Below are 57,490 nucleotides of genomic sequence, written 5' to 3'. Positions count from 1 at the left end.
TCGTCCCGGGCCCCCGCACCCCGCCGCGCCAGCAACACCCGCCCCGCACCGTCATGACACACGAACACGCACGACACCGTCGGCCGCACCACAACCCCTCCCGCAAGAGTCGGACACACCAGCAACCCGGGGACACCCTCGGATGTCCCCGGACACCCCGGATGCCCCCGCATACCTGGACGCCCCCGGACACCTGGACGTCCCCGGACACCCGGACGTCCCCGGACACCCAGACGCCCTGGGCATCCCCTGCGCTCTCAGAGAGCACTCCCGCGCACCCTAGGCACGCAAGCAACCCACCCGCACCGGGATTTCACCGGGACCAGCACTCAGGCCGCCGGCCCGCCCTCCCACACCGCCAGCCGCCGCGTACTCTCGAACCGCCGCACCCGCCCGTCCACGGGATCGGTGAACTCCAGCACCTTCGCCAGCAGTTGGAGCGGCGCCCCGAAATCCTCATCCTGATGCCGACCCGCATCCGCATCCCGATCCCGATCCCGATCCCGATCCTGCGACGCCGGGTACAGCGGATCATTGACGATCGGCAACCCCAGCCCGCTCATATGCACCCGCAGCTGATGCGTACGCCCCGTCACCGGCAGCAGCCGGTACCGCCCCAGCCCGCCCCGCCGCTCCACCAGCTCGATCCGGCTCTCCGCATTGACCTCACCGGCCACCTCCCGGACAGCCGGCACCCCCCGCTCCTTCACGATCCGGCTGCGCACCGTCACCGGCAGCGCCACCTCCCCGTCGTACGCCGCCACCGCCTCGTACTCCTTGCGCACCCGCCGCTCGCCGAACAGGCCCTGGTAGGCGCCCCGGTCCTCGGGCCGTACCACGAACAGCACCAGCCCCGCCGTCAACCGGTCCAGCCGATGCGCCGGCTGCAGCGCGGGCAGCCCCAGCTCACGCCGCAGCCGGGCCAGCGCCGTCTCCCTGACGTGCCCGCCCCGCGGAGTCGTGGCCAGAAAGTGCGGCTTGTCGGCGATCACCAGCCGCTCGTCCCGATGGACCACACCCATCTCGAACGGCACCGTGACCTCCGGCGCGAAGTCCCGGTGAAACCACACGTAGCGCCCCGCCACATACGGCTCACCGCCGCTCAGCGCCCCGTCCACCCCGACGAACCGCCCCGCACCGAGCATCTCCTCCACCCGCCCGGCCCCGATCGCCCCCTGGAACCGGTCGACCAGATGATCCCGCACCGTCCCCCACACCCCTTCCGGATCCGCGGGCAACCGCACCCGCACCGGATCAACCCCCTCACGCTGAGGAAGCGGGGCAGGCGGAACAGTCGATCGGCGTCTCATAGCGACAGGCACACCTCGGCTCGGCACACGCACACCCGGACCGCAATCAGGGAACACAAACCACCAGCGCCCGCCTGACCGAAGCCAGAGCGGGCGCTGATGATCAAAGTGTCCGAGGGGGGACTTGAACCCCCACGCCCGATAAAGGGCACTAGCACCTCAAGCTAGCGCGTCTGCCATTCCGCCACCCGGACAAGGTGTCTGCCGTTCCGGCCTGGGCCGTTCCGACGTGGAAAACAATAGCAAACCTTCGCGGGTGGTCGATCACCCGCACATCCAGCCGGGGACCCGGCCGCGATCAAGGCTGTGACCAGGGCATGTCGGCAACATTGCGGCCTTGGGTACAGCGCCCGTCGGGTGGAGGATGGCCGTGGACCCCTGCCGCGGACCGCACCCCCGGGGCGCGTGAGCGGCCGTGAACCAAGAGGAGGCACTGTGAGCGAGCTGCGCGAGCGAGCCATGAGAAGGCGCGAGCCCTGCGAAGGCCGGGCCGGGCGAAGCGAGGTTCCGGCATGAGCGAGTCGCAGCCGGCCCGTACGGTCACGGGCGAGGACGAGGTCGTCGACCTGTGCCGGGACCTCATCAGGATGGACACCAGCAACTACGGCGACCACTCGGGCCCGGGCGAGCGGGCCGCCGCCGAGTACGTCGCGGAGAAGCTCGCCGAGGTCGGCCTGGAGCCGAAGATCTACGAGTCGCACAAGGGCCGCGCCTCGACCGTCGCCCGGATCGAGGGCGCGGACCCGTCGCGGCCCGCGCTCCTCATCCACGGGCACACCGACGTCGTACCGGCCAACGCCGACGACTGGACCCACCACCCCTTCTCCGGGGAGATCGCCGACGGATGCCTCTGGGGCCGCGGCGCGGTCGACATGAAGGACATGGACGCCATGACCCTCGCCGTCGTCCGTGACCGGCTGCGCACCGGACGTAAACCGCCCCGCGACATCGTGCTGGCGTTCGTCGCGGACGAGGAGGCCGGCGGCACGTACGGCGCGCGCTACCTCGTCGACAACCACCCGGAGCTCTTCGACGGCGTGACGGAGGCGATCAGCGAGGTCGGCGGCTTCTCGTTCACCGTCAACGAACAGCTGCGGCTGTATCTGATCGAGACGGCCCAGAAGGGCATGCACTGGATGAAGCTGACCGTGGACGGGTCCGCCGGCCACGGTTCGATGATCCACAAGGACAACGCGATCACGGAGCTGTCCGAGGCCGTCGGGCGGCTGGGCCGGCACGAGTTCCCGGTGCGGGTCACCAAGACGCTGCGGGTGTTCCTGGACGAGCTCGGGGACGCGCTGGGCACCGAACTCGACCCGGAGGACATGGACGACACGCTGGCCAAGCTCGGCGGCATCGCCAAGCTGATCGGCGCCTCGCTGCGGAACACCGCCAACCCCACGCAGCTCGGCGCCGGCTACAAGGTCAACGTGATCCCGGGCCAGGCCACGGCGCACGTCGACGGACGGTTCCTGCCCGGTTACGAGGAGGAGTTCCTGGCCGACCTGGACCGCATCCTGGGCCCCCGGGTCAAGCGCGAGGACGTCCACGCGGACAGGGCGCTGGAGACGACGTTCGACGGGCCGCTGGTGGCGGCGATGCAGTCCGCACTCCAGGCCGAGGACCCGATCGCGCGTGCCGTCCCGTACATGCTCTCGGCCGGTACGGACGCCAAGTCCTTCGACGACCTGGGGATCCGGGGGTTCGGCTTCGCGCCGCTGAAGCTGCCGCCGGAGCTGGACTTCGCGGGGATGTTCCACGGGGTGGACGAGCGGGTGCCGGTGGACGCGCTGAAGTTCGGGGTGCGAGTACTCGACCGCTTCATCGACCAGAGCTGACACCTGAAAGGAACACTGGGACGCCGGGACGCCGGGACGCCGGGACGCCGGGACGCCGGGACGCCGGGACGCCGGGAATGCCGGCAACGCCGAACCCCTGCCAGGCGGTTGACGTCCTGGTGGCCCCGGCCGAATTCCCGTTCCATCCCTGTCTCATCCCTGGTCCGTTCCTGACTGTCCCTGGTTCGTCCCAGGGCTGACCTGAGCCGAATCCGGCGCGGATCTCCTGCCTTTCGCGCCGGATTCGCTGAAATGGGTGAACGGTCCGATGTGTTCGTAGCTTCAAAGTCTTTTCCTCGTTGCAGTGGGTGCGGTCCGCGGCTGGGATCGCATTTGCGTACAAGGAGGAAGAATGATCAAGAGGATCGTCGCTGCGGTGACGGTTGCCGGTGGCCTCGCGCTCGCCGGTGCCGGCCAAGCCGTTGCCGACGCGGGTGCCCAGGGCGCTGCCGCGCAGTCCCCGGGCTTCGCCTCTGGCAACAACGTTCAGGTGCCGGTCCACGTGCCGGTGAACGCCTGCGGCAACACGATCTCCGTGGTCGGTCTGCTGAACCCCACCTTCGGCAACTACTGCGTCAACAAGTGACTTTCGACGTCGATCGACGTCGTACTCGAACCCGTAAGGGCCGGATCCGCAAGGGTCCGAAACCCGTAAGGGTCTGAACCGGCTCGGCTCCGGATTGCATGCCGTCTGATGCCATGCATCCCGGAGCCGCTGGGTATTTCGGTGGGCGGGTGGAGTGGAGCTCCGCGGACCTCTCCGCGGGTATCGCCATCCGCGCGCATTCCTGTAAGGCACGAGGCAGGGGAACATTCTATGAGGCAGGTCGCACGAAAGGGCCTGATCACCATGGCGGCAGCGGGCGGAGTGCTCGCCGCGGCCACCGGCTACGCACACGCGGCCACCGGTGCCACCGGAGGCGCGGTCAACTCGCCCGGTGTGGCATCCGGCAACCACATCCAGGCACCCGTAGACGTACCGGTGAACGTCTGCGGTAACACCTTCAACGTCGTCGGACTGCTCAATTCGTCCTTCGGCAACCGCTGCGCCAACACCGACGCCAACGCCAAGGCCAACGGCGACGGTCACCACAGCGGCACGCACCACGGGGGCCACCACCAGGGCGGTCAGCACGATCAGGGCCGGCACCATGACCAGGGCCGGAACCATGACCAGGGCCGGAACCACGGTGGCTCCACGGCCGTCGGCAAGGCCGCCAACTCGCCTGGTATCGCCTCCGGCAACGTCGTCCAGGCACCGGTCCACGTCCCCGTGAACGTCTGCGGCAACACCATCGACGTCGTCGGGCTGCTCGATGAGTCCTTCGGCAACAACTGCGTCAACGGCAACGGCAACGGCTCGTCGACGACCCCGAGCCACCCGGACCACCCCGGCAACCCGGATCACCCTGGTAACCCGGACCACCCGGACAAGCCGAAGGACCCGGGCACGCCGGACAACCCCGGAACGTCGCCCGACACGGGGAAGGCGCACCACCCGGACACCCCGGGTGCCCCAGGCGCAAAGCCGCAGACCGCGCCGCAAGGCCATGCCGCGGCGCCCCACGCGTCGGCCCAGCAGCTCGCGCACACCGGAGCCGGGGCGATCGGCTACGCGGTCCCGGCCAGCGCCGGGCTCCTGCTCGGCGGCGCGGTGCTCTACCGGAAGGCGCGTACCGCCCGCCGATGATCAGCCGCACTTAGCGCCCTGATCAGCCACACCCTGCGCACCCGCGCACCACGGAGCGGGCCCCACCACCCCGGGGCCCGCTCTCCCACACGCACCCGCCTACACACACCCCCACCTCCCCGATTGGTGCCGCTCCATCGGTGCCGCTCACCCCACTCCGACCCGTCACCGCTCACCACGTGGCGCGGAACTGGCGGATGATCCGGCGACGCAACCGCACCTTGCGGCTACCGTCCGGGTTCAGTCGCAGTCGGTCCAACTCCCAGTGTCCGTACTCGGCATGGTCGGTCAGCAAGCGTGTGGCGGCCTTCCGGGAGACGCCCCGAGGCACGTACACATCGCAGAATTCGTATTCCGGCATCGCATCTATTGTGCGGGACCGGCCCCGGTACGGATAGCGTCTGCACTATGTCTGATGCTGCGCAGCCCTCCGCTGCCGAGGTACGTGCCGCCGCCGAGGCGGTCAAAGCCGCGCTGGACCGTCACCTCGACGCGGTCGAACGCCGCTCGGGAGCGGACGACCCGGCTGTCTACGCCGCGTTCGACGAGCTCGCCGCAGCGGCCGAGCTCTACGACGAACTGCTCTACGACACCTACGACGAGGTCACCCCCTTCGAGATCCCCGGGAACGACACCCTGCCCGCCTACGCGGGCCCCGAGGAGCCAAGCGCGCTGACGGTGCTGATCCGGCGCGACTACACCGTCGCCGAACCGCAGCGTCTGCTGCATCAGGCACAGCGCATCGCCGACCTCGACCCGGATGCTGCCGATGGCGCGGTCGGCGTGCTCGGCACGGCAGGCGACGACGCGGATACCGACGCTGCTGCGATCGTCGGCAGCAGTGTGCATGCGGCGCTCGGTGTCCTGTTCGGGGAATTCGAACCGGACGAGATCGCCTCCCGGCACCAGGAGTTCGGCTTGGAGGAGGGCGACTCCACCCTGTGGGTGGCGGCCGCCGACGACCCGGCCGAGCCCGGAGAGTGGCTCTCCGCCCCGTTCGACCAGGCGGACCCTCAGCGGGTGGTATGTCGCTTCGACGTCAGCGCGGTATTCGACGAGGGGCTCGATGAAGACGACGTGAACGATGTGCTGGAGGCGCGCGACCACGACGGCTGATGCTGACGCTCGGGCGTTACGTCTTGCCTCCTCACCTCGGCGTCCCCTCCACGCCCGCACCCTCGCCCCCCACGCCCTCGCCCCCGCGTGTTCGCGCCCCCCGGCCCGCACCGTTGCCCGTGCCCGGTTGTGCTGCGTTGGTGTTGTTGTGCTGCGGTCCGGGGTGGTTGGTGGGGCGGGGCTGGGGGGGCGTTGTGGGGCGGGCGGGGGTTGGGCGCTGGGGTTGGAGCGTCGGCGCTGGTGGCGGGGGTGGGGGCGGGGCGTTGGGGCTTCCGGGTTGGGGGCTGTCGGGGGCTTGGTGTGGGGGGTGTTTGTTGGGTGGGGTGTGCGGCGTGGTCGGCCTTGTTGGGGGCCGCCTCTTCCTTGTTACGGCAACGATTACGGAGAGTTATTTGTTCCTGGGGGTTTGTTGCTTTCTGTGATGGTTGGGTGGAGGTGTTGGTGGTGTTGATGGGGTGTCAGGGGGTTGGTTCGGGGTGGGAGGTTTGGCGGAGGAGGGTGCGGAGGCGGGTGGTGCGTTCCTTGGCGGGGAGGTTGGTGACGGCGTGGGGGAGTGCCTGGTCTGCGCCTTGGACGACGGAGAGGTGGCGTCCGCCGCGGCTGAAGGCGGTGTAGACCCAGGCCCGGGTCAGGCCGCCGGTGGCGTCGCCGGGGAGGACGGCGACGGCCGCCGGCCAGCGGGATCCTGCTGCCTGGTGGGCGGTGAGCGCCCAGCCGTGGCGTACGGCTCCGGCCTGCACCTGCTCGCGTGGCACGACGACGGCGGAGCCCGCGCAGTCCAGATGCAGGCCGGTGGCATCCGCGCCGGTGACGGTGCCGGGCACCGTACGGCCGGGGGCCGGGGAGTAGGCGACGCGGTCGCCGGGGTCGAAGCCGCCGAAGCGGCCGGGGCCGGGATTGAGGCGTTCCTTGAGGGCCGTGTTGAGTACGCGGGTGCCGGCCGCACCACCATGGCCGACCGTGATGACCTGGGTCTGGTTGGCGGGGATGCCGAGTGCGCGGGGCACGGAGTCGGCGACCAGCTGGACGGTACGGTGTACCGCTTCGCCGGCGTCGCGCACCGGGACTAGTATCACCTCCTTGCCAGGGGCTTCGACCTCGTTCAGTTCGCCGATTCCGATGCCCGAGACGAGTTCGCCGATCGGGCCGAAGTCCGGGGTGCGGGAGGCGACTTGGGCGCCGAAGCGGGCCGCGAGGAGATCGGCGAAGAGCCGGCCGGGGCCGGCGGACCACAGGACTCCGGGGTCGCCGCTGAGAACCAGGCGGGTGCCGTCGGTCAGGGACTCGACGAGCAGCGCGGCGGTTTCCAGGCCGAGTTGGGGAGCGTCCAGCACCACCAGGAGATCGAGGGCGAGGGTGCCGTCCGCGTCCCGGCCGGGGCCCTCCTGTCCGGAGAGCAGCCCCGATACGGTCACGGCTGCCGCGGTGACGGCCTCGGCGGGTTCGTCCGGCGCGAGTTCGGTGAGGTGTGCGGCCAGGCGCCGGCGGCCGTTCTCGGTGTGGGTGGCGCCGAAGGCTCGTAGGCCCAGCGTGCGGGCTGCGGAGATCAGTGCGGCGGGTTCGGCGCGGGCCGCCTCGGCGCCCGTATGGGTCACCAGGCCGTGATGCGCGGCGGCGCGGATCAGTTCCGCGGCCGATGGTGTGGGTGCGGCAACGGCGGCGGCCTCCCAGTCGGCGGGGGCGGGGGAGGAGGTGGGAGGGGGAGAGGCGGAGTGGGCGGCGGCGGGCGTCTCCGGTGTCGGGGGCGGCTCGGGGGTGAGCAGCGGCTCGGGAGTGGGGAGCGGCTCGAAGGTGTTGAGCAGGCGTGCCAGGCCGTCGGCGATGCTCTCCTCGGCCATGGCGTAGCGGTCCAGAGCGAGGAGGATCCGGACCGCCGGTTCCTCTTCCTCGTCCGCGGTGGCTGCCGCGGGGCGCGCTCGGCCCGGTTCGTCGATCGCGTCCTGGAAGACCAGCACCGATCCGTCCGCGATCGCGGTCTGCAGTGCGTCATCGGGGTCGGGCACGGCGCGCTGGGCGAGCGCCGCACGGAGTGCGGCGGCTTCCAGCGCGGAGTGTCCCGCGAGGGCGGCCTGTTCCAGCAGCCAGCCGATCAGTGCCTGTGCGCGCCGTTCGTCGCCCGGTCCGGCGGCGGGGCCGAGCAGCGCCCGGGCGAACCCGTCGGCCTGTTCGGGGCGGACTCCGGGCACCGCGAGCAGCTGCCAGGGGTCCTCGCCGAGTGCCTCGGCGGCCCGTTCCCCGAGCACCTCGGCGGTCCGCTCGGCCAGCGCCTCGGGGGCGCCGCCCGCGGCGAGGACCTGCCGTACGCCGTCGAGGCCGGGGGCGGCGGGCGCGGCGGGACGGGGCGGGGGAGCGGTGGCCGGACCGGCGGCCGGGGTGGTGTCGGCGGGCGGGGGAGTGGCGCCGTCCGAGAGGGGTGCCCCGGACGGTACGGATCCGGAGGCGCCTACGGGCGGTGTGGCGGTGATGGCTGTCGTGGCCGGCACGGAGGGGCGGGCGGGGGCCGGGCCTTCGGTGCCGTCCGAGGGGTGCTGCTGGGTGACCGCCGGGGCGGAACCGGACGGTGTGGCCGGCCCGCTCTGCGGTCGGGGGCTGCCGGCGGCTGGGGTGCCCTCGGCGGGGCCGGGGGCGGCCGGTGGTGCCCCGGCCCCGGCACCGGCACCGGTGGCGGGCGCGGCCGGTGGGGTGGGGCGGGGGCGGGGGGCCTCGGCGAAGAAGGAGGCCGCGGAGCGCTCACCGCGCTCCACGGCGCGTACGGCAGCCGCCAGCGCCGCCGCGGTTGCCTTGGCCGGCGCGGCCGCCGCAGTGGGCTCGTGCCCCGTCGCGGTGTCCGCCTCCGGGGCATCCGCGGGCCTTGCCGCGCCCTCCTGCTCGGGCGGGGTCTCGGCGGCGCGGCGGTCGGTACTCACAGCGTGCTCCAGTCGTGGTCGGGGTAGCGGTGCACCGGAGCCGACACATCGTCCAGCGCCCGGCAGATTTCGTCAGGAAGACTAAGGCTCTCCACTGACAATGCCGCTCTGAGCTGCTGCGCTGTGCGCGCACCGAGGATCGGGGCGGCTACGCCGGGCCGGTCGCGGACCCAGGAGAGCGCGACCTGGAGCGGGGTGACGGCCAGTCCGTCGGCGGCGGTCGCGACCGCCTCGACGACCCGGCTCGCGGGCTCGTCGAGGTAGGGCGCCACGAACGCCGCCAGGTGATCCGAGGCGCCACGTGAGTCGGCCGGGGTCGCACGGCGGTACTTGCCGGTCAGTACCCCTCTGCCGAGGGGGGACGACGGCAGTACGCCGATGCCGAGGTCGAGGGCGGCGGGCAGTACCTCGCGCTCGATGCCGCGCTGCAGGAGGGAGTACTCCATCTGCGCGCCGGCCAGCCGGTTGCGTATACCGGGCGCCGCGAGCTGCCAGGTCGCGGCCTTGGCGAGCTGCCAGCCGGAGAAGTTCGACACCCCGACGTAGCGGGCCCGGCCGGTGGTGACGGCGAGGTCGAGGGCCTGGAGCGTCTCGTCCAGGGGGGTCCGTGGGTCGAAGGCGTGCAGCTGCCAGAGGTCGACGTAGTCGGTGCCGAGCCGCCCCAGGGAGGCGTCCAGCGCGGCGAGGAGGTGGCGCCGGGAGCCGTCGACGCGGCGGTCCGCCTCCAGGACGCTGCCGGCCTTGGTGGCGATGACCAGGTCGTCGCGGGGGATGAGGCTCTCCGTCAGCCGGCCCAGGAGGTATTCGGCGCCGCCGTCGGCGTAGATGTCGGCGGTGTCCACGAGGGTGCCGCCGGCTTCCCAGAACGCCTTGAGCTGGTCGGCGGCTTCCTGCTCGTCCGTGCCACGGGCCCAGTTGAGGGTGCCGAGCCCGAGCCGGGACACGCGAAGGCCCGTTCGGCCGAGGTGCCTTTGCTCCATGACGCCTGACACTACGCGTCACGGCCGCGGATCAGGGGACCTGTGGATAACCCGCCGGTGACGCCCCGTGGCGGTGCGCGCTACAGTCCCCGCGACAGCGACGTTACTGGTCGGTACGTCGATGAGGTAGATGAGGTAAGGGGAGCGGTATGCGACTGGGCATCAACCTCGGCTACTGGGGCGCCGGGATGGACTCCGACAATCTCGTGGTGGCGCAGGAGGCCGACCGCCTCGGCTACTCCGTCTGCTGGGCCGCCGAGGCCTACGGCTCCGACGCCGCCACCGTGCTCTCCTGGGTCGCCGCCCGGACCGAGCGGATCGACGTCGGCTCGGGGATCTTCCAGATCCCCGCACGTACGCCCGCGATGACCGCGATGACCGCCGCGACCCTGGACTCGCTCTCCGGGGGCCGGTTCCGGCTCGGCCTCGGCGTCTCGGGACCGCAGGTTTCCGAGGGCTGGTACGGCGCCAAGTTCGACAAACCGCTGGCACGCACCCGCGAGTACGTGGACATCGTCCGTAAGGCGCTGAGCCGTGAGCGGCTGTCCTACGAGGGCGAGCACTGGACGCTGCCGCTGCCCGGTGGTCCCGGCAAGCCGCTGAAGCTCACCGTGCACCCACAGCGTGCGCACATCCCGCTGTACATCGCCGCGATCGGCCCCAGGAACCTCGAGCAGACCGGTGAGATCGCCGACGGTGCGCTGCTGATCTTCCCGTCCGCCGACCACCTGGAGGAGACTGCGGTCGCGCACCTCCGTACGGGCCGTGCGAAGGCGGGCAGGACGCTGGACGGCTTCGACGTCTGCCCGATGGTGCCGCTGGCCGTAGGGCCCGCCGGCGGGGACAGGGACATCAGCGCGCTGGCCGACATGTTCCGCCCGCACACCGCGCTGTACGTCGGCGGGATGGGCAGCCGCCGGCAGAACTTCTACAACCGGCTCGCGCAGCGCATGGGCTATGAGCGCGAGGCCGCCGAGATCCAGGAGAAGTACCTGTCCGGCGACAAGGACGGCGCCGCCGCGGCGGTCCCGGAGCCGCTGATCGACCAGACCACGCTGCTCGGCTCCGTCGAGCGGATCGCCGACCGGATGCAGGCGTACGCGGCGGCCGGTGTGACCACCCTGACGCTGGCACCGGCCGGCTTGACCCTGGACGAGCGCCTGGCCTCGCTGCGGGCCGGCGTGGAGGCCCTGGAGCGGGCCGGGCTGGCGTAGGGCTTCGGGGGCTGGGGGGCTGGGGGATCGCACCAGGGCGGAGGGCGCGAGGGCGGCGGGGAGGGGCGGGGCGCCGCGGCCGTGGTGGGGGCTCGGGGGATCTTCCCCGCCACGGCCGTCGGGCTGCACAACGCCGCCGTCGGTGGGCGGTTACGCGCCGCCACCGGGTGCGTATCCCCCCAACGGGTGTACGGACCGCCCCTTGGGTTGCCGCGTGCGGCACACGCCACTTGACTCCTTCTTTACGGGGGCGTGGCGGGTGTGCGCATGCGGAGGTGGCTCAGATGATCTCGGCCCGTAGCCTGTTCCAGGAGATCGTCGACAACGACAACTCCTACCGTCTGTTCTGCTCCATCGCGGCCAGTGGCGAGGCCCAGGGCGGCTGGGAGAATGGCCGGATCGCCGCGCTGCTGCCCGCGTCCCTGCGTGACCTGGCGCCCAAGGTCACCCGGCACGGCGCCGACGAGGACAAGCACGGCCGGATCTTCCAGGCTCTGATGCGCCGGCGCGGACTGACGCCCACCGATGTCCCCGAAGAGACCGACTACACCATGCTGCTGGAGCGCCGGGGCATCGGGCTCGCGCATGACAAGCTGCGCCGCGACGAGCCGCTCACCGAGCTCGACGTCATCACCTACCTCGCGCACAGCCGGGTGACCGAGCAGCGCGCCGCCGAGCAGATGGCGATGCTCAAGAAGCACTTCGGCGACCACCCCGAGGTGGGCAAGGCGGTCCGGATGATCGCCAACGACGAGGACAACCACCTCGCCTACTGCCACGAGGAGCTGCTGGGGCTCGCCCGTGCCGGGCACGGCCGCACCATCCAGCGGATCCTGCGCGAGTGCGCACACGCGGAGATCGCCGTCTACCGGGACGTCAGTCTGGCCGTGATGGACCACATGGGGCGCATCCTGCGCTGGCCGAAGGCGAAGTCCGCGGTGCTCGCCGCCGGGATCCGGGCGATGTACGGCTATGAGCGGCTGATCGGCTGGCGGCGGATGGTCACCCTCCGGATGCCCGAGCGGCGGAACGCGCTGGGCGGCCCCGCCACCTCGGCACCGGAGTTCGTCTGACGTCCGGTACCGGGCTGCCATCTGACGTACCGCACCGGGCTGCCGTCGGACGTCCCGTACCGGGCTGCCGTCGGACGTCCCGTACCGGGCGTTCGCCGTACGTCCCGTACCGGGCGTTCGCCGTACGTCCGATACGGAGTCACAGCCAGCCGCGGTGCTTGAAGAGCCGGTAGAGGCCCACCTCCAGGAGAGCCATCAGCACCAGGATCGCCGGGTAGCCCAGATGCCACCGGAGCTCCGGCATGAAGGCGAAGTTCATCCCGTAGATGCCGGCGATCATCGTGGGGACGGCCGCCAGCGCCGCCCAGGCCGAGATCTTGCGCATGTCGTCGTTCTGCCGCACGCCCATCTGCGCCAGATGGGCGGCGAGGATGTCCGACAGCAGCCGGTCCAGGCCCTCCACGGACTCGTTGGCCCGGGTGAGGTGGTCGCCGACGTCGCGGAAGAACGGCCGGGCGTGGTCATGGATGAACGGCACGCCTGGATTCTGCAACCGGGCCATCGGCTCCGCCAACGGGCCGGTCGCCCGCCGGAATTCCAGCACCTCACGTTTGAACGAGTAGATCTCGGCGGCGGTGTTGCGCACGTCCCGGCCGCGCATCGGGGCGAACACCTCCGCCTCCAACTCCTCCAGGTCCGCCTGGAGTTCGGCGGCCACCTCGATGTAGTGGTCGACCACGGCGTCGCTCACCGCGTACAGCACCGCGCCCGGGCCGTGCCGCAGGATCTCCGGGTGCTCCTCCAGCCGGTGCCGGACCACCCCCAGCGGACTGGCTTCGCCGTGCCGTACGGTCACCACGAACGCGTCGCCCACGAACACCATCACCTCCGACGAGGTCACCGTGTCCGCCTCGACGTCGTAGGTCACCGGCTTCAGCACCATGAACAGCGAGTCGTCGTAGACCTCCAGCTTGGGCCGCTGATGCGCCTTGAGCGCGTCCTCGACCGCCAGCGGGTGCAGCGCGAACTCGCTGCTGGCCAGCGTGAACTCGTCCGCCGTCGGCTCGTACAGGCCCAGCCACAGGAAGGAGTGGCCCTCGGCCCGCGCCGCCTGGAGGGCCTGGGAGAAGTCCGCCGCGCAGTCCGTGCGGCGGCCCTCCCGGTAGACGGCGCAGTCCACGATCACACCTGGCATTCTCGCTCGGACCCCCGCCCGCTGCCAGGAAGCGCCCGCCATCTGCCGGAGGCCGCGCCGCCACCTGCCGCCGAGCCCGGACACCTGCCGGGAACGCGCCCCCGAACGTAGGCTGGCGGTCATGCCCACGCTGATCCTGGTGCGGCACGGCCGCTCCACCGCCAACACCGCCGGCGTGCTCGCCGGACGCGCCCCCGGAGTCGCCCTCGACGAGCGCGGCGCCGCCCAGTCCGCCGCCCTGCCCGTGCGGCTGGCGCAGGTGCCGCTGGCCGCCGTCGTCTCCAGCCCGCTGCAGCGCTGCCGGGAGACCGTCCAGCCACTCCTTCAAGCCCGCCCCCGGCTGGCGCTGCACATCGAGGACCGGATCACCGAATGCGACTACGGCGACTGGTCGGGCCGCAAACTCGCCGAGCTCCACGACGAGCCGCTGATGGAGGTCGTCCAGCGGCACGCCTCCACGGCCGCCTTCCCCGGCGGTGAGACGCTGCGGGCCATGCAGGCCCGCGCGGTGGACGCGGTGCACGACTGGAACGCCCGCGTCGCCGAGGCCCACGGCCCCGAGGCGGCCTACGCCATGTGCTCCCACGGCGACATCATCAAAGCGCTGGTCGCCGACGCGCTGGGCCTGCACCTCGACCACTTCCAGCGGATCTCCGTCGAGCCCTGCTCGGTCACCGCGATCCGCTACACCCGGCTGCGCCCCTACCTCGTCCGCCTCGGCGACACCGGCGACTTCGGCGCGCTGGTGCCCCGGGACGACGCCGCCGGCGCCGCGGACGGCCGGGACGCGGCCGTCGGGGGCGGTACCGGCGCGGCGTGATCAGCCGGAGCAGTAGGGTGGTGCGACGGCGCTGCCCGCCACGCCCCCGCGGCCCGCGGGACGTGCAGCGACCGCAGTGACCCGCAGTCGAGCAATCGGAGCAGGACCTTGTCCCGTCAGGTGTTCTTCTACGACGCGCCGGACCGCTTCGTGGCCGGTACGGTCGGGCTGCCTGGCCGCCGCACGTTCTACCTCCAGGCCACCGCGGCCGGCCGCACCACCAGTGTCGCCCTGGAGAAGACCCAGGTCGCGGCGCTCGCCGAACGGATCGACGAACTGCTCGACGAGGTCGTACGGCGCAGCGGCGGCAACGCCCCGGTGCCCGCCGTCTCCCCCGCCGAGCTCACCGACACCGCCCCGCTCCAGACCCCTGTCGAGGAGGAGTTCCGGGTCGGCACGATGGCGCTGGCCTGGGACGGCGAGGACGAACGGATGATCGTCGAGGCGCAGGCCCTGGTCGAGCTCTCCGCCGACAACGAGGAGGACCTCGCCGACGCCGAGGAGCGGCTCCTCCAGGACGACGAGAACGGCCCGCCGATGCTGCGGGTGCGCCTCACCGGAGCCATGGCCAGGGCGTTCGCCAAGCGGGCGCTGGACGTGGTCAACGCCGGCCGGCCGCCGTGCCCGCTGTGCAGCCTGCCGCTCGACCCGGAGGGACACGTATGCCCGCGCCAGAACGGATACCGGCGGAACGCCTGAGCGCCCCGGAACCCGCCGTGGAGCCGTCCGGGGCCCTGCCCCGTCCCGTCGGCGCCCCGGACGCGCCGGCGGCCCCGCCGCGGCCCGCCGTCGGCCTGCCGGACGCCTTCCTCGCCGACGGTGAGCTGACCGTACGCGGCCGCGTCCAGGAGGCGTCGAACACCGTGCTGTACTGCACGGTCGGGTACGACGGCCGGACCGCCGCCTGCGTCTACAAGCCGGTGGCCGGCGAGCGGCCGCTGTGGGACTTCCCCGACGGCACCCTCGCCCAGCGCGAGGTCGCCGCCTACGAGGTCTCCCGCGCCTGCGGCTGGGACCTGATCCCGCCGACCGTGCTGCGCGACGGCCCGTACGGCACCGGCATGGTCCAGGAGTGGATCGAACCGCCGGGCAGCAGCGGCGAGGTACCCGCCCTGCTCGCCCTGGTGGACGGCGACGAACCGGGCCCCGGCTGGAAGGCGGTCGGCCGGGCGCAGCTGGGCGCGGGCCGCACCGCGCTGCTGGTGCACGCCGACCACCCCCGGCTGCGGCGGCTGGCGGTGCTCGACGCGGTGATCAACAACGGTGACCGCAAGGGCGGCCATCTGCTGCCCGGCGCCGACGGACGGTTCTACGCCATCGACCACGGTGTCACCTTCCACGCCGAGGACAAGCTGCGCACGCTCCTGTGGGGATGGGCGGGGGAGCCGCTGACCGCGGAGGCGCTGGAGGTCCTGCGCCGCCTGCGGACCGCGCTGGGGGACTCCGGGCCGCTCACCACGCGGCTGGCCGGCCTCCTCACGGACACCGAGACCGAGGCGCTGCGGGCCCGGGTGGCCGGGCTGCTGAGCAGTGGCCGGCACCCCGAGCCGGGCGGCGGGTGGCCCGCCGTCCCCTGGCCGCCCGTCTGACCGGCCGTCGCGGCACACCCCTGCGCCGCCCCCGCGCGCCCGCGCACACCGGCCTGCCCGCGCCCCGCACCACCGGCCCGTCACGCCCCCGCACGCCGGCCCGTCACCCGCGAGACCGCCTTTCCGGCCAAGCCCCGTAGCCCGGTTCGTATACGGAACATCCATCCGGTTACGCTCAAGGCATGCATGCATGGCCCGCTTCCGAGGTCCCCGCCCTGCCCGGCCAGGGCCGCGACCTGAGGATCCACGACACCGCGACCGGTGGCCGGGTGACCCTCGCCCCCGGTCCCGTCGCCCGTCTCTACGTCTGCGGCATCACGCCCTACGACGCCACCCACATCGGACACGCGGCGACCTACAACGCGTTCGACCTGGTGCAGCGCGTGTGGCTCGACACGAAGCGACAAGTGCACTACGTGCAGAACGTCACCGACGTGGACGACCCGCTGCTGGCGCGGGCCCTGGCGACCGGCGAGGACTGGACCGCGCTCGCCGAACGCGAGACCGCCCTGTTCCGCGAGGACATGACGGCCCTGCGGATGCTGCCGCCCCGCCACTACATCGGCGCGGTCGAGGCGATACCCGGCATCGTCCCGCTGGTGGAACGGCTCCGTGACGCCGGCGCCGCCTACGAACTCGACGGCGACATCTACTTCTCCGTCGCCTCCGACCCGCACTTCGGCGAGGTCTCCGGCCTGGACGCGGAGGCGATGCGGCTGCTGTCCGCCGAACGCGGCGGCGACCCGGAGCGCGAAGGCAAGAAGAACCCCCTCGACCCGATGCTGTGGCAGGCCGCCCGCGACGGCGAACCGAGCTGGGACGGCGGCTCGTTGGGCCGCGGCCGGCCCGGCTGGCACATCGAGTGCGTCGCCATCGCCCTCGACCACCTCGGCATGGGCTTCGACGTCCAGGGCGGCGGCTCCGACCTCGCCTTCCCGCACCACGAGATGGGCGCCTCGCACGCCCAGGCCCTCACCGGCGCGCACCCGTTCGCCAAGGCGTACGTCCACGCCGGGATGGTGGCCCTGAACGGCGAGAAGATGTCCAAGTCGAAGGGCAACCTCGTCTTCGTCTCCGCGGTCCGGCGGGCCGGCACCGACCCGGCCGCGATCCGGCTGGCGCTGCTCTCGCACCACTACCGCTCCGACTGGGAGTGGACCGACGCGGTGCTGGACGAGGCCGAGCGGCGGCTCGCGCGCTGGCGCGCCGCGGTCTCCCGCCCCGACGGCCCGTCAGCCGAAGTGCTCCTGGAGCAGCTCCGCGAGGCCCTCGCCGACGACCTGGACTCCCCGGCGGCGCTGGCCGCGGTGGATGCCTGGGCCGCCGCCCAGGAGAACGGCGGGGGGACGGACGAGGGCGCGCCGGGCCTGGTGTCGCGGGCCGTCGACGCGCTGCTGGGTGTGGCCCTCTGAGCCTTCCCGTTCGTCGGGTACGGCCCGTCGGACCCCGGTGGGGGTGTCCGCAGGTGCGCCACGCGTGAGCGTGGTCCCTCGCGTACACCCCCACCGGCTTTGCGCAGTACGAGGATGCAGTACGGGGATTGCGCGCGCGGCTACTCGTCGCCCTCCGGCGACTCCTCGTGGGGCGGGTCCTGTGGGGCCGGCCGCGGCGGCCGGGTGCGCCCGCTGGAGGTGTCGCGGAGGAACGAACCGTCCCGCCCGTCGGCGGTCCGGCCGCCTTCCGGGGTGTGCGGGTCGCGGCGGCGCAGGTAGCGCTCGAACTCGCGGGCGATGGCCTCGCCGGACGCCTCCGGCAGGTCCGCGGTGTCCCGCGCCTCCTCCAGCGACTGGACGTACTCGGCGACCTCGCTGTCCTCGGCCGCCAGCTGGTCCACGCCCAGCTGCCAGGCCCGCGCGTCCTCGCTCAGCTCACCGAGCGGGATGCTGATGCCGAGCAGGTCCTCCAGGCGGTTCAGCAGGGCGAGGCCGGCCTTCGGGTTGGGCGGCTGGGACACGTAGTGCGGCACCGCGGCCCACAGGCTCACCGCGGGCACGCCCGCCTGGGTGCACGCCTCCTGGAGGACGCCGACGATGCCCGTCGGGCCTTCGTAGCGGGACTCCTCCAGGTCCAGCCGCCGGGCCAGGTCCGCGTCGGAGGTGATGCCGCTGACCGGGACCGGGCGGGTGTGCGGGGTGTCGCCCAGCAGTGCGCCCAGCACCACCAGCATCTCCACGCCCAACTCATGGGCGTAGCCGAGGATTTCGTTGCAGAACGAGCGCCAGCGCATGCTGGGTTCGATCCCGCGGACCAGGACCAGGTCGCGGGTCCGCCCCTTGCCCCCCGAGGAGCCGTCCCCGTCCCCGCCGCGGACGCGGACGACGGACAGGCGGGTCGTCGGCCAGGTGATCTTCCGCACGCCGCCGTCCAGGGAGACGGTGGGACGGTTCACCTGGAAGTCGTAGTAGTCCTCGGCGTCCAGTGAGGCGAAGACCTCGCCCTTCCATTCCCGGTCCAGGTGTGCGACCGCGGCGGAGGCGGCGTCGCCGGCGTCGTTCCAGCCTTCGAACGCGGCCACCATGACCGGGTCGATCAGCTCGGGTACCCCCTCGAGCTCGATCACCCAGCGCCTCCTTCCGACCGGTTCGGCCGCCTGGGGCGGCCGCCGGCAGCAGTTCCGTTGCGTGCGCCACCCAGCCTACGGCGTGTGTGGTGGCGGTCCGCAGCCCCTGTGCACGAACGAGTACCGATACCTCCGGCCCGTTCCCGTGCTGTTCGTCCGATGTGTCCCGGGGGCGTCCGGCCGCGCCGCGGTGTCCGGCGCACGGCGGGGCGGCCCCTTTCCGGGACCGCCCCGCCGTTCACCGGTCCGCCGGCGTCAGTCCGTCAGCAGGTCCTTGACCTTGGTACGGACGTCTTCCGTGTCGAGGCCGCGGATGGTGAGGGTGGTGCGGCGGCGCAGGACGTCGTCGACGGTCTCGGCCCACTCGTTGTCCCGGGCGTAGACGACCTGGGCCCAGATCTCGGGGGCGTCCGGGTGGATGCGCTCGGCCAGGGCCGGGTCCTCGTTGGCCAGGCGGGCGATGTCGAAGGACAGCGAGCCGTAGTGGGTGGCGAGGTGACGGGCGGTGTCCGGAGCCATCCGCGGGCCGGGGGTGCCGCCGTCGACGAGCAGCCGGTGCGCGACCGCGTTCGGGTTGGCGATGCCGGGCAGCGGCAGCTTCTTCGGCAGGTGGGCGATCGGCTCCATGTCGTCGGCCAGCGGGCCGCCGGGCAGCGCCGCGAGCTTGTTCATGATCGTACGGCCGATGTGGCGGAAGGTCGTCCACTTGCCGCCGGCCACCGACAGCATGCCGCCGGAGCCCTCGGTGACGACCGTCTCGCGCTTGGCCTTGGAGGTGTCGCCGGGGCCGCCGGGCAGGACGCGCAGGCCCGCGAAGGAGTAGGTGATCAGGTCGCGGCTCAGCTGCTGGTCGCGGATGGAGAAGGCGGCCTCGTCCAGGATCTGGGCGGTGTCCTTCTCGTTGACCGCGACGTCCGCCGGGTCGCCCTCGTACTCCTCGTCGGTGGTGCCGAGGAGCAGCATGTCCTCCCAGGGGAGGGCGAAGGTGATGCGGTACTTGTCGATGGGGGTCGCCAGCGCGGCCTTCCACGGGGCGGTGCGCTTGAGGACCAGGTGCGCACCCTTCGACAGCCGGATCGACGGGGCCGCGTTCGGGTCCTCCATCTTGCGGAGGTGGTCGACCCAGGGGCCGGTGGCGTTGAGGACCAGGCGGGCGCTGACGCCGTACTCGGTGCCGTCCAGGCGGTCCTTGAGCTCGGCGCCGGTGACCCGGCCCTGGGTGAAGCGCAGGCCGGTGACCTCGGAGTGGTTGAGGACGGTGGCGCCGGCGGCGGCGGCCGCGCGGACCGTCATCAGGGCCATCCGGGAGTCGTTCATCTGGTCGTCGCCGTAGACGGCCACGGCCTTGAGGTTCTCCGTCCGCAGCTCGGGGACGTCGCGCTGGGCCTTGGCCGCGGATATCACGTGGCCGACGCCGTCACCGAACGCGGAGAGCGCGGAGTAGGCGAAGACGCCCGCGCCGAGCTTGGCCGCGCCGTGCGGGCCGCCCTTGTAGACCGGCAGGTAGAAGGTCAGGGGGTTGGAGAGGTGCGGTGCGACCTCGCGGGAGACCGCGCGCCGCTCGAAGTGGTTCTCCGCGACCAGCTTGACCGCGCCGGTCTGCAGGTAGCGCAGACCGCCGTGCAGCAGCTTGGAGGAGGCGGAGGAGGTGGCGCCGGCGAAGTCGCCGGCGTCCACCAGGGCCACCCGCAGCCCGGCCTGTGCGGCGTGCCAGGCAGTGGAGATGCCCAGGATGCCGCCGCCGATCACCAGGAGGTCGTAGGTCGCCTTGGAAAGCTGCTCCCGAGTCTCGGCGCGGCTCGCGGTCGAACCGTTGGCCGGGTGCGTCCCGAGTGCCGGGACGCTCTGCAGGGTGCTCATGATGTGCTCCTCGTCAGCTCTCGTCGTCGTCGATCCAGCCCATGGACCGCTCGACGGCCTTGAGCCAGTTCTTGTATTCGCGGTCACGGGTGGCCGCGTCCATCCGGGGGGTCCATTCGGCGGCCCGGCGCCAGTTGGCGCGCAGCTCGTCGGTGCTGGACCAGAAGCCGACGGCCAGTCCGGCCGCGTAGGCAGCGCCGAGGCAGGTGGTCTCGGCGACCATGGGGCGCACCACGGGGGCGTCCAGGAAGTCCGAGATGGTCTGCATCAGCAGGTTGTTGGAGGTCATGCCGCCGTCGACCTTGAGCGCGGTGAGGTCGACGCCGGAGTCCTTGGTCATGGCGTCGGTGATCTCACGGGTCTGCCAGGCGGTGGCCTCGAGGACGGCGCGTGCGATGTGCGCCTTGGTGACGTAGCGGGTCAGGCCCGCGATGACGCCGCGGGCGTCCGAACGCCAGTAGGGGGCGAACAGGCCGGAGAAGGCCGGGACGAAGTAGGCGCCGCCGTTGTCCTCGACGGTGCTGGCCAGGGTCTCGATCTCGGCGGCGCTGTTGATGAGGCCCATCTGGTCGCGCATCCACTGGACGAGCGAGCCGGTGACGGCGATGGAGCCTTCCAGCGCGTAGACCGGCCGCTGGTCGCCGATGCGGTAGCCGACGGTGGTCAGCAGTCCGTTGTACGAGTTGACCGGCTCGTGGCCGGTGTTCATCAGCATGAAGGTGCCGGTGCCGTACGTGGACTTGGCCTCGCCCTGGTCGAAGCAGGTCTGGCCGAAGAGGGCGGCCTGCTGGTCGCCGAGCGCGGAGGCGACGGGGACGCCGGCGAGGACGTCGCCGGGGAGGGCGCCCTCGGCGGTGTTGCCGTAGACCTCGGCGGAGGACCTGATCGCCGGGAGCATGGCCGCCGGGATGCCCATCGAGTCGAGGATCCGCTCGTCCCACTGCAGGGTGTGCAGGTTCATCAGGAGGGTGCGGGAGGCGTTGGTGACGTCGGTGACGTGGTGGCCGCCGACGGTGCCGCCGGTGAGGTTCCAGATGACCCAGGAGTCCATGGTGCCGAAGAGGATGTCGCCGCGTTCGGCGCGCTCGCGCAGGCCTTCGACGTTGTCGAGCAGCCAGCGGATCTTCGGGCCGGCGAAGTACGAGGCCAGCGGCAGGCCGGTCTCGCGGCGGAAGCGGTCCTGGCCGACGTTGCGGCCGAGTTCCCGGCAGAGCGCGTCGGTGCGGGTGTCCTGCCAGACGATGGCGTTGTGGACGGGCTCGCCGGTGTGCCGGTCCCACAGGACGGTGGTCTCACGCTGGTTGGTGATGCCGATGGCGTGGACGTCGCAGGCCGAGCCGATGCCGGCCTTGCCGACGGCGCCGGCGACGACCTGCTGGACGTTGGTCCAGATCTCGGTCGCGTCGTGCTCCACCCAGCCGGGCCGGGGGAAGATCTGCTCGTGTTCCTTCTGGTCGACCGCGACGATCCGGCCGTCCTTGTCGAAGATGATGCAGCGGCTGGAAGTCGTCCCCTGGTCGATGGCCGCAATGAACGGGCCATGCCCGTGGGAAGGCGTGCTGTGCCCGTGGGAGGGGGTGGTGTGGGTGTCGCTCATGATGTGTGCTCCAAGAAGTCTGTCGGGCGGCTGCGGGCGGTCGGGCGGCTCAGGCGAACGCCACCAGGTGGAGGCCCCCGGCGAGGGCCCCGCCGATCAGCGGGCCGACGACCGGGATCCAGGCGTAGCCCCAGTCCGAACCGCCCTTGTTCGGCAGCGGCAGCACCGCGTGCACGATACGCGGACCGAGGTCGCGGACCGGGTTGATGGCGTAGCCGGTCGGGCCGCCCAGGGACAGGCCGATGCCGACGACCACCAGTGCGACGATCAGGGTCCCGCCCCAGCTGACGCCCTTTCCGTTGTCGGTCAGGCCCAGGTTGAGGATCGCGAGCACGAGCACGGTGGTGGCGATGATCTCGGTGGCCAGGTTCTGCACCGTGTGCCGGATCTCCGGACCGGTGGAGAAGATACCGAGCACCGGGCCGGCCTTGGGAGCGGCTTTCGGGTCGACCAGGCCCTCTTCGGAGGTGTGGTTCGCGAGCACCTCGGGGTCGGTCAGGTGGGCCCGGAACTGCCCGTAGTAGGCGATCCACACGAGAACGGCGCCGATCATGGCGCCGAGCAGCTCACCGGCGAGGTAGACCGGTACCTGGCTCCACTCGGTGCCGCCCTTGACGGCCAGGCCGAGGGTGACCGCGGGGTTGAGGTGTGCGCCGGACTTCGCGGCGATGTACGCACCCGTCAGGACGGCGAAGCCCCACCCGAAGGCGATGGCGACCCATCCGGCGTTGAACGCCTTGGAGCGCTTGAACGTGACGGCGGCGCACACGCCGCCGCCCATCAGAAGCAGAACAGCGGTACCGACGGTCTCGCTGATGAAGATTTCGGAGCTGGACACCCGTGACTCCTTTGTCCTTCGTCCAGGGGAAGGCGGACCCCGGGTCCCTCCGGTGGTCCGCGCCCTCCGAGAGGGCGGTGGTCGGCCCGCGGCAGTGCTCACCATAGCGAATATTGTCGTTAGGTGTTCGGCAATGCCGACCGACGAACGGCAGTTTTGTTCACCATATGAACCTCGTCAAGGCTTCATCGGCGAAAAAATTAGGCCAACTTATGGGGCAAAACCGGTCAAAATCGCCCCGCGCCGAGATCACGGGAGACCGCACGTGCGCAATCCCTCACAGCAGCGACGATTTCCGGCCGCAGCTCGCCCTCCTTGCAGACCCGCTCGACCGCCCCGGTGACGCCCACCGCGCCCACCGGCATCCGCCGCCGGTCGTGGATCGGCGCGGCCACCGACGCCACGCCGTCCCAGGTCTCCTCCACGTCCGAGGCCCAGCCGCGCGCCCGGGCCAGGTCCAGCAGCCCCTCGAAGTCCTCCGGGCCGGTCACCGTGCGCGGGGTGAACGCCGGCCGCTCGGACTCGGCCGCCTCGCTGTGCGCCACCGGGTCGTACGCGCAGAGCACCTTGCCCAGCGCCGTGCTGTGCAGCGGCTGCATGGCGCCCACCTCCAGCACCTGCCGGCTGTCGTCCGGCCGGAAGACGTGGTGCACGACCAGCACGCCCCGCTGGTGCAGCACACCCAGGTAGACCGCCTCGCCGCTGGCCCGGGCCAGGTCGTCGGTCCACACCAGGGCGCGGGCGCGCAGGTCGTTGACGTCCAGGTAGCTGTTGCCCAGCCGCAGCAGCTCCGCGCCGAGCTGGTAGCGGCCCGAGAGGTCGTCCTGCTCGACGAAGCCCTCCTGCTGCAGGGTGCGCAGGATCCCGTGCGCGGTGCCCTTGGCCAGCCCCAGGGCGGAGGAGATGTCGGACAGCCCCAGCTGCCGCTCCCCGCCGGCGAGCAGCCGCAGCATCGCGGCGGCGCGCTCCAGCGACTGGATGGTCCGTGCCATCGGGCAACCTCCGAAGTAATGCGGTTCGACAATGCCAAACGATATCGGCCGATGCCGACTCCCGTCAGCGTTCCGGACGTTCTCGACGACCGCACCGCAGTCTGCCAATGATCACGGATCGTGCAGGACAGGGGAGTGGTGCTGTGCTGTCCAGGGCGTGAAACGGGGAACATGTGTACCGGACCGGCCCGCTACGCTGGCCAGGTGCGCCCTCTCCCGGAGGGCGTGAAGCCGACAGCCGTCGCAACCAGGGAGCACCTCCATGGCCTCGAACACGCCATCGCCCATCAGCACATCCCGCGTCGCATCCTTCCGCGAGGCCCTCGCCTCCCGGGTGGTGGTCGCCGACGGCGCGATGGGCACCATGCTGCAGGCCCAGGACCCGACCATGGAGGACTTCCAGCAGCTGGAGGGCTGCAACGAGATCCTCAACGTCACCCGGCCGGACATCGTCCGCTCGGTGCACGAGGAGTACTTCGCGGTCGGCGTCGACTGCGTGGAGACCAACACCTTCGGCGCGAACTTCGCCGCCCTGGCCGAGTACGACATCCCCGGCCGGGTCCACGAGCTGTCCGAGGCCGGCGCCCGGATCGCCCGCGAGGCCGCCGACGACTTCACCGAGAAGACCGGACAGCAGCGCTACGTCCTGGGCTCCATGGGCCCCGGCACCAAGCTGCCCACCCTCGGCCACGTCTCCTACGTCACGCTGCGCGACGCCTACCAGCAGAACGCCGAGGGCATGATCGCCGGCGGCGCCGACGCGCTGCTGGTGGAGACCACCCAGGACCTGCTGCAGACCAAGGCCGCCATCCTGGGCGCCCGCCGCGCGCTGCAGGCCACCGGTACCGACCTCCCGGTGATCTGCTCGGTCACCGTCGAGACCACCGGCACCATGCTGCTCGGCTCCGAGATCGGCGCGGCGCTGACCGCCCTGGAGCCGCTGGGCATCGACATGATCGGCCTGAACTGCGCCACCGGCCCGGCCGAGATGAGCGAACACCTGCGCCACCTCTCCCGCAACTCCCGGATCCCGCTCTCCTGCATGCCCAACGCCGGCCTGCCGGTGCTGGGCAAGGACGGCGCGCACTACCCCCTGACGCCCGGCGAGCTGGCCGACGCCCAGGAGACCTTCGTCGGCGAGTACGGCCTCTCCCTCGTCGGCGGCTGCTGCGGCACCACCCCCGAGCACCTGCGGCAGGTCGTCGAGCGGGTCCGCGGCATCGCTCCGCCGGCCCGCGAGGCCCGCCCCGAGCCGGGCGCGTCCTCCCTCTACCAGACCGTGCCGTTCCGTCAGGACACCTCCTACCTGGCCATCGGCGAGCGGACCAACGCCAACGGGTCGAAGAAGTTCCGCGAGGCGATGCTGGACGGCCGCTGGGACGACTGTGTGGAGATGGCCCGCGACCAGATCCGCGAGGGCGCCCACATGCTCGACCTGTGCGTCGACTACGTCGGCCGGGACGGCGTCGCCGACATGCAGGAGCTGGCCGGCCGCTTCGCCACCGCCTCCACCCTGCCCCTCGTGCTGGACTCCACCGAACTGGACGTCCTCCGGGCGGGCCTGGAGAAGCTCGGCGGCCGGGCCGTCCTGAACTCCGTCAACTACGAGGACGGCGACGGCCCCGAGTCGCGGTTCGCGAAGGTCACCGCGCTGGCCGCGGAGCACGGCGCGGCGCTGATCGCGCTGACCATCGACGAGGAGGGCCAGGCCCGCACCGTCGAGCACAAGGTCGCCGTGGCCGAACGGCTGATCGCCGACCTGACCGGCAACTGGGGCATCCGCGAGTCCGACATCCTCGTCGACTGCCTGACGTTCACCATCTGCACCGGCCAGGAGGAGTCCCGCAAGGACGGCATCCACACCATCGAGGCCATCCGGGAACTGAAGCGGCGTCACCCGGACGTCCAGACCACCCTGGGCCTGTCGAACATCTCCTTCGGCCTCAACCCGGCCGCCCGGATCGTGCTGAACTCCGTCTTCCTGGACGAGTGTGTCAAGGCCGGCCTGGACTCGGCGATCGTGCACGCCTCCAAGATCCTGCCGATCGCCCGGCTGGAGGAGGAGCAGGTCACCGCCGCCCTCGACCTGATCTACGACCGGCGCAGCGAGGGTTACGACCCGCTGCAGAAGCTGATGGAGCTCTTCGAGGGCGCCACCGCCAAGTCCCTCAAGGCCGGCAAGGCCGAGGAGCTGCTCGCCCTGCCCCTGGACGAGCGGCTGCAGCGGCGCATCATCGACGGCGAGAAGAACGGCCTGGAGGCCGACCTCGACGAGGCCCTCACCGAGCGGCCCGCCCTGGAGATCGTCAACGAGACCCTCCTGGCGGGCATGAAGGTGGTCGGTGACCTGTTCGGCTCCGGGCAGATGCAGCTGCCGTTCGTCCTGCAGTCCGCCGAGGTGATGAAGTCCGCGGTGGCCTACCTGGAGCCGCACATGGAGAAGTCCGGCGACGAGGGCAAGGGCACCATCGTGCTGGCCACCGTCCGCGGCGACGTCCACGACATCGGCAAGAACCTCGTCGACATCATCCTGTCCAACAACGGCTACAACGTCGTCAACCTCGGCATCAAGCAGCCGGTCTCGGCGATCCTGGAAGCCGCCGAGGAACACCGCGCCGACGTCATCGGGATGTCCGGGCTGCTGGTCAAGTCCACGGTGATCATGAAGGAGAACCTGGAAGAGCTCAACCAGCGCAAGATGGCCGCCGACTTCCCCGTCATCCTCGGCGGCGCCGCCCTCACCCGCGCCTACGTCGAGCAGGACCTGCACGAGATCTACGAGGGCGAAGTCCGCTACGCCCGCGACGCGTTCGAGGGCCTGCGCCTGATGGACGCCCTGATCGCGGTCAAGCGCGGAGTGCCCGGCGCGGCCCTGCCCGAACTCAAGCAGCGCCGGGTGCCGAAGCGGGACACCGCCGTCCTGGACGTGACCGAGCCCGAGGGCGCGGTCCGCTCCGACGTGGCCACCGACAACCCGGTCCCCGCCCCGCCGTTCTGGGGCACCCGGGTGGTCAAGGGCATCCAGCTCGCCGACTACGCCTCCTGGCTGGACGAGGGCGCGCTGTTCAAGGGCCAGTGGGGCCTGAAGGAGGCGCGCACCGGCGACGGCCCGACGTACCGGGAACTGGTGGAGACCGAGGGCCGCCCCCGGCTGCGCGGCTGGCTGGACAAGCTGCAGACCGAGAACCTGCTGGAAGCCGCCGTCGTGCACGGCTACTTCCCGTGCGTGTCCAAGGGCGAGGACCTCATCCTGCTGCACGAGGACGGCACCGAGCGCACCCGCTTCACCTTCCCGCGCCAGCGCCGCGGCCGGCGGCTGTGCCTGGCGGACTTCTTCCGCCCGGAGGAGTCCGGCGAGACCGACGTAGTGGGCCTCCAGGTCGTCACCGTCGGCTCGAAGATCGGCGCCGCCACCGCCGAGCTGTTCGCGGCCAACTCCTACCGCGACTACCTCGAACTGCACGGCCTGTCCGTCCAGCTGGCCGAGGCGCTGGCCGAGTACTGGCACGCCCGGGTCCGGTCCGAGCTGGGCTTCGGCGGTGAGGACCCCGACGACGTCGAGGACATGTTCGCGCTCAAGTACCGCGGCGCGCGGTTCTCGCTGGGCTACGGCGCCTGCCCCGACCTGGAGGACCGTGCCAAGATCGCCGACCTGCTGCGGCCGGAACGGATCGGCGTCGAGCTCTCCGAGGAGTTCCAGCTCCACCCCGAGCAGTCCACCGACGCCATCGTCATCCACCATCCGGAGGCCAAGTACTTCAACGCGCGGTAGCGCGGGCAGCGATTCCCGGGGGCAACCCCCGGACCCCCGGCCGACGGCAGTGCGGTACGGCTACGGAGGGTGAGCGCGGCGCCGGGCCCGCCCGGGCATCCGTCCGGCCGGTCCTGGCCTGTGCCACCACGCGTTCCGGCGCGCACCGTCGTACACTTGTCGGTCCGGTAGCGGCCGGTCGTCTCTCCCCGCCGGGGATGACGGCCGGCCCTTTCGTCCCTCCGGGGACGGCACACGACGGAGGTGGACGGATGACCAGCAGCATCCCCGCGGTCGGCACCGGACCGGCCGGTGCCGGAACCCTCCAGGCGGTGTTCCTCGACCTCGACGGCACGCTCGTCGACACCGAGGGGTTCTGGTGGGAGGCGGAGGCGGAGGTGTTCGCCGGGCTCGGCCACATCCTGGACGACACCCACCGCGAGGTGGTGGTCGGCGGCCCGATGACCCGCAGCGCCGGCTACCTGATTCAGGCCACCGGCGTCGACATCACCCTGACCGAGCTCAGTGTGCTGCTCAACGCCGCCTTCCTGGCCCGGATCGCGCGCGGCGTCCCGCTGATGCCGGGCGCCCGCAGGCTGCTCGCCGAGCTGGCCGCCCACGAGGTGCCGACCGCGCTGGTCTCCGCCTCCCACCGCACCGTCGTCGACCAGATGCTGCACTCCCTCGGCCCGGAGCACTTCGCGCTGACCCTGGCGGGCGACGACCTGCCGCGCACCAAGCCGCACCCGGACCCGTACCTGACGGCCGCCGCGCGGCTGGGAACGGCCCCGGGGCGCTGTGCGGTCATCGAGGACACCGTCACCGGTGTGACGGCGGGGGAGGCGGCGGGCTGCCCGGTCGTCGCGGTGCCGTCGGTGACCCGGATTCCGCCCGGACCGGGCCGTACGGTCGTGACGTCACTGGAAGAAGTCGACCTGCCATTTCTGCGGACACTCATCACGGAAAGCCGCGGCGGTGTGCACCGAGCGTGTTCCGCGGAAAGCGCCGAGAACTGAGGGCAGCGGTACGCTCATTTTCCGTGACGAATGCACTGACTGAATTTCTGCACCGTCATGGATTCCTGAATACGTGACGTTTCTCACGCGCGGGGCCGTCGACAGCGGGCCTCACAGGTGATCCAGGGTCGCTGTTCACGGGTTTCTACGGGGGTAAGTGTCCGGGTTGGTGGAGCAACGCGCGAATCGTTCCGCCGTCCGGATATCGGTCATCCCACCATTGATATCCAGCGCCCATATCGATTCAACTCCGGTGTGTCCCAGCCCGGCTGGCCGTTCCTACTAATCTCGTCGCGAGCAACACCGCTCCGCTGATAAGGAACCTGTCCACGATGAATCGCAAGACCCTGGTGCTGCCGGCGCTGGCCGGTCTGCTCGCCCCCGTACTCGCTGCCTGCGGCAGCGCGGACGGCGCGGGCGAAGGCGGCGATCCCATCGTCGTGGGGGTGGCCGCCCACATCGAGGCGACCAAGGCGGCGCCCGCCCCGCTCGACCCGGCGCAGGCCTACGACGTCGACGCCTGGAACGTGCTGCGTGCCTCGCTCCAGACGCTGATGCGGCTGCCCCGGAGCGGCACCGCGCCGGAGCCCGACGCGGCCGAGTCCTGCGGATTCCGCGACAACCGCCACGAGCAGTACCGGTGCACCCTGCGCAGCGGCCTGAAGTTTTCGAACGGCCATGCCCTCACGTCCGAGGACGTCAAGTTCTCCATCGAGCGCATGCGGGCCATCAACAACACCAACGGCCCGGTGGGACTGCTCGACGGCGTCGACAAGGTCGAAACACCCAGCGAGACCGAGGTCGTCTTCCACCTCAGCACGCCCGACGCCACCTTCCCGCAGAAACTCACCACCCCCGCCGCGGCCATCGTCGACGCCGAGGCGTACCCCGAAGACCGCCTCCGCAGCGGCTTCGAGGTGACCGGCTCCGGCCCGTACACCGTCCGGGCCGAGCACAGCGGCAACCACATCACCAAGGCCGTCTTCACCAAGAACCCCGCCTACCAGGGCGGACTCACGGCCCGGCACGACAAGGTCGAGATGCGCTTCTTCGACGACTCCGCCACCGCGGAGCAGGAGCTGCGCAAGGGCGGCATCCACCTGATGAACCGCGGTCTGTCGCCCAGCCAGGCCAAGAGCCTGCAGAACGCCCGGGACAGCCACCTCACGTTCCACGAGATGCCGGGCCAGGAGATCCGCTACCTCGCCTTCAACACCAAGGCCCCGGCCGTCGCCGACAAGGCCGTGCGGCAGGCCATGGCCCAGATCGTCAACCGCTCCGCGCTCGTACGGGACGTCTACGCCTACACCCGCGACCCGCTCTTCTCGATGGTCCCCACCGGCCTCACCGGCCACGTCAACGCGTTCTTCAACAAGTACGGCAACCCCAGCGCCGCGGCCGCCCGCAAGACGCTGCAGGAGGCGAACATCACCACCCCGGTGAAGTTCACCCTCACCTACACCACGAGCCACTACGGTTCCAGCACCGCCGACGAGGTCCGCGCACTGCAGCGCCAGCTCAACAGCACCGGGCTGTTCGACGTCGCCGTCCAGGGCATCAGCAGCTGGCAGCAGTTCCGCACCGACGCCCTGGACGGCAAGTACACCGTCTACAGCATGGGCTGGTTCGCCGACATCCCGGACGCCGACAACTACCTCGCACCGTTCATCGGCAAGCAGAACTTCCTCGGCTCCCCCTACCGCAACAGCACGATCGAGTCGCAGCTGATCCCGGCCAGCCGGCAGCAGGGCGACCGCAACGCCGCCGCGGCCGACTTCAAACGGGCGCAGGACATCATCGCCGAGGACGTACCGCTGCTCCCGCTGTGGCAGGGCAAGCAGTACGTCGCCGCCCGCGACGACATCACCGGCACCCAGTGGGCCCTCAACTCCTCCTCGGGGCTGCAGATCTGGGAGCTGGGCCGCGGCGTCGCCGACTGAGCCCGCGCCATCACCGACCACACCGCACAACCCCCGCTGTGGCTTGACCACCGCGGCCCGACAGGCACCACCCAGAGATTGAGGACCGTAGTGAGGAAGCGTGACCAGTGGCTGGCCGCCCCGATCGGAGCGGGGCTGACCACAGTCCTGCTCGCGGTCGCCGGGTGCGGCACGAACGACGCAGGAGCGGCCGGCAACGGCGAACCCGTCGTCATGGGAATGACCGACAAGGTCAAGGCCATCGACCCCGCGGCCGGCTACGACCCCGGGTCCTGGCTGTTGTTCAACAACGTCTTCCAGTCCCTGCTGAGTTTCCCCAAGGGCGGCACCACCCCCGAGCCGGAGGCGGCCAAGAGCTGCACCTTCGACGACAGCGAGAGCAAGGTCTTCCGCTGCACCCTCAAAGACGGCCTGACCTTCAGCAACGGTCACCCGCTGACCTCGAAGGACGTCAAGTACTCCTTCGACCGCACGCTGCGCATCAAGGACCGCAACGGCCCCGCCGTCATGCTCTCCGCCCTCGACAAGGTCGAGACGCCGGACGCCAAGACCGTGGTCTTCCGCCTCAAGGCGCCCGACGCGACCTTCCCCATGAAGATCGCCTCCGGCGCCGGCTCCATCGTCGACCACGCCGAGTACCCCGCCGACCGGCTGCGCACCGACGGCAAGGCCGTCGGCTCCGGCGTCTACACGCTCAAGGAGTACGGCCCCGACAAGGCCGTCTTCGGCGTCAACGCCTCCTACAAGGGCCCCGCCAAGGTCCGGAACTCCGGTATGACCGTGAAGTTCTTCAAGAGCCGCGACAAGCTCAAGAAGGCCGTCGAGGGCGGCGACATCGACCTCGCCTACCGCGGTCTGGAAGCCAAGGACATCGCCAGCCTCAACAAGGCCTCCGTCAAGGACGAGCACGGCCCCAAGGTCGTCGACGGCAGCAGCGCGGAGGCCATGTACCTGGTCTTCAACCTCAAGGACCCGTCGGTCAAGCAGGACGGCGTGCGCAAGGCGATCGCCTACCTCCTGGACCGCTCCACCCTCGTCCGGGACGTCTACCAGCGCACCGCCGAACCGCTGTACTCGGTGGTCCCGGCCGGCATCACCGGCCACAACACCGCCTTCTTCGACACCTACGGCGACCGTCCGCAGCCCGCCAAGGCCAAGGCCGCACTGCGCGCGGAGGGCCTGAACGGCAAGGTGCCGCTCACCCTGTGGGCCACCCCGGACCGCTTCGGCCCCGGCACCGTCGCCGCTGTCGAGGAGATCGCCCAACAGCTCAACGCCAGCGGCCTGTTCGACGCCAAGGTGCGCTCGGTGCCCACCGAGGAGTTCGACAAGGGAGTGACGGACGGGCGGTTCGGCGCCTACATCAGGGGCTGGATCCCCGACTACCCGGACCCCGACAACTTCACCCAGCCGTTCTTCGGCAAGGACAGCGTGCTGTTCAACAACTACGACTCGCCCTCCATCACCGGGCAGCTGCTGCCCAAGACGGCCGACGAACCCAACCGCGGGGCCACCAAGCCCGCCTTCCGCGAGCTGCAGAACATCGTCGCCCAGGACGTGCCGGTCATACCGATCTGGCAGGGCAAGCAGTACGCGGTGGCCCGCAACGGCATCTCCGGCCTGGAGTGGACCCTGGACTCCTCGACCGTCTTCCGCTTCTGGGAGATCCGCAAGGCGTCCGAGGCCTGACCGGGCCCACGGCCCAGCGGCACCACACCACACACCACACAGCAGCACGGCGGGGCCGGCCCGGGGAATCCCCCGGCCGGCCCCGCCGCCGTCCTGGCGCCCGGCTCCACGGGGGCGCCAGCCCCTTATGGGCCCTACTGGGCGCCCGGACGGACCAGCCCGCTCTCGTACGCGTACACCGCCGCCTGCACCCGGTCGCGCAGCCCCAGCTTCGTCAGCACATGGCCCACATGCGTCTTGACCGTCGTTTCGCTGACGAACAGATCCGCGGCGATCTCCGCGTTCGACAGCCCGCGCGCCACCAGCTTCAGCACCTCCACCTCACGCTCGGTGAGCGTGTGCAGCGTGTCCGGCACCGGCTCCTCGCCCGACGGCAGATGACCGGCGTACTTGTCCAGCAGCCGGCGCGTGATACTCGGCGCGAGCATCGCCTCACCCGCCGCCACCACCCGGATCGCCTGCACCAGCTCGTTCGCCGGCGCGTCCTTCAGCAGAAAACCGCTGGCCCCGGCCCGCAGCGCCTCCACGACGTACTCGTCCAGGTCGAACGTCGTCAGCACCAGCACCTTCGCCGGACCGTCCTTCGCCGGACCGGTGATCTGCCGGGTCGCCTCCACACCGTCCATCCGGGGCATCCGGATGTCCATCAGCACCACGTCGGGCTGCAGCGCCCGCACCTGCTCCAGCGCCTGCAGACCGTCGCCGGCCTCCCCGACGACCGCCAGATCCTGCTCCGCCTCCAGAATCATCCGGAATCCCGTACGCAGCAGGGGCTGGTCGTCGACCAGCAGGACGCGGATAGCCACGAGCTCTCCTTCGTTACGCCCGTCCGAACGTCACGCCCGTTCGAAACGCCCGGACAGGCTAGATCTCCCCCATTCTGCCCTGCGGAGGCGCACCGCCGTCGGCCGGGCCGCCCGCCGTCGCCGGCAGCGACTGTGCTTCCCCGGGGGCACCCCCCGGACCCCCGGCCGGAGGCGCGCCGCCCGCCGTCACCGGCAGCGACTGTGCTTCCCCGGGGGCACCCCCCGGACCCCCGGCCGGAGGCGCGCCGCCCGCCGTCACCGGCAGCGGATACACCGGGGGAGTGCCGCCGAATTCCGGGCAGTGCGCCTGATGGTCGCACCAGCCGCACAGCTTCGTCCGCCGCGGCCGCCAGTCACCGGTCCGTGTGGCCAGCCGGATCGCGTCCCACAGCGCCAGCAACTTCCGCTCCACCGCCCGCAGATCGGCCTCGCCCGGGTCGTACGTCAGCACATCGCCGCTGCCCAGATACACCAGCTGCAGCCGCCGCGGCACCACGCCGCGCAACCGCCACATCACCAGCGCGTAGAACTTCATCTGGAACAGCGGGCCCTCGGCGAACTCCGGCCGGGGCGCCTTGCCCGTCTTGTAGTCGACGATCCGCACCTCGCCGGTCGGCGCCACATCCACCCGGTCGATGAACCCACGCAGCCGCAGCCCCGACTCCAGCTCCGTCTCCACATACAGCTCACGGTCCGCCGGCTCCAGCCGCGTCGGGTCCTCCAGCGAGAACCACCGCTCCACCAGCGCCTCGGCCTCCGCCAGCCACCGCGCCAGCCGTTCCCCCTCCGCGTCGTCCGCGAACAGCTCCGTCAGCTCCGGCCGCCGTTCCAGCAGCCGCTCCCACTCGCCCGGCACCATGGCGCGCGCCCCCGCAGCCGTACGCTCCGCCGCCGGAGCGTCGAAGAGCCGCTCCAGCACCGCATGCACCACCGTCCCTCGGGTCGCCGCCGGACTCGGCTTCTCCGGCAGCCGGTCGATCACCCGGAAGCGGTACAGCAGCGGGCACTGCAGGAAATCGCTCGCCCGCGACGGCGACAGCGCCTGCGGCGGCCGCGCCGGCTCCCCGCCCCGCTCACCCTGAGTGCCCGTCCCGTCCTGCTCCGCGCTCCATCCCATGCCGCACCACCCTACGGCCCGCCACTGACAACCACGGACGGTCCGGACGGCCGCGGCCACCTGCGGACCCGCGACGCCCGGCCGGCCACGGGTGCGCCGCACGCGCCCCGCAGCGAATCCGTCCCCCACGCTCCGCATACCATCGACGCCGGACCCCTTCGCCCTGCATGATCGAGATATCAGGCCGAGCAGGGGCGCACGCCGTATTCGACGAGGGGACGCCACACCGTGGACGACAGCGGGAAGCCGCAGGACCCCCAGGAGCCCGCACCGCACCGGCCGCCCGAGCCGGCCAAGGACACCAAGGCCACCAGGGGACCCAAGGCGCCCCCGCCGGGCCAGAAGGCCGGCGGAGGCATCCTCATGGGCCGCCCCTTCGGCGTGCCCGTCTACGTGGCACCCAGCTGGTTCCTCGTCGCAGCCCTGATCACCTGGGTCTTCGGCGGCCAGCTGGAACGCGTACTGCCCGAGCTCGGCACCGCCCGCTACCTCGTCTCGCTGTTCTTCGCCGTCGCCTTCTACGCCTCGGTGCTCGTCCACGAACTCGCCCACACCGTCGCCGCGCTCCGCTTCAAGCTGCCGGTACGCCGCATCCAGCTGCAGTTCTTCGGCGGTGTCTCGGAGATCGAGAAGGAGAGCGAGAGCCCCGGCCGCGAGTTCGTCCTCGCCTTCGTCGGCCCGCTGCTCTCCCTCGTCCTGGCCGGCGCCTTCTACGCCGGTATGCAGCTGGTCGAGGCCGGCACGGTCCCCGGCGTCCTGCTCGCCGGCCTGATGATCTCCAACCTCATCGTCGCCGTCTTCAACCTGCTGCCCGGCCTCCCCCTGGACGGCGGCCGGATGCTGCGCGCCATCGTGTGGAAGATCACCGGCAAGCCCATGAGCGGCACCATCGCCGCCGCCTGGATCGGCCGCGCCCTCGCCGTCACCGTCCTCATCGGCCTGCCGCTGCTCACCCACACCGGCGCGCTCGGCAACGCCCGCCCCGACATCGGCAGCAGCGACTCGCTCACCGACGCCCTGCTCGCCGCGATCCTCGCCGCCATCATCTGGACCGGAGCCGGCAACAGCCTGCGCATGGCCCGGCTGCGCGAACGCCTCCCCGACCTCACCGCCCGCACCCTCACCCGGCGCGCCGTCCCCGTCGAGACCGCCACCCCGCTCTCCGAGGCGCTGCGCCGCGCCAACGACGCCGGCGCCCGCGCCCTGGTCGTCGTCGACCCCCAGGGCACGCCCACCGCCCTCGTCCGCGAGACCGCCATCGTCGGCGTCCCCGACCACCGCCGCCCCTGGGTCGCCGTCGGCACCCTCGCCCAGGACCTCAAGGACGGGATGCGGGTCTCCGCCGAACTCGCCGGCGAGGACCTCCTGGAGTACCTGCGCGCCACCCCCGCCACCGAGTACCTCGTCGTCGAGGAGACCGGGGAGATCTACGGGGTCCTGTCCACCGCCGACGTCGAACGGGCCTTCGTCTCCGCCATGGCCCGCAAGGCCGCCTGACAGGGCCTGCAGACAGGGTGGACTGACGGGGCGGACCCGTGGCATGCCCTCTCCGGGCCGTCTCGCGCCGCCCGCTGGTCCGCGCCGCTTCGACGGGCCGGTAGGCTGGTCACATGTCCGAACCGACCGGTGCCGCCCGCCGTCGCGGGCCCTTCAAGGTCGGGGACCAGGTCCAGCTCACCGACCCCAAGGGACGCCACTACACCTTCACGCTCGAAGCGGGAAAGAGCTTCCACACCCACAAGGGAGCCTTCCCCCACGACGAGCTGATCGGTGCTCCCGAGGGCAGTGTTGTCCGTACCACCGGGAACGTCGCCTACCTCGCGCTGCGCCCGCTGCTCCCCGACTACGTCCTGTCCATGCCCCGCGGTGCCGCCGTGGTCTACCCCAAGGACGCGGGGCAGATCCTGGCGATGGCCGACATCTTCCCCGGCGCCCGCGTCGTCGAGGCGGGGGTGGGCTCCGGCTCGCTGAGCAGCTTCCTGCTGCGCGCCATCGGTGACGACGGCATGCTGCACTCCTACGAGCGCCGCGCCGACTTCGCCGAGATCGCCACGCAGAACGTCGAGCGCTACTTCGGCGGCCCGCACCCCGCGTGGACGCTCACCGTCGGCGACCTCCAGGACAACCTCTCCGACACCGACGTCGACCGTGTGATCCTCGACATGCTCGCCCCCTGGGAGTGCCTGGACGCCGTCTCCAAGGCCCTGGTGCCGGGCGGCATCCTCTGCGCCTACGTTGCCACGACCACGCAGCTGGCCCGTACCGTCGAGGCGATCCGCGAGCACGGCACCTTCAACGAGCCGTCGGCCTGGGAATCCATGGTCCGCACCTGGCACGTCGAGGGCCTCGCCGTCCGTCCCGACCACCGCATGATCGGCCACACCGGCTTCCTCCTCACCGCCCGCCGCCTCGCCGACGGCGTGGAGCCCCCGCTCCGCCGCCGCCGTCCGGCCAAGGGCGCCTACGGCGAGGACTACACCGGGCCGGGCGGGCGGGACACCGCCACATCGGGCGGCCGGGAATCCGCCGCGTCCGGCGGACGGGACACCGCCACGACGGGCGGGCGGGAGACCGCAGCCGGGTAGGGAGCGGGCCGCCGCCCCCCCCGGGCGCGGCCGGCTGCCAACGGGCGGCGACAACCGCGTCACCGCGCACGACGACCGCCACCGCGCACGACGACCGCCACCGGGCGCGACAACCGCCCGGGTCCGGCCACTCCGCCCCGCACTCCGCCGGCTCCCGTACCCCGCCGCTCGTGGCACACCATTCGGCCACGAACCCACAGGCGCCGCCGACGAGTTCCCGTCCGGGAACCGCCGGCGGCGCCCCCGTCGTTCACCGGCCAGGGGCCCACGCGACCCTTAAGGGATCCCCTACGGGAACCCCCGTACGGGACCCCCCGAGGAAAACCCGGAAAACCCGGCCCAGCTGGTTCCTTGCCACCCCAGCCTGTGGAACGATGCTGGGCACTCCCACCGGCACAGCACTTCACAGGAGTTACCCCGCGTGCAGCCCTTGGCAGGCCAGGACCTCTTGCACACCCAGCCGCGCCTCATGCACTGGCTCACCACCGCCACCGCCGTCTCGGCGGTCGTGGCGGCCGCCTCCTTCCTCCAGCCGCCCGACGCCACGGCCACGACTCCCCGCGACATCCGGGCCGGGCACCGCTCCGCGGCCGCCCACGGCGCCGCCCCCGACCCGGCCAAGGTGGCCTTCCCCGTCGCATGCGGCCCGCACCGCCTCGACGTCACACAGCAGGCCTCCGGAGACCTCGACGGCGACGGCACGACCGAGACGGTCGCGGTGGTCCGCTGCCACAGCGAGACCGGCACCCCGCCCAGCAGCGTCTACGTCCTCGCGCAGTCCGCCGGCCCCCGGGCCGCCCCGCGGATCGTGGCGACACTCCTCGCACCCGCCCAGCAGCTCAGCGTCCGCAAGCTCGCCCTCCGGGACCGAGCGGTCTCCGTGGATGTCGAGGGCTACTCCAGCCTCGACGTACCGCGCTGCTGCCCGGACGTGCGCAAGAGCGTCAAGTGGCAATGGCAGGGCGGGAAGTTCGTCCAGAGTGAACTCCCCGCCGCGCTGCACACCGAGCGCGTCTGAACCGTCGCGCGGTGTGCCCGCGGGGGGGGGTGCGTCCCGTTCCGTGTCCCGCGGACTGCCCAGCGTCCGACGGCCCGGACAGCCAGGGCCGGACGCCCGGACAACCCGGGGCGGACCGCCGGACCGTCCCGCGGCGGCCCGTCCCCGACTACTCAGCGTCCGGGCCGTAGACCTCTACGCGGTCGCTGACCCGGCGCACGTGGATACAGTCCCCCGGGCACTCCTTCGCGGAGTCCCGCACGTCGTTGAGCAGCTTCAACGGGACGGGCGTTGTCGCCCCCTGCTCCTGGAGCAGCTCGTCATCGGCGCTCTTCACATATGCCAGACCATCGATGTCCAGCTCGAAGACCTCCGGCGCATACTGCGCACAGATGCCGTCCCCGGTGCACAGATCCTGGTCGATCCAGACTTCCAGCTCTGGGGCTTCGTCGTGCGCGGTCATCTCGCCTGCCGTTCCTGCGTACGTGAACCGTTTTTGTCTAAGTGGCGCCAGCACTGACGGGTGTTGACCGACTCGACGATACAACCGCTCGCTTTCCGATGTTGATGGGTGGGTATCCCCTTGGCGTGAGGACGTGCGCAAGGGTGAAGATCGGACACACCCCGACAGTCTTTTCGATCTAGGGGTTTCAACCTGCACCGGCCCAGGTAGGGTCAGGAAGCGTCCAGCTCCTTGGAGGAGGTGAGGACCGTGGCAGCCCACGACGACGACATCAACCGCGGCATCCGGCCGGGGCGAGGGTCTGAAGATCCCGCCGGCCAGGTTGCCTATCTCGAGCAGGAGATCGCCGTCCTGCGACGCAAGCTCGCCGACTCTCCGCGTCACACGAGGATTCTCGAAGAGCGGATCGTCGAGCTGCAGACCAACCTGGCCGGCGTCTCGGCGCAGAACGAGCGTCTCGCCAACACTCTCCGCGAGGCACGCGACCAGATCGTCGCCCTCAAGGAAGAGGTCGACCGGCTCGCCCAGCCGCCGGCCGGCTTCGGCGTCTTCCTGCACGCGAACGACGACGGCACGGTCGACATTTTCACCGGCGGCCGGAAGCTCCGGGTCAATGTCAGCCCTAGCGTGGAGACCGAGGACCTCAGGCGTGGCCAGGAGGTCATGCTCAACGAAGCACTCAACGTTGTCGAAGCCATGGAGTACGAGCGGGCCGGCGACATCGTCACCCTCAAGGAAATCCTTGAGGACGGCGAGCGCGCCCTGGTCATAGGGCACACCGACGAGGAACGGGTGGTGAGGCTCGCCGAGCCGCTGCTGGACACCACCATCCGCTCCGGCGACGCCCTGCTGCTCGAACCCCGCTCCGGCTACGTCTACGAAGTCATCCCGAAGAGCGAGGTCGAGGAACTCGTCCTCGAAGAAGTACCGGACATCGACTACACCAAGATCGGCGGCCTGGGCACCCAGATCGAACAGATCCGGGACGCCGTCGAGCTCCCGTACCTCTACCCCGACCTCTTCAAGGAGCACGAACTCCGCCCGCCCAAGGGCGTCTTGCTCTACGGCCCACCCGGCTGCGGCAAGACACTCATCGCCAAGGCGGTCGCCAACTCCCTTGCCAAAAAGGTCGCCGAGGTGACCGGGCAGCCCGCGGGGAAGAGCTTCTTCCTCAACATCAAGGGCCCGGAGCTGCTCAACAAGTACGTCGGCGAAACGGAACGGCACATCCGGCTGGTCTTCCAGCGCGCCAGGGAGAAGGCGGGCGAGGGCACCCCCGTCATCGTCTTCTTCGACGAGATGGACTCGCTCTTCCGCACCCGCGGATCCGGCGTCAGCTCGGACGTGGAGAACACCATCGTCCCCCAGCTGCTCTCCGAGATCGACGGCGTCGAAGGCCTTGAGAACGTGATCGTGATCGGCGCCTCCAACCGCGAGGACATGATCGATCCGGCCATTCTGCGCCCCGGCCGCCTCGACGTGAAAATCAAGATCGAGCGTCCGGACGCGGAGGCCGCCAAGGACATCTTCTCGAAGTACCTCACGGAGAATCTCCCGCTGCACGCGGACGACCTCGCCGAACACGACGGCTCGCGCAGGTCCGCGGTCAGCGGAATGATTCAGTCCGTCGTCGAGCAGATGTACGCGGAATCCGAGGAGAATCGCTTCCTGGAGGTCACCTACGCCAACGGTGACAAGGAAGTCCTCTACTTCAAGGACTTCAACTCCGGTGCGATGATCGAAAACATCGTAGGACGCGCAAAGAAGATGGCCATCAAGGCCTTCCTCGAGCACAACCAGAAAGGTCTCAGGGTCTCCCACCTCCTCCAGGCCTGCGTGGACGAGTTCAAGGAGAACGAGGACCTGCCCAACACCACCAACCCGGACGACTGGGCCCGGATCTCCGGAAAGAAGGGCGAGCGGATCGTCTACATCCGCACCCTCGTCACCGGAAAACAGGGCGCGGACACCGGCCGCTCCATCGACACCGTGGCGAATACCGGCCAATACCTGTAACACCGCTCTCCGGCTGCGGATGTCCTGCACGGGGCGTCCGCAGCCGGACGCATTTCCGGAAGCGCCGAAAATGCTCCCATCATGGGCGATGAACCAGGGAAAACCGGACTGGAGCAATGACTGTAATGATCTCCCCAGGGCCGCAATGGCGTTCTAGGCTCATCGGTACCGCTGCGTCACGCAGTGCGGGCGTGGGGCACGCACCCGGGACGCAGGCACAGCAGCGGTACGTGAGCGCCGCCCCCATCCGGGGACGCCGCCGGGCAAGGAGGGCCGCATGACCGTACGGCGAGTAATGGGCATCGAGACCGAGTACGGGATCTCCGTCCCCGGCCACCCGAACGCCAATGCCATGCTCACCTCATCCCAGGTCGTCAACGCCTACGCGGCCGCGATGCACCGGGCACGCCGTGCCCGCTGGGACTTCGAGGAGGAGAACCCGCTGCGGGACGCCCGCGGCTTCGACCTCGCACGCGAGAACGCGGACGCCAGCCAGCTCACCGACGAGGACATCGGCCTCGCCAATGTGATCCTCACCAACGGCGCCAGGCTCTACGTCGACCACGCACACCCCGAATACAGCGCCCCCGAGGTCACCAACCCCCGCGACGCCGTCCTCTGGGACAAGGCCGGCGAACGGATCATGGCCGAAGCCGCCGAGAAGGCCGCCCAGGTCCCCGGCGCCCAGCCCATCCACCTCTACAAGAACAACACCGACAACAAGGGCGCCTCCTACGGCACGCACGAGAACTACCTGATGAAACGGGAGACCCCGTTCTCGGACATCGTGCGGCACCTGACCCCGTTCTTCGTCTCCCGGCAGGTCTACGCCGGCGCCGGCCGGGTCGGCATCGGCCAGGACGGCCACGAACACGGCTTCCAGATCAGCCAGCGCGCCGACTACTTCGAGGTGGAGGTCGGCCTGGAGACGACGCTCAAGCGGCCCATCATCAACACCCGCGACGAACCGCACGCCGACGCGGAGAAGTACCGCCGCCTCCACGTGATCATCGGCGACGCCAACCTCTCCGAGATCTCCACCTACCTCAAGCTCGGCACCACCTCCCTCGTCCTCTCCATGATCGAAGACGGCTTCATCGCCGTCGACCTCGCCGTCGACCAGCCCGTCCGCACCCTCCACCAGGTGTCGCACGACCCCACCCTGCAACGCCTGATCACGCTCCGCAGCGGCCGCACGCTCACCGCCGTACAGCTCCAGATGGAGTACTACGAACTGGCCCGCAAATACACCGAGGACCGCTACGGGGCGGACGCGGACGAACAGACCAAGGACGTCCTGGCCAGGTGGGAGGACGTGCTGGGTCGCCTGGAGAACGACCCCATGAGCCTGTCGGGCGAACTGGACTGGGTCGCCAAGCGCGAGCTGATGGAGGGCTACCGCCGCCGCGACGGCCTCGACTGGGACGCCGCCCGGCTGCACCTCATCGACCTCCAGTACGCCGACGTACGCCCCGAGAAGGGCCTGTACAACCGTCTGGCGGCCCGCGGGAAGATGAAGCGCCTCCTGGACGAGCCCGACGTCCAGCGGGCCCAGCAGAAGCCTCCGGAGGACACCAGGGCGTACTTCCGCGGCCGCTGCCTGGAGCAGTACGCGGACGACGTCGCGGCCGCCTCATGGGATTCGGTCATTTTCGACCTGCCCGGCCGGGACTCGCTGCAGCGGGTTCCGACGCTGGAGCCGCTGCGCGGAACCCGTAAGCACGTCAAGGAGCTGCTGGATCGCTGCCGGACAGCGGAAGAGCTGGTCAGGACGCTGTCCGGCCGCTGAGCCAGGGCCGGGTCACCGGCGGGAAGCGTCAGGTGCACGACAGAATTCGCGGCGATCGGCCGTCGGTCGACGGCTGAAATCTCCGCGGTACGGGAATCATCGAGATGACTCCCGGGCGTTGCAGCAAGTGCAGGGCCGATGTCGGACCCTGCTTGTAGGGTCGGATCTTGAAGGTCACATCGAGCGGGCGAACCGAGCGGGGTGAGGGATATGGCGACCAAGGACAGCGGCGGCGGACAGGCGAAGGCCACACGTTCCACCGAGGAGGTCGAGGAGCAGGCCCAGGACGCACAGGTCTCCGAGGAGCTCAAGGAGCGCCAGGAGAAGCTGAGCGACGACGTGGACTCCGTGCTGGACGAAATCGATGATGTGCTCGAGGAGAACGCCGAGGACTTCGTGCGCTCATTCGTTCAAAAAGGCGGCGAGTAGCCTTCGAAACGAAGGGTACGGGGGGTGTCGGGTTGGCAATCGGAGGTTGCGTGAAGCGCTGCGTGCGGTGCGGCGAGTGGAAACCGCGCGCAGCCTTCGCTCCCGAGCGGCCGAACCTCGACGGCTCGCAACGGCATTGCCGGAGCTGCGCGACCCGGTATCGCTGCCGGGCGATGGAGCCGCAACACCGAAAGTGCGATGGCCTCACGGTGGCCGAGCGCGACGCGCTGATCAAGGGGCAGCGCGGGCTGTGCGTGATCTGCCTGGATGCCGAGCCCGTGCATGTGGATCACGATCACGAGACGGGTAAAGTCCGGGGCGTACTGTGCTTCAGCTGCAACGCCGCCTTGGGCCAATTCAAGGACCGGCCGGACGTCTTGAGGCGGGCGGCCAAGTATCTGGAAGGAATCGTGTGGAAGCCAATACTCGAAGCACCGGGCGTCTACCGGCGGCCTTCCTGACGCCCGGGTCCGCGTCGTTCATGGATTTTCTCAGTGACCACTCGCCGGGGCTGCTGCCCGGCAACCGTCCGCTGCCGGCCGTCCAGGGTGCCGTCGAGGCGCCGCACGGCACGACGATCGTGGCCGCGACGTTCGCCGGCGGCGTGGTGCTCGCCGGTGACCGGCGGGCGACGATGGGCAACGTCATCGCGCAGCGCGATATCGAGAAGGTCTTCCCGGCCGATGAGTACAGCGCGGTCGGTATCGCCGGTACGGCCGGTCTCGCCACCGAGATGGTGAAGCTGTTCCAGCTGGAGCTGGAGCACTTCGAGAAGGTCGAGGGTGCCCAACTCTCCCTGGAGGGCAAGGCGAACCGGCTGTCGACGATGATTCGCGGCAATCTCGGGATGGCCATGCAGGGCCTGGCCGTGGTGCCGTTGTTCGCCGGCTATGACCTCGACCGGGACAAGGGCCGGATCTTCTCGTACGACGTGACGGGCGGGCGTTCGGAGGAGCTCGGTTTCGCGGCGACGGGTTCCGGTTCGGTGTTCGCCCGCAGTGCGCTGAAGAAGCTCTTCCAGGAGGACTTCACGGAGAATCAGGCCGTGACGGCCGTGGTTCAGGCGCTGTACGACGCGGCTGACGACGATTCGGCGACCGGCGGTCCGGACCTGGCGAGGCGGATCTATCCGATCATGACGGTGATCACCGACGAGGGTTTCCGGAGGCTGCCGGAGGACGAGGTCGCGGAGATCGCCCGTGCCGTGCACGAGCGGCGCCTGGACCAGCCGGACGGCCCGCGGGCCGCGCTGCTCTGACCGTACCGATGTTCCGCAATGCCGTCAGTAATGCCGCCAGTGAGAATGATTGTGACAGGAAGGGATGGATAGCCGGTGTCGACGCCGTTCTATGTCTCACCCCAGCAGGCCATGGCCGACCGTGCCGAATACGCCCGCAAAGGCATCGCGCGTGGCCGCAGCGTCGTGGTGCTGCAGTACACCGACGGCGTGGTGTTCGTCGCCGAGAATCCTTCCCGCGCCCTGCACAAGGTCAGTGAGATCTACGACCGGATCGCGTTCGCCGCGGTCGGTAAGTACAACGAGTTCGAGAACTTGCGGATCGGCGGTGTGCGCTATGCGGATCTGCGGGGGTACACCTATGACCGTGAGGATGTGACGGCGCGCGGGCTGGCGAATGTGTACGCCCAGACGCTGGGCACGATCTTCTCCAGTGCCGCCGAGAAGCCGTATGAGGTGGAGCTGATCGTCGCCGAGGTCGGCGGTGCTCCGGAGGAGGATCAGATCTACCGGCTGCCGCATGACGGTTCGATCGTGGATGAGCACGGTTCGGTGGCGGTGGGCGGTAACGCGGACCAGATCAGCAGCTATCTGGATCAGCGGCATCGGGACGGAATGACGCTGGCGGAGGCGCTGAAGCTGGCGGTGGAGTCGCTGTCGCGGGATTCCAACGGCGGTGAGCGGCGGCTGACGGCGGAGCAGTTGGAGGTCGCGACGCTGGACCGTACGCGGCCGCAGAAGCGTAAGTTCAAGCGGATCCTCGGCCGGCAGCTGACCCGTCTGCTGGAGGAGGGCGGCGGCGCGGGCGCCGGGAAGCCGGCGGCGGGCGCGGACGAGGGCGCCGGTGATGAGGCTGCGGGTGCTGCCGCCGAGGAGGCCGGCGGCAAGGGCACTGGTGGCGCCAAGAGCTCCGGGGGCGCCAAGGGTGCCAAGAGCACCAAGGACGGCAAGGACGTGAAGGACTCGGGTGGCGACGGGGCTGCCGGGGAGGGCGGTTCCGAGGGGGAGCCGCTGCTCTGACGGTCTGAGGCTGCTCTGGCGGTCTGACGCCGGTTTTCGCCGATGATCCGTTTGCGTTGAGGAGTTCAGGAGTTCAGGAGTTTTCCGGGCCGGTTGTCCGGTTCGCGCGCCCCGGTGGGTCACCGCCCGCCGGGGCGCGCGGCGTTGTCAGGGGATGGGCGGCGGCGGTGCGGTGGAGCCGCGGGTGATCAGTTCCACGGGGAGGGGGCCGGGGGGCTGGGTGGGGCGGCCGTCGAGTGCGGCGATCAGGGCGCGCAGGCCGGCTGCGCCGAACTCCTCGGCGGGCAGGCGTACGGTCGTCAGCTCGGGTTCGACGGCGCGGGCGAGGGCGAGGTCGTCGAAGCCGGTGACGGAGATGTCGTCGGGGACGCGCAGCCCGAGGCGGCGTACGGCCTTGCAGGCGCCGGCGGCGATGATGTCGTCGTCGCAGAGCAGGGCGGTGGGGCGGGGGCCGGGGCCGGTGAGGGCGGTGTGTGCGGCCCGCATACCGGCGTCGACGTCGAGGGCGGTGGGCAGGCGGTGGAGCAGGGCGCCGGGGAGCTCGGCGAGGGCCGTGGTGACGGCGTGGGCGCGTACGCCGAAGGTCCAGGACGGTACGTCGGCCGCGAGGTGGGTGATGCGGCGGTGGCCGAGGGCGGTGAGGTGGCCGGTCAACTGCCGTACGCCGGCGGCGATGTCGAGGTTGACGGTGGCGGTGGCGCGGTCGTCGTCGGGGTCGCTGTCGAGCATGACGAGGGGGAGGTCGGCGCTGCGGAGGGCGGTGAGGGCTTCGGCGGCCATGGAGGAGGCGATGACGCCGTCGAGGGTGGCGGCGGCGGATGCGAAGGGGTCGGGAACCAAAGGGGCCCGGACGGGCCTTCCGCTGTGGGTGGCGGCGGGTGACGGGTGGGCGGGGCCGGTGGCGGGTGAGGGGTAGAGGACGACGCCGAAGCCGTGGTCGGTGGCGACGCGGGCCGCGCCGGTGTAGACGCGGGCGAAGAATTCGGTGGTGAGGGCGGGGACGACGAGGAGTGCGGTGCCGGTGCGGCCGGTGCGGAGGCTGCGGGCGGCGAGGTTGGGGCGGTAGCCGAGCCGGCGGGCGGCGGCGCGGACGGTTTCGGCCTTGGCGGGGGAGACCCGGCCGTGCCATTTGTCGCCGAGGACGAGGGAGACGGTGGCCTGGGAGACGCCGGCGGCGCGGGCCACGTCACGGCTGGTGGCCGGGCGCGGGGCGGGGGGTGTGGCCTGAGGGGTGGTCACCGGGGTTGTCGCTCCTCGCGTTCGGCCGTTGCGGGGGGGGGGAGGGGGTGGACCGCGGGTTGTCGTCATGGTACGTATACGGCGGGGTTATACGTAACACGTGCGTGAGATCCCTACGTGAGATCCACGCGAGAGGTCCATGCGAGAGATCCCTCGCGTACGCGTGACGACCGTTTCGCGGATGCGTGACGTCCGTGCGTGACCGGCGTGCGCGCGGAGGGCTTCGTCGCGCATCGTCACACGTCCGGGCGCCGTCCGGGTGGGGAGGGGCAGGGATGGCCACGGGGTATGCGGAGCTGCTCAGGACGCGGTACGCGGTCCGGCTGCTGGCGGGGACGCTGGCGGGCCGGCTGCCGAATGCCACGGCGGCGCTGGCGGTGGTTCTGTACGTACGGGCCGAGGGCGGCAGCTATGCCGTGGCGGGGGCGCTGACCGCGGTCTACGGCGCCTGCAGCGCGGTCGGCCAGCCGGTGCTCGGCCGGGCGGTGGACGTCTTCGGCCAGCCGCGGGTGATGCTGCCGGCGTCGGTGCTCTCCGCGCTGGGGGTGGTGTTGCTGGTGGCGGTGGGCCTGGAGGGGTGGTGGCCGGCCTGTGCCGCGATGGTGGTCGCCGGGTTCTTCACCCCGCCTCTGGAGGGCGGGCTGCGGGCGCTGTGGCCGGGTGTGCTGAAGCGCGCGGACCGGGTGCACACCGCGTACGCGCTGGACGCGGTGGCGCAGGAAGTGATGTTCGCGGTGGGGCCGTTGCTGGTGACGCTGGGGGTGGCGGTCTGGTCGGCGGGTGCGGCGCTGCTGGTGATCAATGGGGTGGGGGTGCTGGGCGCGCTGTCGGTGGTGGTGTCCGAACCGTCGCGGCGGTGGCGGAGTGCGCCGCGTGAGGCGCACTGGCTGGGGGCGCTGCGGTCGGCCGGGATGCTGGTGCTGATCGGGGGGTTCTTCTTCGTGGGGCTGGCGCTGGGGGCGATCTCGGTCGCGGCGGTGGCGTACGCGGACGGGCACGGCGGGGGGATGGTCTCCAGCTATCTGCTGTCGGCGCTCGGTCTGGGGGCGCTGGTCGGTGGTGTCGTCTATGGTGCGCGGCAGTGGCCGGGGGCGCCGGAGGGGCGGTTGCGGCTGCTGGCCGGGCTGCTGGCGTTGGGCTATCTGCCACTGGTGCTGGTGCCGGGGGTGGCCGGGATGACGGTGCTGGCGGGGGTGGCGGGGGTGTTTCTGGCGCCGACGCTGGCCTGTGCGTTCGTGGTGGTGGACCGGCATGCGCCGAGGGGCACGGTGACGGAGGCGTTCTCGTGGCTGGTGACGGCGTCCGGTGTCGGTTCGGCGGTGGGGGCGTCGGTGGCGGGGCCGGTGGTGGAGCTGGGCGGGGCGGCGGCGGGTTTCGCGGTGGCGGGTGCGGGCGGGCTTGTCGCGCTCGCCGTCTTTTTGTCGACGAAGCGATTTCTTGGGGATCCGGTGCCGGGTGGGGCGGGTGCGGGCCCGGCGGAAAATGATCGGAACGGGGCTGTCGAACCCGGTTTCAGAGCAGGCCGTCGGGCGTAATGTTCAGTCATGGACCGCCGCATTTTCGGGCTGGAGAACGAGTACGGCGTCACGTGCACGTTCAGGGGACAGCGCCGACTGTCGCCTGACGAAGTGGCGCGGTACCTCTTCCGCCGTGTCGTGTCATGGGGCCGCAGCAGCAATGTCTTCCTGCGGAACGGCGCCCGCCTGTACTTGGACGTGGGTTCACACCCGGAATATGCAACTCCCGAGTGTGACAACGTGACCGAACTGGTCACGCACGACAAGGCAGGGGAGCGCATTCTCGAGGGTCTGCTCGTCGATGCCGAGCGCCGCCTGCATGAGGAGGGAATCGCGGGCGACGTCTATCTGTTCAAGAACAACACCGATTCGGCGGGAAACTCGTACGGCTGCCACGAGAATTATCTCGTCGCCCGGCACGGTGAGTTCTCCCGGCTCGCGGACATCCTGATTCCGTTCCTGGTCACCCGCCAGTTGCTGTGCGGTGCGGGCAAGGTGCTGCAGACTCCGCGGGGCGCGGTGTACTGCGTCAGTCAGCGTGCGGAGCACATCTGGGAGGGCGTCTCGTCGGCGACGACCCGTTCGCGTCCGATCATCAATACCCGCGACGAGCCGCATGCGGACGCGGAGCGGTATCGCCGGCTGCATGTCATCGTCGGGGATTCCAACATGTCCGAGACGACGATGATGCTGAAGGTCGGCGCCACGGATCTGGTGCTGCGGATGATCGAGGCCGGTACGGTCATGCGCGATCTGACGCTGGAGAATCCGATCCGGGCCATCCGTGAGGTCAGCCATGACATCACGGGGCAGCGCAAGGTGCGGCTGGCCAGCGGGCGGGAGGCGTCCGCGCTCGAGGTGCAGCAGGAGTACTTCGAAAAGGCGGTGGATTTCTGCGAGCGCCGCGGTATCCGTACGGGCTTCGTCGAGCGGGTGCTGGAGCTGTGGGGCCGTACGCTGGAGGCGGTCCGGAACGAGGATCTGGACCGGGTCGCGACCGAGATCGACTGGGTGATGAAGTATCAGCTCATCGAGCGGTACCGGGCGAAGAACAACATCACCATGTCCCATCCGCGGGTGGCGCAGATAGACCTCGCCTATCACGACATTCACCGTCGCCGGGGGCTCTACTACCTTCTGGAGCGGAAGGGCCAAGCCGCGCGGATCTGCAATGACTTGAAGATCTTCGAGGGCAAGTCGGTGCCGCCGCAGACGACTCGGGCGCGGCTGCGCGGTGACTTCATCCGCCGGGCCCAGGAGCAGCGCCGTGATTTCACCGTCGACTGGGTGCACCTCAAGCTCAATGACCAGGCGCAGCGCACGGTCCTGTGCAAGGACCCGTTCCGTTCGGTGGACGACCGGGTGGAGAAGCTGATCGCCGGGATGTGAGCCGGGGCGGGTGGTGGCCGCGGTGGCACCTTTCGCAACACGGGGCGCCGTACGTATCTCGTGCGGTGCCCCGCGTGCGTCGTAGAGTGTTCCGACTTGTACTCGAAGGAACCCGAGGATCACTGTGCGACGCCGACTCGCTGCTCTGCTCATGGTGCCGGCTCTGGCGCTCACCGCTACGGCCTGTGGGGGTGACGACGACAAGAAGAGCGAGGCGGAAAAGGCCGGTTCTTCTTCGTCCCCGCAGGTGCCCGACGCTCCCAAGCCCGTGGACTCGGCGGCGCCGATGCCGAAGGTCAGCGGCGCCGAGGGCAAGAAGGCCACCATCGACGTGCCCAAGGGCGACCCGTCGGGCAAGTTCGTCGTGCACACGCTCACCAAGGGCGACGGCGCCGAGGTCAAGAAGGGCGACCTGGTGTCGATGAACTTCACCGGCAAGCTCTGGAAGAGCGGCAAGGACCTCGGCAGCTCCTACGACCAGGGCGGCGCGCAGCTGGTCGAGGCCGGGTCGGATGCCGCGATCCCGGCGTTCTCGCAGGCGCTGGTGGGCCAGAAGGAGGGCAGCCGCGTCCTGGTGGTCGCGCCGCCGTCGGCGGCCTGGGGCGACCGGGGCAACCCGCAGGCGGGTGTGTCCGGCACCGACACCCTGGTCTTCGCGGTCGACGTGGGCAAGGTCACCCCGAAGATGGTCAAGGGCACCCAGGCCGACATCCCGTCGGATCTGCCGCAGATCGCGGCGGACAAGGAGGAGCCCGCCACGATCTCGGTCCCGAAGAACGATCCGCCGAAGGAACTGGTCGACAAGGTCCTCATCGAGGGCAAGGGCGCCGAGATCAAGAACGGCCAGCGGGTGACCATGCAGTACAGCGGCGCCGCCTGGAAGATCAACGAGGGGAAGCCGAAGGCCAAGCTCTTCGACTCGTCCTGGAAGGCCGGCCAGCCGTTCACCACCGTGATCGGCCAGGGCCAGGTCATCGAGGGCTGGGACAAGGGCATCGTCGGCAAGCACGTCGGCGACCGGCTGCTCCTGGTGATCCCGCCGGAGCAGGCGTACGGCAAGCAGGACAAGGGCAAGGAGCTGCCGGCCGACTCGACGCTGGTGTTCGTCGTCGACATCCTGAGCGCGGCCTGATCAGCGGTACCGGCAAGATCTGCGAGACTGGCCAGGTAATCGTAAAGATTCGTAAGTAGGAGCACATTCGTGAGCATCGACAAGCCCGAGATCGACTTTCCCGAGGGCCCGGTCCCGACCGACCTGGAGATCGTGGACCTGTGGGAGGGTGACGGGCCGGTCGCCAAGGCCGGGGACATGGTCTCCGTCCACTACGTCGGCGTCTCCTACAGCACCGGTGAGGAGTTCGACGCGAGCTGGAACCGCGGCAAGCCGCTGCAGTTCCAGCTGGGCGCCGGCCAGGTCATTCCGGGCTGGGACAACGGCGTGCAGGGCATGAAGGTCGGCGGCCGCCGCCGGCTGACCATCCCGCCGCACCTGGCGTACGGCGAGCGCGGCGCGGGCGGCGGCCGGATCGCCCCGAACGAGACGCTGATCTTCGTCTGCGACCTGGTCTCGGTCTGAGACCGCGCGCGTCCCGGTCCGTGTGACCGGTGACGCCCACCCGAGGGCCCGTGCCACCACTGGCGCGGGCCCTCGGCTTTTCCCGCACGCACCCCGGGCGGTACGGTCGACGATCGGGAAGTTCCACGAGAAAGGGCGTCGATGGCCATTGCCAAGGCCGAGCGGCTGATGAACCTGGCGCTGTGCCTGCTGGGGACGCGACGCCCGCTGACCAAGCGTGAGCTCAGATCGTCCATCGAGGCGTACGTCGAGGCCTTCGGGCCGGGGCAGGCCGTGGGCTTCGGACCGGGGCAGGGCGTGGCCGGCAGCGATGACTCCTTCAACCGCATGTTCGAGCGGGACAAGGACGATCTGCGCGAGCTCGGCCTGGTCATCGAGACCGTCGAGGGCATCGACGGGGAGGTCGGCTACCTCGCCCGCCGGGACAGCAACCGGCTGCCCCCGATCACCCTGGACGCCGAGGAGGCCGCCGCCCTCGGGCTCGCCGCCAAGGTCTGGCAGCAGGCCCGGCTGGCCGGCGCGGCCAGCGGCGCCCTGCAGAAACTGCGTGCGGCCGGGATGCCGCTGGCCGACGGCGGCGGGCAGGACTACGACGCCGGAGCGCCGCACAGCGCCCTCGAACCCCGCATCCCCGCCCATGAGGCGGCTTTCGAGCCGTTGATGCTGGCCTGCCGTGACCGCCGCCCGGTCGTCTTCGACTACCGCAAGTCCACCGCCGCGCACCCCGAGCAGCGGCAGGTCGAGCCGTGGATCCTGGAGTGCTGGCGCGGGCACTGGTACGTCGCCGGCTGGGACCGCGGCCGTCAGGCGGAGCGGGTCTTCCGGCTGTCCCGGATCACCGGCAAGGTCCGTTCCCGGCAGGGGAAGTTCACCGCCCCGGTGCCCGATCACGTCACCGTACGGGAGACCGTGGAGAGCTGGGCGGGGGAGACCGCCACCGGCACCGCGCGGATCAGGCTCCGGGCGGAGCACGGCTACCCGCTGCGGGCCCGGGCGCTGTCCCGGCGCGATCTGGGCGACGGCTGGGACGAGCTGGAGATCCCCTACGGCCATGGACTCGACGCCTGGCTCGTGGAGTTCGGCCCGGATGTGGTGGTGCTGGAACCGGCCGAGCTGCGGGCCGATGTCATCGACCGGCTGCGTGCCGTGGCCAAGGGCTGAGAGGGACGGGACGCGGACTCATGGCTTCCAACGCGATCGACCAGACCCGCCGGATGCTGTCGCTGGTGACGTATCTGCGGGAGCGCCCCGGCGCCCGGGTCGGCGATGTCGCCCGCGCCTTCGGCATCACCGAGGACGAGCTGATTGCCGACCTCGACGTGCTGCCGATGTGCGGAACGAGCTTCCGCGGCGGCGACCTGCTGGACATCGACACCGACGGCGACCGGATCTGGTGGCACAACCCCGACGACGTCGCCGAGCCGCTGCGGCTGGCGGCCGACGAGGCGACCGCGCTGCTGGTCGCGGCGCGCGCGGTGGCGACCCTGCCGGGGCTGCGGGAGGGCGACCGGCAGGCGCTGCTGCGGGCCACCGCCAAGCTGGAGGCGGCGGCCGGTGAGGCGGCCGGCGCCAGTTCCCGCCTCTCGGTGACGTTCGAGTCGGAGGGCGGGGTCTTCGCCGACGTCGACCGGGCGATCGCCGAGCGGCGCCGGCTGTGGCTGCGCTACTACTCCCCGGCCCGCGACGAGCTGACCGAGCGTGAGGTGGACCCGATCCGGCTGTTCGCCGTCGGCCATACGTACATGGAGGCCTGGTGCCGGCTCTCGGAGGCCCGGCGCACCTTCCGGCTCGACCGGGTCGCCGAGATCAGGCTGCTGGACGCGCCGGCCGATCCGCCGCCGGTCGAGCTGCGGGACCTGTCGGAGGGGCTGGTGCAGCCGGCCGCCGAGGACCCCGAGGTGTCGGTCGAGGTCGGTCCGGGCGGACGCTGGGTCGCCGAGTACTACCCGCACGACAGCGCCGAGGAGCTCCCCGACGGCGGACTGCGCATCACCCTGCGCACCCCCGATCCGGCCTCGCTGCGGCGGCTGGCGCTGCGGCTGGGCCGGGACGGCCGGATCGTGGCGCCGCGGGCGCTCGCGGACAGCGCCCGGCGCGCGGCGGAGCAGGCGCTCGCGGCGTACGGCGCGTGAGTGCGGGGCACGGGGGAGAGGGCGGAGGCGGCGAAGGATGACGACCACGAGGGCGGGCGCGACCGCTCCGGTGCTGTTCAAGGCGGCCTGCCCGGACTGCCGGGGCCGCTTCGAGCTGGACCCGGACGCCTTCCGGCTGGCGATCGGCGCCAGCCGGCGCACCACCTTCTACTCCTTCACCTGCCCCGACTGCGGCCGGGCGGTCCGCAAGCCGGCCGGGGAGCGGATCGTCGAGCTGCTCAGCGGCGGCGGGGTGCGCACGCTGCGGCTCCACCTGGGCTGACCGATAGGCTCGCCCCATGCTCTGGCCCATGATCGCAATCGTCCTCGGCTTCCTCGGGATCGCCGTGCTCGGTGTCCTCGCCGTCCGCGTCTTTGTCGAGGTGCGGCGGCTGGCCCAGCAGGTCGGGGCGGCCTCGGAGCGGATCCAGCGGGCGGCCGACGACCTGGAGCGGGCGGCCGTGCCGCTGGCCTCGCGGCTGCACGGGGCCGGCCGGGAGTAGGGGCCTGCTCCCCCGGAGATCCCTCGGAAGGCCCCTGGGCCCGGACGTCGCCGAGCGGTGCCGGGAGCCTGCTGTGGCGGGGAGCGGAGAGGTAGGCTGGCCCGCGGTGCGGGCAGTGCGGCTCTCACGGCAAACGGGAGTACGCAAGGGGATTGCCCGGCGTTCACCACCGAACGTTACGATCGACGCAGCACCAGTACGCCAGTCCGACCATCGGCAGGCAACCAGCAGACGCCGCCCCGGCGAGAAGGTAGTCGCACATGCTCAGCAACCTGAGGGCCCCCGAGATCATCCTGATCCTCGTAGTCATTGTGCTGCTGTTCGGCGCGAAGAAGCTTCCGGACATGGCGCGTTCGCTCGGCAAGTCCGCGCGCATCCTCAAGAGCGAGGCCAAGGCGATGAAGAAGGACGGCGGTGAGAAGGACGGCGGTGCCGAGGGCACGGCGGCGTCCGAGACCTCCGCCGAGGCGGCCCCGCAGGCTCCTCGTACGATCCAGGCGGCTCCCGGTGATGTGAGCAGCTCGCGCCCTGTGGCCGAGCCGAGCCACGCCACCAAGCAGAGCTGACCGAACCGATCAGGTCGGACCGTCCGGTCCGGGACGGCCGAACGCACGAGACGAGGACGTGGGTTGCTCAAGTCCGCCCGCAAGCAGGCGAAGGACCCCGAGGGGCGGATGCCGCTCGCCGCGCACCTGCGTGAGCTGCGCAACAGGCTGCTGAAGTCGGTGCTGGCGATCGCCGTGGTGACGGTCGTCGCCGCGTACTTCTACCAGGAGATCGCCCACTTCATCACGGGGCCGGTCAACGACCGGGTCGGCTGTCCCAAGGGGGTCAGCGCGCAGACGCCGGGCGGCCACCAGTGCGCGGACATCAGCGCGCTGGGCGTGCTGTCCCCGTTCACGGTCATGGTCAAGATCGCGCTCACCACGGGCGTGGTCATGGCGAGCCCGGTCTGGCTCTATCAGCTGTGGGCCTTCCTCGCTCCGGGCCTGCACAAGCACGAGAAGCGCTATGCGCGGAGCTTCGTGGCGGCGGGTGTGCCGCTCTTCCTCGCCGGCGCCTATCTCGCGTACGCGGTGCTGCCCACCACGGCGGCGGCGCTGGTCGGACTGACCCCGAGCGACTGGTCCAACGTCTTCCCGGCGGACGAGTTCCTGGACATCGTCACGCGGATGGTCCTGGTCTTCGGCCTGGCCTTCGAACTGCCGCTGCTGCTGGTGCTGCTGAACTTCGGCGGTGTGATCACCGGGCGCCGGATCCTGGGCTGGTGGCGGTTCATGGTGCTGGGCATCACGATCTTCGCGGCCCTCGCCACGCCGACCGGTGACCCCGTGACCATGGTCCTGCTGGCCGCCCCGATCGTGCTGCTGTTCTTCGGCGCCGTGGGCATCTGCCTGGCCAACGACCGCCGCCGCACGCGGCGCAACCCGGACGCGGCGCTGAGCGACGACGAGGCGTCCGAGCTGGACCTGACGCCGTCGGAGGTCGAGGAGACCGGGCCGGTGTCGTCCCAGCGGATGCTGCCGGAGCAGACCGGCCGCGGCCAGGGCGACGACGGGTCGCACGGCCGTGGTGGCCGCGGCGGCTACGACGACGTCACCTGACCCGGTGACAGCAGGTGACGGCTCCCGTGCCCGGTGCGAACGGGAGCCGTCGGCCGGGCGGCGGGCGCCCTCGGTGCAGCCCCCACCGTAAAGATCGGGTCGTTGTCAGAGGTGGCCGGTAGGCTCGTAAGCACGATGACCGAGGACATGTCCCCTGCTGAGCGCTATGCCGCCGCCAAGTTCCGGGCGGCCGAGCAGGCCACCGCACTCGCCCCCTTCCGCGAGCTGTACGACTTCGGTCTGGACCCGTTCCAGATCGAGGCGTGCCAGGCCCTGGAGGCCGGAAAGGGCGTGCTGGTCGCGGCTCCCACCGGATCCGGCAAGACGATCGTCGGCGAGTTCGCCGTCCACCTGGCCCTGGAGCAGGGCCGTAAATGCTTCTACACCACCCCCATCAAGGCGCTGTCCAACCAGAAGTACCTGGATCTGGTCAGGCGTTACGGCGCTGACAAGGTCGGCCTGCTGACCGGCGACAACAGCGTCAACTCCGACGCCCCGGTGATCGTGATGACCACCGAGGTGCTGCGCAACATGCTGTACGCGGGCTCGCAGTCGCTGGTGGGCCTCGGGTACGTGGTGATGGACGAGGTGCACTACCTCTCCGACCGCTTCCGCGGCGCCGTCTGGGAAGAGGTGATCATCCATCTCCCCGAGTCCGTGACGCTGGTGTCACTGTCCGCGACGGTCTCCAACGCCGAGGAGTTCGGTGACTGGCTGGACACGGTCCGCGGCGACACCGCCGTGATCGTCTCCGAGCACCGCCCGGTGCCGCTCTGGCAGCACGTCCTCGCCGGCCGCCGGATATACGACCTGTTCGAGGAGCGGGACGGCCAGGGCGGCGGCCGCCGGGAGGTCAACCCCGACCTTGAGCGGCTGTCCCGGATGGAGAACAGCCGGCCGACGTCCGGCCGGGACAAGCGCCGGGGCCGCGCGATGCGCGAGGCGGACCGCGAGCGCGAGCGGCGGCAGCGCGCCCGGGTGTGGACACCGAGCCGGCCCGAGGTCATCGACCGCCTCGACAACGAAGGCCTGCTGCCCGCCATCACGTTCATCTTCAGCCGCGCCGGCTGCGAGGCGGCCGTGCAGCAGTGCCTGTACTCGGGGCTGCGGCTGAACGACGCCGAGGGACGCGAGCAGGTCCGCCGCATAGTCGAGGCGCGGACGGCCGGCATCCCGGACGACGACCTCCATGTGCTGGGCTACTTCGAGTGGCTGGAAGGCCTGGAGCGCGGTATCGCGGCGCACCACGCCGGCATGCTGCCGACCTTCAAGGAGGTCGTCGAGGAGCTCTTCGCCAAGGGCCTGGTCAAGGCCGTCTTCGCCACCGAGACGCTGGCGCTGGGCATCAACATGCCCGCGCGCTCAGTGGTGTTGGAGAAGCTGGTGAAGTGGAACGGCGAGCAGCACGCCGACATCACGCCCGGCGAGTACACCCAGCTGACGGGCCGGGCCGGCCGCCGTGGCATCGACGTCGAGGGCCACGCGGTGGTCCTGTGGCAGCGCGGGATGAACCCGGGCGCCCTGGCCGGCCTGGCCGGCACGCGGACGTACCCGCTGCGCTCCTCCTTCAAGCCCTCGTACAACATGGCGGTCAACCTCGTCTCCCAGTTCGGCCGGCACCGTTCGCGGGAGCTGCTGGAGATGTCCTTCGCGCAGTTCCAGGCCGACAAGTCGGTGGTCGGGATCTCCCGGCAGGTGCAGAAGAACGAGGAGGGCCTGGCGGGCTATCGCGGCTCGATGACCTGCCATCTCGGCGACTTCGAGGAGTACTCCCGGCTGCGGCGGGAGCTGAAGGACCGGGAGACGGAGCTGGCCAAGCAGGGCGCGGCGCAACGGCGGGTGGCGGCCGCGGCGGCGCTGGAGAAGCTGCGGCCCGGCGACGTGATCCACGTGCCGACCGGCAAGTACGCGGGCCTGGCGCTGGTCCTGGACCCCGGTATGCCCTCCGGGCGGACCAACGGCCACCGCGGCTTCGACGCGCAGGACGGTCCGCGGCCGCTGGTGCTGACCGCCGAGCGGCAGGTGAAGCGGCTCGGCTCGATCGACTTCCCGGTCCCGGTCACCGCGCTGGACCGGATGCGGATCCCCAAGTCCTTCAACGCCCGCAGCCCGCAGTCCCGCCGCGACCTGGCGTCCGCGCTGCGGACGAAGGCGGGGCACATCGTCCCGTCGCGGCACCGCAAGCAGCGTTCGGGGGCGGCCGACGACCGGGAGATCTCCCGGCTGCGGACGGAGATCCGCGCGCACCCGTGCCATGGCTGCGCCGAGCGCGAGGACCACGCCCGCTGGGCGGAGCGCTACCACCGGCTGCTGCGCGACACCCGCCAGCTGGAGCGCCGGATCGAGGGCCGGACGAACACCATCGCCCGTACCTTCGACCGGATCTGCGCCCTGCTGACGCAACTGGACTACCTCGAAGGCGACACGGTCACCGACGAGGGCCGCCGGCTGGCCCGGCTCTACGGTGAGCTGGATCTGCTGGCGAGTGAATGCCTGCGCGAGGGCGTCTGGGACGGGCTCGGCCCGGCGGAGCTGGCGGCCTGCGCCTCGGCGCTGGTGTACGAGGCACGGCAGGCGGACGACGCGGCGGCCCCCAAGCTCCCCTCCGGCAAGGCCCGGGACGCGCTGGGGGAGATGGTCCGGATCTGGGGCCGCCTGGACGCCCTGGAGGACGACCACGGGATCAGCCAGACGGAGGGCGTCGGCCAGCGCGAGCCCGACCTCGGCTTCGCCTGGGCCGCCTACCGGTGGGCCTCCGGCTTCAGCCTGGACGAGGTGCTCCGCGAGGCGGAGATGCCCGCCGGCGACTTCGTCCGCTGGTGCAAGCAGCTGGTCGACGTCCTCGGCCAGATCGCGGCGGCGGCCCCGCCCGAGGTGGCGCGCGCGGCGCGCAAGGCGGTGGACGGGGTGCTGCGAGGGGTTGTCGCCTACACGTCTGTCTCTTGACCTCCCACGTTGTCGGCCGTCCCGCCGTGCTTGTTGCTCGCCGTTGCGCCTGCGGCGGGCGTGGGGTTGTCGGGTGCGGGTCCGCTCCTCCGGACTGGCGTCCTGCGGAGCGGCCCCTCCCGGGAGTGGGAGGAAAGACGGTGAGTGGGGGTGGACGCTAGTGGTTCACTGCGGACACGTGCGGGATCACGGTCACCCCCACCCACCAGAT

Annotated in this window: 49 protein-coding genes and 1 tRNA gene (1 of these 50 only partly in view); 34 read left to right on the top strand and 16 right to left on the bottom strand. The window is 71.0% G+C overall.

Annotated features, from left to right (window positions below; genetic code table 11):
• The 3 genes from AZE13_RS07675 to AZE13_RS07665 form a co-directional block, all read right to left on the bottom strand.
• On the bottom strand, positions 1–173 hold the 5' end (the start) of the coding sequence (locus AZE13_RS07675) for an NUDIX hydrolase (RefSeq protein WP_079123780.1). Its footprint begins 379 nt before the window's first position; only the first 173 of its 552 coding nucleotides appear in the window; the start codon lies at positions 171–173; the stop codon falls past the left edge of the window.
• A gap of 156 nt (positions 174–329) precedes the next feature.
• Positions 330–1,310, bottom strand: a complete 981-nt coding sequence (locus tag AZE13_RS07670; RefSeq protein ID WP_066928261.1) for a pseudouridine synthase — start codon at positions 1,308–1,310, stop codon at positions 330–332.
• A gap of 109 nt (positions 1,311–1,419) precedes the next feature.
• A tRNA-Leu gene (locus AZE13_RS07665) sits at positions 1,420–1,504 on the bottom strand.
• A gap of 318 nt (positions 1,505–1,822) precedes the next feature.
• Between AZE13_RS07665 and AZE13_RS07660 the strand changes: the two genes are divergently transcribed.
• The 3 genes from AZE13_RS07660 to AZE13_RS38985 all read left to right on the top strand — a co-directional run bounded on the left by AZE13_RS07660 (position 1,823) and on the right by AZE13_RS38985 (position 4,838).
• Entirely contained in the window at positions 1,823–3,148 is a 1,326-nt protein-coding gene (locus AZE13_RS07660) for a M20/M25/M40 family metallo-hydrolase (protein WP_066928260.1), read from the top strand.
• Positions 3,149–3,500: 352 nt separating this feature from the next.
• Positions 3,501–3,734 (top strand): chaplin, encoded by a 234-nt coding sequence (locus AZE13_RS07655; RefSeq protein WP_066928259.1) that lies wholly within the window; start codon positions 3,501–3,503, stop codon positions 3,732–3,734.
• Between the two features lie 231 nt (positions 3,735–3,965).
• Entirely contained in the window at positions 3,966–4,838 is an 873-nt protein-coding gene (locus tag AZE13_RS38985) for a chaplin (protein ID WP_066928258.1), read from the top strand.
• Positions 4,839–5,010: 172 nt separating this feature from the next.
• Here AZE13_RS38985 and AZE13_RS07645 read toward each other — a convergent pair whose 3' ends face one another.
• On the bottom strand, positions 5,011–5,199 hold the full coding sequence (locus AZE13_RS07645; protein ID WP_066928257.1) for a DUF5703 family protein: 189 nt from the start codon (positions 5,197–5,199) through the stop codon (positions 5,011–5,013).
• Positions 5,200–5,246: 47 nt separating this feature from the next.
• Between AZE13_RS07645 and AZE13_RS07640 the strand changes: the two genes are divergently transcribed.
• Positions 5,247–5,954, top strand: a complete 708-nt coding sequence (locus tag AZE13_RS07640) for a hypothetical protein (RefSeq protein ID WP_066928255.1) — start codon at positions 5,247–5,249, stop codon at positions 5,952–5,954.
• Positions 5,955–6,412: 458 nt separating this feature from the next.
• Here the strand turns inward: AZE13_RS07640 and AZE13_RS07635 are convergent, their stop codons facing one another.
• Together AZE13_RS07635 and AZE13_RS07630 are read right to left on the bottom strand one after the other, a co-directional pair.
• The gene (locus tag AZE13_RS07635; RefSeq protein WP_066928253.1) at positions 6,413–8,860 is read right to left on the bottom strand and encodes a helix-hairpin-helix domain-containing protein; all 2,448 of its coding nucleotides are present in this window, start codon (positions 8,858–8,860) and stop codon (positions 6,413–6,415) included.
• Positions 8,857–9,840, bottom strand: coding sequence for an aldo/keto reductase (locus AZE13_RS07630; protein ID WP_066928252.1), 984 nt, complete (start codon positions 9,838–9,840; stop codon positions 8,857–8,859). The genes AZE13_RS07635 and AZE13_RS07630 overlap by 4 nt, the downstream gene beginning before the upstream one ends.
• A 149-nt stretch (positions 9,841–9,989) precedes the next feature.
• Here AZE13_RS07630 and AZE13_RS07625 point away from each other — a divergent pair, with 149 nt between their 5' ends.
• A complete protein-coding gene (locus AZE13_RS07625) occupies positions 9,990–11,054 on the top strand; it encodes an LLM class F420-dependent oxidoreductase (protein ID WP_066928250.1) in 1,065 nt (354 codons plus the stop codon).
• Between the two features lie 284 nt (positions 11,055–11,338).
• Entirely contained in the window at positions 11,339–12,127 is a 789-nt protein-coding gene (locus AZE13_RS07620; protein ID WP_066928248.1) for a ferritin-like domain-containing protein, read from the top strand.
• A gap of 139 nt (positions 12,128–12,266) precedes the next feature.
• Here AZE13_RS07620 and corA read toward each other — a convergent pair whose 3' ends face one another.
• Positions 12,267–13,262 (bottom strand): magnesium/cobalt transporter CorA, encoded by a 996-nt coding sequence (gene corA, locus AZE13_RS07615; RefSeq protein WP_066928246.1) that lies wholly within the window; start codon positions 13,260–13,262, stop codon positions 12,267–12,269.
• Positions 13,263–13,383: 121 nt separating this feature from the next.
• Between corA and AZE13_RS07610 the strand changes: the two genes are divergently transcribed.
• The 4 genes from AZE13_RS07610 (at position 13,384) to mshC (ending at position 17,083) form a co-directional block, all read left to right on the top strand.
• Positions 13,384–14,082: a histidine phosphatase family protein gene (locus AZE13_RS07610; RefSeq protein ID WP_066928244.1), complete on the top strand. Its 699-nt coding sequence runs from the start codon at positions 13,384–13,386 to the stop codon at positions 14,080–14,082.
• 108 nt (positions 14,083–14,190) lie between these two features.
• Entirely contained in the window at positions 14,191–14,781 is a 591-nt protein-coding gene (locus AZE13_RS07605; RefSeq protein ID WP_079123778.1) for a DUF3090 domain-containing protein, read from the top strand.
• A complete protein-coding gene (locus tag AZE13_RS07600) occupies positions 14,745–15,671 on the top strand; it encodes an SCO1664 family protein (RefSeq protein ID WP_066928240.1) in 927 nt (308 codons plus the stop codon). The genes AZE13_RS07605 and AZE13_RS07600 overlap by 37 nt, the downstream gene beginning before the upstream one ends.
• 182 nt (positions 15,672–15,853) lie before the next feature.
• A complete protein-coding gene (gene mshC / locus AZE13_RS07595) occupies positions 15,854–17,083 on the top strand; it encodes a cysteine--1-D-myo-inosityl 2-amino-2-deoxy-alpha-D-glucopyranoside ligase (protein ID WP_066928238.1) in 1,230 nt (409 codons plus the stop codon).
• 140 nt (positions 17,084–17,223) lie between these two features.
• On the opposite strand, the gene AZE13_RS07590 is transcribed toward mshC, so the two are convergent.
• The 5 genes from AZE13_RS07590 to AZE13_RS07570 all read right to left on the bottom strand — a co-directional run bounded on the left by AZE13_RS07590 (position 17,224) and on the right by AZE13_RS07570 (position 23,518).
• Entirely contained in the window at positions 17,224–18,231 is a 1,008-nt protein-coding gene (locus tag AZE13_RS07590) for a PAC2 family protein (RefSeq protein ID WP_066928236.1), read from the bottom strand.
• Between the two features lie 255 nt (positions 18,232–18,486).
• On the bottom strand, positions 18,487–20,091 hold the full coding sequence (locus AZE13_RS07585; RefSeq protein ID WP_066928234.1) for a glycerol-3-phosphate dehydrogenase/oxidase: 1,605 nt from the start codon (positions 20,089–20,091) through the stop codon (positions 18,487–18,489).
• 13 nt (positions 20,092–20,104) lie between these two features.
• Positions 20,105–21,688 (bottom strand): glycerol kinase GlpK, encoded by a 1,584-nt coding sequence (gene glpK, locus AZE13_RS07580; protein WP_066928232.1) that lies wholly within the window; start codon positions 21,686–21,688, stop codon positions 20,105–20,107.
• Positions 21,689–21,737: 49 nt separating this feature from the next.
• Complete coding sequence (locus tag AZE13_RS07575; protein WP_066928230.1) at positions 21,738–22,526, bottom strand: MIP/aquaporin family protein; 789 nt, start codon at positions 22,524–22,526, stop codon at positions 21,738–21,740.
• Positions 22,527–22,753: 227 nt separating this feature from the next.
• Positions 22,754–23,518 (bottom strand): IclR family transcriptional regulator, encoded by a 765-nt coding sequence (locus AZE13_RS07570; RefSeq protein ID WP_066928228.1) that lies wholly within the window; start codon positions 23,516–23,518, stop codon positions 22,754–22,756.
• Between the two features lie 262 nt (positions 23,519–23,780).
• On the opposite strand from AZE13_RS07570, the gene metH reads away from it, so the two are divergent.
• From metH to AZE13_RS07550, 4 genes are all read left to right on the top strand, one after another.
• On the top strand, positions 23,781–27,290 hold the full coding sequence (metH, locus tag AZE13_RS07565; RefSeq protein ID WP_066928226.1) for a methionine synthase: 3,510 nt from the start codon (positions 23,781–23,783) through the stop codon (positions 27,288–27,290).
• A gap of 251 nt (positions 27,291–27,541) precedes the next feature.
• Positions 27,542–28,285 carry an HAD family hydrolase gene (locus AZE13_RS07560; protein ID WP_066928224.1) on the top strand — a complete coding sequence of 248 codons (744 nt, stop codon included), beginning with the start codon at positions 27,542–27,544 and terminating at the stop codon, positions 28,283–28,285.
• A gap of 332 nt (positions 28,286–28,617) precedes the next feature.
• Positions 28,618–30,225, top strand: coding sequence for an ABC transporter substrate-binding protein (locus tag AZE13_RS07555; protein WP_066928222.1), 1,608 nt, complete (start codon positions 28,618–28,620; stop codon positions 30,223–30,225).
• A 90-nt stretch (positions 30,226–30,315) separates the two neighbouring features.
• On the top strand, positions 30,316–31,914 hold the full coding sequence (locus AZE13_RS07550; RefSeq protein WP_066928220.1) for an ABC transporter substrate-binding protein: 1,599 nt from the start codon (positions 30,316–30,318) through the stop codon (positions 31,912–31,914).
• A 134-nt stretch (positions 31,915–32,048) separates the two neighbouring features.
• On the opposite strand, the gene AZE13_RS07545 is transcribed toward AZE13_RS07550, so the two are convergent.
• Complete coding sequence (locus tag AZE13_RS07545; RefSeq protein ID WP_018087782.1) at positions 32,049–32,720, bottom strand: response regulator; 672 nt, start codon at positions 32,718–32,720, stop codon at positions 32,049–32,051.
• 58 nt (positions 32,721–32,778) lie between these two features.
• Positions 32,779–33,837 (bottom strand): RecB family exonuclease, encoded by a 1,059-nt coding sequence (locus AZE13_RS07540; protein WP_066928218.1) that lies wholly within the window; start codon positions 33,835–33,837, stop codon positions 32,779–32,781.
• A 228-nt stretch (positions 33,838–34,065) separates the two neighbouring features.
• On the opposite strand from AZE13_RS07540, the gene AZE13_RS07535 reads away from it, so the two are divergent.
• The 3 genes from AZE13_RS07535 to AZE13_RS07525 all read left to right on the top strand — a co-directional run bounded on the left by AZE13_RS07535 (position 34,066) and on the right by AZE13_RS07525 (position 37,440).
• Entirely contained in the window at positions 34,066–35,334 is a 1,269-nt protein-coding gene (locus AZE13_RS07535; protein ID WP_066928216.1) for a site-2 protease family protein, read from the top strand.
• Between the two features lie 113 nt (positions 35,335–35,447).
• The gene (locus AZE13_RS07530) at positions 35,448–36,422 is read left to right on the top strand and encodes a tRNA (adenine-N1)-methyltransferase (RefSeq protein WP_066928214.1); all 975 of its coding nucleotides are present in this window, start codon (positions 35,448–35,450) and stop codon (positions 36,420–36,422) included.
• A 421-nt stretch (positions 36,423–36,843) separates the two neighbouring features.
• On the top strand, positions 36,844–37,440 hold the full coding sequence (locus AZE13_RS07525) for a hypothetical protein (RefSeq protein WP_066928212.1): 597 nt from the start codon (positions 36,844–36,846) through the stop codon (positions 37,438–37,440).
• A 148-nt stretch (positions 37,441–37,588) separates the two neighbouring features.
• Here the strand turns inward: AZE13_RS07525 and AZE13_RS07520 are convergent, their stop codons facing one another.
• Complete coding sequence (locus AZE13_RS07520) at positions 37,589–37,882, bottom strand: ferredoxin (RefSeq protein WP_066928209.1); 294 nt, start codon at positions 37,880–37,882, stop codon at positions 37,589–37,591.
• Between the two features lie 249 nt (positions 37,883–38,131).
• On the opposite strand from AZE13_RS07520, the gene arc reads away from it, so the two are divergent.
• The 6 genes from arc to prcA all read left to right on the top strand — a co-directional run bounded on the left by arc (position 38,132) and on the right by prcA (position 44,373).
• Positions 38,132–39,898, top strand: a complete 1,767-nt coding sequence (gene arc, locus AZE13_RS07515; protein WP_066928557.1) for a proteasome ATPase — start codon at positions 38,132–38,134, stop codon at positions 39,896–39,898.
• A gap of 277 nt (positions 39,899–40,175) precedes the next feature.
• The gene (gene dop / locus AZE13_RS07510) at positions 40,176–41,687 is read left to right on the top strand and encodes a depupylase/deamidase Dop (RefSeq protein WP_398780110.1); all 1,512 of its coding nucleotides are present in this window, start codon (positions 40,176–40,178) and stop codon (positions 41,685–41,687) included.
• Positions 41,688–41,897: 210 nt separating this feature from the next.
• The gene (locus tag AZE13_RS07505) at positions 41,898–42,116 is read left to right on the top strand and encodes a ubiquitin-like protein Pup (RefSeq protein WP_066928203.1); all 219 of its coding nucleotides are present in this window, start codon (positions 41,898–41,900) and stop codon (positions 42,114–42,116) included.
• A gap of 50 nt (positions 42,117–42,166) precedes the next feature.
• Positions 42,167–42,577, top strand: a complete 411-nt coding sequence (locus AZE13_RS07500) for an endonuclease VII domain-containing protein (RefSeq protein WP_258527627.1) — start codon at positions 42,167–42,169, stop codon at positions 42,575–42,577.
• Entirely contained in the window at positions 42,529–43,374 is an 846-nt protein-coding gene (prcB, locus tag AZE13_RS07495; protein ID WP_066928199.1) for a proteasome subunit beta, read from the top strand. Before AZE13_RS07500 ends, prcB begins: the two co-directional genes overlap by 49 nt.
• Positions 43,375–43,449: 75 nt before the next feature.
• The gene (gene prcA, locus AZE13_RS07490; RefSeq protein ID WP_066928197.1) at positions 43,450–44,373 is read left to right on the top strand and encodes a proteasome subunit alpha; all 924 of its coding nucleotides are present in this window, start codon (positions 43,450–43,452) and stop codon (positions 44,371–44,373) included.
• Between the two features lie 147 nt (positions 44,374–44,520).
• Here the strand turns inward: prcA and AZE13_RS07485 are convergent, their stop codons facing one another.
• Positions 44,521–45,612, bottom strand: coding sequence for a LacI family DNA-binding transcriptional regulator (locus AZE13_RS07485; protein ID WP_066928195.1), 1,092 nt, complete (start codon positions 45,610–45,612; stop codon positions 44,521–44,523).
• A 275-nt stretch (positions 45,613–45,887) separates the two neighbouring features.
• Between AZE13_RS07485 and AZE13_RS07480 the strand changes: the two genes are divergently transcribed.
• The 11 genes from AZE13_RS07480 (at position 45,888) to AZE13_RS07430 (ending at position 57,279) form a co-directional block, all read left to right on the top strand.
• Complete coding sequence (locus tag AZE13_RS07480) at positions 45,888–47,147, top strand: MFS transporter (protein WP_066928193.1); 1,260 nt, start codon at positions 45,888–45,890, stop codon at positions 47,145–47,147.
• Between the two features lie 9 nt (positions 47,148–47,156).
• Entirely contained in the window at positions 47,157–48,518 is a 1,362-nt protein-coding gene (gene pafA, locus AZE13_RS07475) for a Pup--protein ligase (RefSeq protein ID WP_066928191.1), read from the top strand.
• Between the two features lie 124 nt (positions 48,519–48,642).
• A complete protein-coding gene (locus tag AZE13_RS07470; protein WP_066928189.1) occupies positions 48,643–49,650 on the top strand; it encodes an FKBP-type peptidyl-prolyl cis-trans isomerase in 1,008 nt (335 codons plus the stop codon).
• Positions 49,651–49,719: 69 nt separating this feature from the next.
• Entirely contained in the window at positions 49,720–50,094 is a 375-nt protein-coding gene (locus tag AZE13_RS07465) for an FKBP-type peptidyl-prolyl cis-trans isomerase (protein ID WP_066928187.1), read from the top strand.
• A 141-nt stretch (positions 50,095–50,235) separates the two neighbouring features.
• The gene (locus AZE13_RS07460) at positions 50,236–51,255 is read left to right on the top strand and encodes a helix-turn-helix transcriptional regulator (protein WP_066928185.1); all 1,020 of its coding nucleotides are present in this window, start codon (positions 50,236–50,238) and stop codon (positions 51,253–51,255) included.
• A gap of 20 nt (positions 51,256–51,275) precedes the next feature.
• Entirely contained in the window at positions 51,276–52,226 is a 951-nt protein-coding gene (locus AZE13_RS07455; protein WP_066928183.1) for a helix-turn-helix transcriptional regulator, read from the top strand.
• Positions 52,227–52,263: 37 nt separating this feature from the next.
• Entirely contained in the window at positions 52,264–52,509 is a 246-nt protein-coding gene (locus tag AZE13_RS07450) for a hypothetical protein (protein WP_066928181.1), read from the top strand.
• A 16-nt stretch (positions 52,510–52,525) separates the two neighbouring features.
• Positions 52,526–52,729 (top strand): hypothetical protein, encoded by a 204-nt coding sequence (locus AZE13_RS07445; protein WP_066928179.1) that lies wholly within the window; start codon positions 52,526–52,528, stop codon positions 52,727–52,729.
• 260 nt (positions 52,730–52,989) lie between these two features.
• A complete protein-coding gene (gene tatA / locus AZE13_RS07440) occupies positions 52,990–53,295 on the top strand; it encodes a Sec-independent protein translocase subunit TatA (protein ID WP_066928177.1) in 306 nt (101 codons plus the stop codon).
• Positions 53,296–53,358: 63 nt separating this feature from the next.
• Positions 53,359–54,333 carry a twin-arginine translocase subunit TatC gene (gene tatC / locus AZE13_RS07435; protein ID WP_066928176.1) on the top strand — a complete coding sequence of 325 codons (975 nt, stop codon included), beginning with the start codon at positions 53,359–53,361 and terminating at the stop codon, positions 54,331–54,333.
• 135 nt (positions 54,334–54,468) lie between these two features.
• A complete protein-coding gene (locus AZE13_RS07430; RefSeq protein ID WP_066928173.1) occupies positions 54,469–57,279 on the top strand; it encodes a DEAD/DEAH box helicase in 2,811 nt (936 codons plus the stop codon).
• Positions 57,280–57,490 lie beyond the last annotated feature (211 nt).

Source organism: Streptomyces sp. NBRC 110611 (assembly GCF_001590865.1).
Lineage (GTDB): Bacteria > Actinomycetota > Actinomycetes > Streptomycetales > Streptomycetaceae > Streptomyces.
The sequence above is the reverse complement of the archived record's forward strand: the minus strand, read 5'-3'. Positions and strand labels throughout refer to the sequence as shown.

What these genes read in the sequence shown, in the direction of transcription:
- AZE13_RS07670 (WP_066928261.1), bottom strand. Translation starts at nt 1,310, where the DNA reads ATGAGACGCCGATCGACTGTTCCGCCTGCCCCGCTTCCTCAGCGTGAG.
- AZE13_RS07660 (WP_066928260.1), top strand. Translation starts at nt 1,823, where the DNA reads ATGAGCGAGTCGCAGCCGGCCCGTACGGTCACGGGCGAGGACGAGGTC.
- AZE13_RS07655 (WP_066928259.1), top strand. Translation starts at nt 3,501, where the DNA reads ATGATCAAGAGGATCGTCGCTGCGGTGACGGTTGCCGGTGGCCTCGCG.
- AZE13_RS38985 (WP_066928258.1), top strand. Translation starts at nt 3,966, where the DNA reads ATGAGGCAGGTCGCACGAAAGGGCCTGATCACCATGGCGGCAGCGGGC.
- AZE13_RS07645 (WP_066928257.1), bottom strand. Translation starts at nt 5,199, where the DNA reads ATGCCGGAATACGAATTCTGCGATGTGTACGTGCCTCGGGGCGTCTCC.
- AZE13_RS07640 (WP_066928255.1), top strand. Translation starts at nt 5,247, where the DNA reads ATGTCTGATGCTGCGCAGCCCTCCGCTGCCGAGGTACGTGCCGCCGCC.
- AZE13_RS07630 (WP_066928252.1), bottom strand. Translation starts at nt 9,840, where the DNA reads ATGGAGCAAAGGCACCTCGGCCGAACGGGCCTTCGCGTGTCCCGGCTC.
- AZE13_RS07625 (WP_066928250.1), top strand. Translation starts at nt 9,990, where the DNA reads ATGCGACTGGGCATCAACCTCGGCTACTGGGGCGCCGGGATGGACTCC.
- AZE13_RS07620 (WP_066928248.1), top strand. Translation starts at nt 11,339, where the DNA reads ATGATCTCGGCCCGTAGCCTGTTCCAGGAGATCGTCGACAACGACAAC.
- corA (WP_066928246.1), bottom strand. Translation starts at nt 13,262, where the DNA reads ATGCCAGGTGTGATCGTGGACTGCGCCGTCTACCGGGAGGGCCGCCGC.
- AZE13_RS07610 (WP_066928244.1), top strand. Translation starts at nt 13,384, where the DNA reads ATGCCCACGCTGATCCTGGTGCGGCACGGCCGCTCCACCGCCAACACC.
- AZE13_RS07600 (WP_066928240.1), top strand. Translation starts at nt 14,745, where the DNA reads ATGCCCGCGCCAGAACGGATACCGGCGGAACGCCTGAGCGCCCCGGAA.
- mshC (WP_066928238.1), top strand. Translation starts at nt 15,854, where the DNA reads ATGCATGCATGGCCCGCTTCCGAGGTCCCCGCCCTGCCCGGCCAGGGC.
- AZE13_RS07585 (WP_066928234.1), bottom strand. Translation starts at nt 20,091, where the DNA reads ATGAGCACCCTGCAGAGCGTCCCGGCACTCGGGACGCACCCGGCCAAC.
- glpK (WP_066928232.1), bottom strand. Translation starts at nt 21,688, where the DNA reads ATGAGCGACACCCACACCACCCCCTCCCACGGGCACAGCACGCCTTCC.
- AZE13_RS07570 (WP_066928228.1), bottom strand. Translation starts at nt 23,518, where the DNA reads ATGGCACGGACCATCCAGTCGCTGGAGCGCGCCGCCGCGATGCTGCGG.
- metH (WP_066928226.1), top strand. Translation starts at nt 23,781, where the DNA reads ATGGCCTCGAACACGCCATCGCCCATCAGCACATCCCGCGTCGCATCC.
- AZE13_RS07560 (WP_066928224.1), top strand. Translation starts at nt 27,542, where the DNA reads ATGACCAGCAGCATCCCCGCGGTCGGCACCGGACCGGCCGGTGCCGGA.
- AZE13_RS07555 (WP_066928222.1), top strand. Translation starts at nt 28,618, where the DNA reads ATGAATCGCAAGACCCTGGTGCTGCCGGCGCTGGCCGGTCTGCTCGCC.
- AZE13_RS07540 (WP_066928218.1), bottom strand. Translation starts at nt 33,837, where the DNA reads ATGGGATGGAGCGCGGAGCAGGACGGGACGGGCACTCAGGGTGAGCGG.
- AZE13_RS07530 (WP_066928214.1), top strand. Translation starts at nt 35,448, where the DNA reads ATGTCCGAACCGACCGGTGCCGCCCGCCGTCGCGGGCCCTTCAAGGTC.
- AZE13_RS07520 (WP_066928209.1), bottom strand. Translation starts at nt 37,882, where the DNA reads ATGACCGCGCACGACGAAGCCCCAGAGCTGGAAGTCTGGATCGACCAG.
- dop (WP_398780110.1), top strand. Translation starts at nt 40,176, where the DNA reads ATGACCGTACGGCGAGTAATGGGCATCGAGACCGAGTACGGGATCTCC.
- AZE13_RS07505 (WP_066928203.1), top strand. Translation starts at nt 41,898, where the DNA reads ATGGCGACCAAGGACAGCGGCGGCGGACAGGCGAAGGCCACACGTTCC.
- AZE13_RS07480 (WP_066928193.1), top strand. Translation starts at nt 45,888, where the DNA reads ATGGCCACGGGGTATGCGGAGCTGCTCAGGACGCGGTACGCGGTCCGG.
- pafA (WP_066928191.1), top strand. Translation starts at nt 47,157, where the DNA reads ATGGACCGCCGCATTTTCGGGCTGGAGAACGAGTACGGCGTCACGTGC.
- AZE13_RS07460 (WP_066928185.1), top strand. Translation starts at nt 50,236, where the DNA reads ATGGCCATTGCCAAGGCCGAGCGGCTGATGAACCTGGCGCTGTGCCTG.
- AZE13_RS07455 (WP_066928183.1), top strand. Translation starts at nt 51,276, where the DNA reads ATGGCTTCCAACGCGATCGACCAGACCCGCCGGATGCTGTCGCTGGTG.
- AZE13_RS07450 (WP_066928181.1), top strand. Translation starts at nt 52,264, where the DNA reads ATGACGACCACGAGGGCGGGCGCGACCGCTCCGGTGCTGTTCAAGGCG.
- AZE13_RS07445 (WP_066928179.1), top strand. Translation starts at nt 52,526, where the DNA reads ATGCTCTGGCCCATGATCGCAATCGTCCTCGGCTTCCTCGGGATCGCC.
- tatA (WP_066928177.1), top strand. Translation starts at nt 52,990, where the DNA reads ATGCTCAGCAACCTGAGGGCCCCCGAGATCATCCTGATCCTCGTAGTC.
- AZE13_RS07430 (WP_066928173.1), top strand. Translation starts at nt 54,469, where the DNA reads ATGACCGAGGACATGTCCCCTGCTGAGCGCTATGCCGCCGCCAAGTTC.